We start from the raw sequence: 54,218 nt of genomic DNA, 5'->3' as shown, positions 1-54,218 counted from the left end.
ACAGCGTAGAGAGTTGGAAGACTTTCATAACTATTTGTGCCGCCATCCGAAGGCGGCGGAATGGAGATTTATATGAAGATACGGATCCTGGTTGACAACAACACACTGATTGACCAATACTATGTAGGGGAACCAGCAGTGTGCCATTACATTGAAATGGACGGCATGCGCATATTATTTGACACAGGATATTCCGATGTGTTCCTTAAGAATGCCAGGGCCATGGACATAGATATGAGGGATATAACACATATTGTGCTGTCCCATGGGCATAACGACCACACGGGCGGCCTTGCCCATGTGTGCGCGGACAGCATGGGAATCCATCATCCACGGCCGGACATCCGGCTGATTGCCCATCCGGGATGCTTTGAACCCAAGGCATTTGACGGGGAGGATATAGGTTCGCCTTGGGGAAGGGATGTGGTTGAAACGTGTTTTGACTATATTCCTGCCGTAAAGCCATGGTTCCTGTCTGAAAACTGTGTGTTCCTGGGGCAGGTCCCCCGGGAAAATGGATTTGAAGGCAGGGATGCAATCGGGGTGAGGAAAACTTGGAACGGCTGGCAGCAGGACATGCTGGAGGACGATTCGGCCCTGGTCTGTAAGGTGGAGGGCGGATTGTTCATCATCACAGGATGTTCCCACAGCGGTATCTGTAATATCGTGGATTATGCGGTCAAAGTGTGCGGGGAATCCAGGATTGTGGGGATTCTGGGCGGATTCCATCTGTTTGATGTGGATAACCGGCTGGAGCAGACCATCCGCCATCTGGAGAGGATGGGGATAAAGACACTTTATCCATGCCACTGTGTATCCCTAAAGGCAAAAATAAAAATGGCAGAAACCCTGAATGTGTCGGAAGCCGGCGTGGGGATGGTAATCATGGAGCAGGATTGAGGGGAATGAATTGTGGAGGGTTATACTGGAAATAATTGTAGGAAGACCGAGCTGAAAAATTTCGGGTTTCCCTGCGTCTTTTTCATATATTCAACTGTCAGACTCCTGTGCAGACAGTATAGGAAATTTTTAAGAATCACTTGAAATCATGATGAAGATTGACTATAATAAAAGTGTAATAAAAAAGGAACAACCACCTCATACAAGAGGTTGGCCTATATCAACGATAGAAAAATCCACCCTCTCAACGGCCAAGTTTACAAGGGTGGTTTTTCTGTACCCGTTTCCGGGATTTAGAAAACGCTACTGACTAATCTTTAAGATTAAGGTCAATAATGCGAGAATGAACATGCCAAAGGCCATTAAATCCTTAAAGTCAAATTTCATCCGCACCACCTCCCATCTTATGTAAAATGGAAGGCCAACACCTTGTTATAACATGATTGTTCCCTATGAAATATTTTACCAGATTATCTTTGGTCTTTCAATAAAGGAATGAATGGGTTCTAAGAAAACAGGGGGGTGAATTGGTGGCTATTATCCTCCGCAATCTCTCTATTAAGATTACACATACTGGCCCAGGATTCCCTCCACCGGAAAAGAGTATCTTTTGAGTCCCAAACTGCTATTATTAGATTAGGGATATTCTGGTATTGATTTTTCAATGTCATCCTTATGGAATAGGTAACTTTTTTGATATCTTGGCTGCCATTGACCATCTTTATCAAGTGAATAGAGGTCTCCTTTTGCTGTCTGTGACTGGTGGATTATGAATTGCAAAGTCGGCGCACATGCCCTGTGAAATAAAATTCTGTTCTATGTATGCCCTTATTAGGGCTGTTTGCTGTTCTAAAGTCAGTTCATGAGGTTAGTCTGTCAAACTTCCGGGTGTCAAAGACCCGTGAAAAAGTTGTAGGAAGACTGTACTGAAAAAATTTCCAGTTGACCTTTTATCGACTTTATGTTATCATCGGTACCATAATATTTTTGAACTTGAAAGCGAGGCGTCTTTTTGTTAATTGTATCTGTTAGTGGAAGATAATGAATCTATGGTGTACAGCAGGTCCGTGCTGCGCAGGTGATGATGTGCCGGGTATTACCCGGATACAAAGTAACCTGTGGGCGTTATTTGCTGTACCATCATCCCTGACAGATGGACATATAGAAGTGTGTGCTGCGGCGTGTGGATGCAGCACCTGGCAGACCTATGTGACGAAACCTGTTGGTGGATGTCCATGGGTTTTTTGTTTTCCATTTTTATTCTCATGAAACGGATTGTAAGGAATAAGCAGAATGGAAAGGAATACAGATACAATGAATCATACATTTGACGCGGTTGCATTTACGGAAATCATAGGACAGCTGGAAGGATACGCCAATTCACCCCAGGCAAAGGAAAAGATAAGGGAACTTCAGCCATATCTGGATGAAGGGGAACTGAAACGGAACATGAGGGACACCACCCAGGCCAGACAGATGCTGGACCTTCTTGGCACGCCTCCCCTTCCTGTCATGGAACAGATTGGCCGCATTGTGGAAAAGGCAGTGCTTGGGGAGCTGCTGCTTCCGGAAGAGATGGAAGAGGTAGGGATGTTCCTGGCAGCCGTCAGGCGGATGCAGGCATATCTGGAACGTGGGAAGATGCATCACATCCCGGCTGCATTTTACAGTGATGATTTATCTCCCCTTACGGAACTGAAGGAGGAGATAGAGCGGTCGGTGCGCCATGGCCGGGTCGACGACCATGCATCCGGCACCCTTTGGGGAATCCGCAAGGAAATCCGCGGCCTGGAGGAAAAGATTAAGGATAAGGCGGAATCCCTGTTAAAAAATAATAAAAAGTATATGTCCGAAGCCTTTGTGGTCACCAGGAACCACAGGCTGTGCCTTCCTGTAAAGAAAGAGTATAAGTCCAGGGTGCCTGGCAGCGTCATAGACAGTTCATCCACAGGGGCCACGGTGTTTATTGAACCGGAAACAGTGGCAAGGCTTCAGGACCAGAGGGAAATCCTGCTGGTGGAGGAGGACTGCGAGGAGAGGAAAATCCTCTACAGCCTGATGGATATGATTGCATCCCAGGAGCCATCCATAAAAGGCAACCTGGAAACCCTGGCAAAGCTGGACTTCATCTTTGCAAAAGGCAAGCTCAGCGCACAGATGGAGGCAAGGGAACCTGCCATCAACACCGAAGGGTGTATCTGCCTGAAGGATGCCAGGCACCCCCTGCTGCCTTCTGAATCCAATGTGCCCCTGCAGTTTGAAATCGGCGGTGAGAAACGCGGAATGATCATAACAGGCCCCAATACAGGCGGCAAGACCGTGGCCATAAAGACCGTGGGACTTTTCACGCTGATGGCCGGATGCGGGCTGCATCTGCCCTGCGCTTACGGCGATGTTGCCATGAGGAACCTGGTGCTCTGCGATATAGGCGACGGGCAGGACCTTGCGGATAACCTGTCAACATTCTCAGCCCATATCACCAATGTGATGGATATACTCCGCAGGGCCACCAGGGACAGCCTGGTAATCCTGGATGAACTTGGCTCCGGCACGGACCCGGCTGAGGGAATGGGGATTGCCATCGCCATACTGGAAGAACTGCGCCTTCGCGGCTGCCTGTACCTGGTGACCACCCATTACCCGGAGGTCAAGTCCTATGCAAGGAAACATGGGGAAATCGTCAGCGCCAGGATGGCGTTTGACAGGGAAAACCTAAGGCCCCTCTACCGCCTGGAGATGGGCAAGTCCGGGGACAGCTGCGCGCTTTATATTGCAAAGCGCCTGGGAATGCCGGGACACATGCTTAAGGTGGCCGCAGGGGAGGCCTATGGGGATATCAAGGAAAGCCTGAAGCAGGAACTGGGGCTGGAACAGAAGGAAGAGGAGGGCATAAAAAGGATCTATGAACCAGGTATCACGGTTATGAAAAAGAGGACGGAGTCCACGGATGTATCCGGGATATTCTCAAGAGGTGACAGCGTAAGCGTGGAACCGGCCGGGGAGCCTGGCATCGTGGTAAAGCCTGCGGACTTAAAGGGAAATGTCCTGGTTCAGGTGAAGAAAGAAAAGCGCCTGGTAAACTACAAGCGCCTGAAACTCAGGGTCAAGGCGGACCGGCTGTATCCGGAGGACTATGATTTCTCCATTATCTTTGACAGCGTGGAGAACCGTAAGGCCAGACATGCCATGGAACGGAAGTTCCAAGCGGGCAGGGAAGTTAAGGTCGAGGAGTATTAATCCGTTCATGATGTGGCGGGGGCCGTGGCTGGCCGGTCCTGCCACATCGGATTTACAAGTAGTTTACTGCATGTAAGTTTTTATAAAGGGCATATATGTAACAGTTTAAACTAGATGGTGGGATTGGGCGCATGAAAAATTCTTGCATGTAATGATAAGAAATGTTACAATATAGATATAAAGAGGAACAACCGCCCACAAGGTGGGTTGACCAGTAAGAAGATAGAAACTCCACCCTGCTACTCGCCAAAGTTTAGGGGTGGTTTTTCTATGTTAAGCTGGTGTACTGGCACGATGACTTCTGGTAAAACTCCGCAGGATATTTTTCTGAGAGTGCAGGTCAAAAAACGGAGGCGTAGCGGGCTACGCTGAGTATTTTTGACCTGTGCTATCAGGAAAATAGACAAGGAGGTTTGCCTGAATGTCATCGTGTCAGTACACTAGTGACAAATCAAATAAATGAATGTCAGTAACGCTAAAATAAACATTCCAAAAGCCATAAGGTCTTTAAAATCGAAATGTTTCATAGACATCACCTCCATCCTATGTAGAATGAAGGTCAACGCCACCCTGCAACACGATTGCTCCCTAAGAAAAGTATATCATATATACAAGAGACGGCAACATATTCTTTTATCAGCAGTCCGTTTCATAGTCTGTATGTGGTAAGCAGTTTCTTGTAAACTGACCTAAAGATTGCTTATAATAACATAGAAAGCCGCATGTCTGCCGATAATGCAGGCAGAAGGGATACCGACCAGGACCGGCCGGCATTGCAGATCAGGGATTGCTGCTGTGGGTAAGGAAATGTGGGACAGCCAAAATGAAAGGTACGGAGTAACATATCATGAAGACACTGGGGACAAAGCGCATTGATGTAAAAAAACATAACAGGGGACAGATCTTAAAACTGATTGCCACCGGGACCTGCAACAACCGTGTGGAACTGGTGGCCCACATGGGCATGACCAAGATGGCCATAACCAATATGGTGTCGGAGCTGGCGGATAAGGGACTTGTAAAAGAGGGCGGTGTGGACCAGTGCGATGGTGTGGGCCGCAATCCCATCAGCCTGAGGATACCGGAGGGCGCGCCGAAAACCATTGGGATCCTGATCCTCAGGGACCGGTGTGAGGCCGTGCTCTGTGATTTTTATCTGAATGTGCAGTACAGGAAGACGGTCATGCTGCAGCAGCCGGATAAAAGGGAACTGATATCCATCATTTACGCCCTGACAGATGCCATGCTCGGATATGAAAAGAATATTTTGGGGATTGGGATTGCCAGTATCGGTCCCATTGATTTTGACCGGGGCATGATACTGAACCCGCCCTACTTTTACGGTATCCATGACATACCGGTGGCCAGCCTTTTGGAGGACAGGTATTCCCTTCCCGTGTTCATGGACCATGACAACCAGAGCGCGGCCCTGGCAGAACTTCTCTATGGGAATGGAAAGAACAGGGACAGCTTCATGCTTTTAGGCATGGCAAGGGGCGTGGGCTGCGGTATTGTAAAAAACGGGGCATTGTATGTGGATTCCAGGAAACTGGCGCCCGAGGTTGGCCATGTGAGCATTGACTACAGGGGAAAGAAGTGTATCTGCGGAAACCGCGGCTGCCTGGAACTGTATGTTAACACGGATGAAATCCTGGGCCGCCTGAGGAAAGCAACGGGCCAGTCCTTAAGCTTTGCCGGATTCTGCCATATGAAGGAAACGGACCGGATGTGCGAGATATTCGAGGATGTGACGGAAAAGATAACTTCCGCGCTGGTGAGTACCGTAAACCTGCTGAACCTGGACCTGGTCCTGCTTGGATATGATGGGGTCCATCTGCCTGAAAAGTATGTGAAACAGCTGGAGGATGGGATCAATGAATTGAAATTCGCCAGGGACAGGAGCAGGACCGGGGTAAAAAGGGCGTATTTCGGGGAAGATTCACAGCTGTTGGGAGCTGTCTGTAATGTGCTGAATCAGGTGTATGAGGGGAATATATTGTTGGATTAGGGAATGGATTTTCAAATATATTTAAGGGTGTGCCAGGAGGTAAGCGGATGCCGGGCACGCCCTTTTTGTTGTCTTACAGCCTTTTAGACATCTTGCCATATGTATATCATGCACAAAAATAAACCGGAATTAATATGTAAATTATACAATATTTAATTAGTATATTGACTTTACTAATTAAAGGGCTTATGATGGAAATAAAGTAAGGAAAGGGAGATGATGCTGTGGATATCATTACGATTGGGGAGATGGTCATTGACTTTATCCCGGGAACAGAGGAGGGCAGCTATATCCGCAATCCAGGGGGCGCGCCGGCCAATGTGGCTATTGCAGCGGCCAGGAACGGGCTGTCCGCCGGAATCTTCTGCAAGGTGGGGGACGATGATTTTGGCCGTTTCCTGATACAGACCCTGGAAGACAATCAGGTGACGCCCCTCAGCCCGCAACTGTGCAGGGAGGCGGTGACCACCATGGCCTTTGTATCGCTCTCGCCAGGCGGGGAACGGAGCTTCACCTTTGCCAGGAAGCCGGGGGCGGATATGTTCCTGCGCGTATCGGATATCCGGGATGAGTACCTTGCAGGCTGCAAGGTCATTCATGGGGGCTCCTGTTCCCTGTCAAAGGGGGAGGCCAGGGCCGCAACCATCCATACGCTGAAACGGGGACATGAGATGGGGAAGATGGTGAGCTTTGACGTGAATTACAGAAACCTGATGTGGGACGATGACAGACAGGCGGCCGCGGACACCGTCATGGGCATACTTCCCTACATCGACCTCCTAAAAATATCGGAGGAAGAGGCAGACATGATTGGAGGGCGGGAAAACATACACCGGGTCATGAAGCAGAACCAGGTCGCGGTGGTGATTGAAACCCTGGGGGCAGAAGGGGCCGAGTGCTTTTTCGCAGGAAGTTCCTTTGTGGTAAAGGGACGCAGGGCAAGCGCCATTGTGGACACAACAGGAGCAGGGGATGCGTTCTGGGGAGGCTTCCTTTCCAGGCTGCTGATAAAAGGCGCTGACCGTACAGGGATATTTACAAGGGAAATCCTGGAGGACGCCATGAGGTACGGCAATGTAAGCGGTTCCCTGTGCATCCAGTCCAAGGGGGCCATTGCATCCCTTCCCACCAGGGCGGAGATTGAACTGTATTTGGAGGAGGACAGATGAGCAAAGAAATATGGAACCACTCCTGCATTATTTCACCATCCCTGATCTGCCTGGATCTGTGCAACCTTGAGCAGCAGGCCAAACTGGTGGAGGAAAGCGGCATCCAGATGCTGCATGTGGACATTCTGGATGGACATTTCAGCCCAAGCATGCCTCTGGGGCTGGAGACGGTAAAGCAGCTGCGCAAGAAGACGGACCTGGAATTTGAGGCCCATGTCATGACGTCCGATCCCCAATATTTCATTGATGAGCTGTTGGAATGCGGCGTTTCACAGATTGTGTTCCACATCGAGACAGCGGACCATGTGGACGGGCTGTTAAACTACATCCATGGAAAGGGTGTGCGGGCCGGTGTGGCCCTGAAGCCGGGAACCCCCCTGACCGTCCTTGATTATGTCCTGGATAAATGTGACGCTGTCCTGCTGATGTTGATCAATCCCGGCTTTGCCCAGTGCGCCGGGGAGGCACAGGTATCCTACGGGGACCGTAAGATCAGGGACTTGAGGAAGATGATAGACCACAGGGGACTGGATACCAGGATCATCCTGGACGGCAGGATTTCCCCCAAGAACATAGAGGATTACGGCAGGGGGATTGCCAATATATTCGTGGCGGGAAGCACCTGTATCAAGAAGGAGGATCTGGCGGGAAGCCTGAAAGCGGTCAATGACCTGGCACAAACCCTGAATGAGGATTCTAAGGAGTGATGAGATGGGATATTACAGCGATGAGTACAGGAATACATATACAACTGTTTTAAAGGAACTGGATACGGCCCTCGGCAGTGTGGACCCGTCGGCCGTGGAGGCGCTGGCGGATGCGGTGCTGGATGCGGACCAGGTGTTTTTCGTGGGTGTGGGAAGGGTGCTTCTGTCCCTGCAGGCCATTGCAAAACGTCTGGCGCATCTGGGAATCCGTACCCACTATGTGGGGGAAATCACGGAACCGGCCATCACGGGCAATGACCTGTTGATTGTGGGCTCGGGCAGCGGCTCCACCCTGTTTCCCCTGGGGATTGCCAAAAAGGCAAAGGCGGCAGGGGCCAGGGTGGTGCACATCGGCTCCAATCCAGGCAGTGAGATGAAGGACGTGGCTGAATTCATGGTGCGTATTCCTGTGCGGACCAAGAATTACCTGGAAGACGAGATTGATTCCGTACAGCCCATGACCTCGCTTTTTGAGCAGGGCCTCCTGATACTGGGGGATACCATTGCCAAGATGATTATTGATAAAAAGCAGATTGACATGAAGAGCCTGTGGAAATATCACGCAAATCTGGAGTAGAGGAAACAGAAGGAAAGGAAACAGAAGGAAAGAATCCAATGTAAAGAAAACTGGGGTGCATAAAATGAAAAAGGATTGGATGAAATACGCCGGCAGCATGCAGCAGCTGGCTTATGTAAGGCCGGTGGCATACAAAGAGGGGCGTGCAAAGAACATGAATGCCTGGGAAATCAAATCCGGCCACATGGCCTTCCACGTGATGGCGGATAAATGCCTGGATATATCGGATTTATCGTATAAGGGCATGAACATGTCATTTATGGCAAAGCCCGGGCTGATGGGACGGGGCCATTATGACACCAATGGACAGGAAGCCCAGAGAAGCATCATGGGCGGACTTCTTTTCACCTGCGGCCTGGAAACAATCTGCGCGCCCTGCAATGTGGATGGCAGGGATTACCCCATGCACGGCAGGATGAGGACGACGCCTGCTGAACATACGGGGGCGGACGCCTTCTTTGACGGGGATGAGTATGTGATCTCTGTGAAGGGGGAGATGCGGGAGGCTGAACTGTTCGGTGAGAACATGGTCCTTAGAAGGACCATAGAGACAAGGCTGGGTTCCAACTCCATCCTGGTTACGGATGAGATTGAGAACCAGGCATTCCGTCCGGAACCCCTGATGCTGCTCTATCACTGCAACATGGGATATCCCTTTTTAGATGAAACCTGCGAGCTGGTGCTGCCGGTTAAAAAGGTGTCTGGAAGGGAAGCATTTGCAGAACAGCATGTGGACAGATGGAACTGGATGGATGAACCGAAACCAAATGAACCGGAATACGTTTTCCTCCATGACATGGCTGAGGATGAATCGGGCAATACCATGGCCATGGTGGTGAACCATGGCAGGGAACTGGCCTTTTGCCTGGAATTCAACCGTAAGAACCTGCCTTACTTCATGGAATGGAAGTCCATGGCTTCCGGGGATTATGCCCTTGGGCTGGAACCCTCCAACTCCAGCGTGTACGGCAAGCCGTATCATATCAGCCAGGATAAGGTCCATTACCTGCAGCCCTTTGAGAAGGAAGTGAACCAGATCCGGTTCACGGTGCTGGAGGGTGAGGAAGCAATCGGGAACTGCCGGGAACGGATGAATAAAATAAAAGGAGAATCATAATGAAACGATCAGAAATCAACGCAGTCATTAAAAAGTTTGAGGCCCTGATGAAGGAGCACTGTTTTGAGCTTCCTCCTTTCCTGGGTTTTACGCCGGAGGAGTGGCAGGACAAGGGACATGAGTATGATGAGATACGGGATAACATGCTGGGATGGGATGTGACGGATTACGGCGAGGGGGATTTTGACAAGCTGGGCCTTGCGCTGATTACCATCCGCAACGGTAATGTACATAACCCGAAGTATCAGAAACCCTATGCAGAGAAAATCATCATGTGTGACAGCGGGCAGGTATCCCCCATGCATTTCCACTGGGGCAAGATGGAGGACATCATCAACCGCGGCGGCAATGACATTGAATTTACCCTTTATAACGCGGACAAGGAGACGGAACAGCTGGCTGACACGGACGTGGTGATCTGCCAGGACGGACGCCGGTACACCATGCCCGCCGGAACCAAGGTAATCCTGCACCCAGGTGAAAGCCTGACCCTGTATCCGTACCTGTACCACGAGTTCATCATACCCGAAGGCGGCCCTGTGCTGATTGGGGAAGTATCCATGTGCAATGATGACAATACGGACAACCGTTTCCTGAACCCGCTGGGAAGATTCCCAACCATAGAAGAAGATGAGGCGCCTTACAGGCTGCTCTGTAACGAGTACCCGCCGGCAAAGGATTGATCATAATCCGCCCGGGGGACCGTTAAGGGGTGGAAATGCCGCAGGCGGGGAACCTGCGGCATCTGCATCATTCCAGTAAGTTTCTTGCTGCGGCAATCACAGCGGCTGCATCCATACCGAACCGGTTGAGCAGGTAATCCGCCGTGCCCACCTCCCCGGCCCTGTCCGGGGCGCCCAGGCGCCTGAAGGGGATGCTGATTCCTTCCTCTGCAATCACTTCTGCCACCGCGGAGCCAAGACCGTTATAGATATTGTGGTTTTCAAGGGTGATGACCGCCCTTGTCCCTGCAGCGGCCTTTATGACCGCCTCCCTGTCAAGGGGCTTGATGGTGAACATGTCCATGATTTGGGCCTGGATGCCCTCTGCCTCTAACGCTTCTGCGGCTTTTAAGGCTTCCTTGATGCAGATGGTGCCGCATGTGATGATGGACAGATCCTTCCCTTCCCTCAGTATGGATGCCTTCCCGAGCCGGAAGTCAGTGCCTTCTTCATAGAACTGGTCCTTTGTCTTGCGCATGAGGCGGATATAGAAAATCCCTCTCTGGCTGACGGTCTGGGTGATGACGGAGCGCAGCTGCACCGGGTCGCATGGTTCCAGGATGACGGTTCCGGGAAGCGAACGCAGGATACCGATGTCCTCCAGGCTGATATGTGTACCGCCGTTTGGCCCGGCTGAGATGCCGGGATCGCTGCCCACGATACGCACGTTCTGGCGCGCATAGACGCCGGACATGAAAATCTGGTCCGCAATGCGGCGGCTTGCAAATGCGCCAAAGGAGTGGACAAAGGGGATGAAGCCTTCCTCGGAAAGGCCGGCCGCCACGCCGAACATATTGGCTTCCTGGATCCCGCAGTTAATGACCTTATCCGGGTATGCTGCTTTGAATCTGTTCATGCCGGAGGATGCCATCAGGTCGGCGTCCAGCCAGAGAATCCGGTCATTGGTCCCTTCAAGCTCAATCAGTGTGTCTGCCAGGGCAGTCCTCATATCGGTTGCATATTGTTTCATGGGTTTACAGCTCCTTTCCTGCGAATTCCTGCTGGGCTTCTGCCATCATTTCGTCCGTTATGGCGATGTGGTGGATGCCTGTTTTTCCTTCCGTTACGCTCCAGCCCTTCCCTTTGACCGTATTAAGGACAATGCATTTGGGAAGGCCGTTCCTGGAAGCCAGGGCATTCCTGGAAGCTGTCGCTATGGCGTCCACATCATGTCCGTCAATGGTAACTGCTTCAAAACCAAATGCTTTAAACAGGGTTTCAATGTTCCCCAGATCACAGATGCCGTCAGTATAGCCATCCAGCTGCTGGTGGTTCCAGTCAACAAACGTTATGAGATTATCAAGCTTGTGCTGTTTTGCAAACATGGCCATCTCCCAGACCTGGCCTTCATTCAGTTCCCCATCGCCCAGAATCAGGAATACATTGCCCTTCCTGTCCAGCATCTTCTTGCCAAGGGCCATGCCGGCCGCGGTGGAGGCGCCCTGTCCAAGGGAGCCGGTTGTCATATCGATTCCCACGGTTTTGTTCATGTCACAGTGGCTGGGAAGATGGGTGCCGTTCCGGTTCAGGGTCATAAGCTCTTTTTCCGGGAAAAAACCGGAGAGGGCAAGGGCGCTGTAGAGGACCGGCCCGCAGTGTCCTTTTGAAAGCACCACCTTGTCACGTTCTTCCCAGTGCGGGTTTTGTGGGTCATAATCCATGACGCTCCCATACAGGACAGCCATGAGTTCACACAGGGATAATACGCCGCCCACATGTCCGCCTTTACTTGCGTACATGGATTTGATGGAGCTGAACCGGATGCGGTCGGCAAGTTTTTGCAGACCGGCAGAAGTTTGATAACTGGTAATCATTCATACACCCTCCTTGTTGTGTGGAATATTGTTGCAATGCTTTCCCACGATCCTCTATGTCGTGGACGTCCATTAAAAAGGCAATCCTACTTTAGATGTTAGCAGAAAATAGATTTTTGTCAAGAAAAAACAACAGCAAACAACAACAAACAACAATGATAAAAAACAGTATCAATATAAAATAATAAAAAGTGAGAATTACATATTGCAATATATTGTGCTTTTTGCTATAATTACTTTCGTAAAGGGTGATGATAATGGACAAAATGACTACAGGTGTTTCAAATAAAAGCTTATTCGCCGAAGAACGCCAACGAAAGATAATTGAAACCATCAATGCCAACGGGAAGGCAGTGGTGCCGGTGCTGTGTGAGATGTTCGGGGTTTCCTCCTCAACCATAAGGAATGACCTGAAACAGCTGGAGAGCAAGAAGCTGATTACCAGGACACATGGAGGCGCCATCAGGAATTCCAAGATGGGACGGGAACTGTCCCCCACGGACAAAGAGACACAGATGATGCCTCAGAAAAAGGCAATTGCCAGGGCTGCCCTGGAGCTGATTGATGACGGCGACATTATTGCGGTAACCACAGGGACAACCACATTTGAGCTGGTGAAGCTGCTTCCGGAGAAGAAGAACCTGACCGTGGTGGTCAACGATATCCGCAACGCGGTATGGCTGGAAGACCATACGGATTTCAATGTTTATATACTGGGCGGGCTGGTCAGGAGGGGATACCACTATACCACGCTGCCCACCAGGAATGAATTCCTGGGCATGATTAACATTGACAAGGGATTTTTCTCCTGCAACGGCTTCAGTGTCGAGCGGGGGATTACAGCACCTGATTTCGAGACAGCTAAAAGCGTGCGTGAAATCCTGGATGTGTGCTGCGCATCCTATCTCATGAGTGACAGCAGCAAGCTGGGTACGGTTACATTTGCACAGATAGCGGACCTTGGATATATAAACGGACTGATAGTGGACACGGAGATTGAGAAGGAAGATTTTGATTCCATTGTAACCATGACAGATATCATCCTGGCTGAATAAGAGGAGGTTTCCTATGAAGATTACAGGGCTGGACCATATAACGGTTAATGTCAGGGACCTGGACCGTTCCAAGGCGTTCTACGGGGATGTGCTGGGACTAAAGGAAGCCGGATCTGTCCATATGGGGGACCATACGCTTACATATTATGAGCTGCCCCAGGGCGTGCGGCTGGAACTGATTGATTATGAAGCCAAGGAAGAGCCGAAGGACATAAAGGAGACGGACACCGGTACCTACAGGCATTTCTGCCTGGTGGCAGAACAGCTGGACGAGGTGTACGGCACCTGCAGGGAGAAGGGGGTATATGTGAGGAAGGCCCCGTCCTATGTGGAACAGCTGGGATGCAGCACCATGCTGGTTACGGATCCCAACGGTGTTGAGATTGAAATCATACAAAGGTGATGGATATGGGATATTTAGCTGGAATTGATCTTGGGACGTCAAGTGTCAAGGTACTGGTCATGGACCCGGACGGCAGGACATTGGCGGTAAGCAGCAGGGGATATGACGTGATGACCCCGAAGATGTCCTACGCGGAGCAGGAGCCGCAGGTGTGGTGGGACTGCACGGTAATGGCCATCCGGGAAGCCATGGAAAAGTCCGGGATAAAGCCGGAAGAACTGGACGGCATCGGGCTTTCCGGCCAGATGCACGGACTGGTGGCATTTGACAGGGATAATGAACCGGTCATGCCTGCCATCATATGGATGGACCAGCGCTCGGCAGAAGAGACGGCCCGGATAAAAGAACTGGCAGGCGGGCTTCTGGACACGGAACTTCTTAACCAGCCCGGGGCCGGCATGATGATATGCTCCCTTCTCTGGCTGAAGAGGCACCGGCCGGATACATATGACCGGATAGAACATGTGATGCTTCCCAAGGATTACATACGGTACAGGCTGACGGGAACCATTGGTTCCGACTATTCGGACGCATGCGCCACGCTGGCATTTTCCGTCAAGGGCAGAAGCTGGTGCATGGAACTGATTAAACGGGCAGGGCTTAAGGAGGATATCTGGCCCGCGGTGGGGGAAAGCTCCCAGGTGGCGGGCCATGTATGGGCAGAAGCGGCTGCACGGACCGGACTGTCAGAACATACCAGGGTGGTATACGGGGCAGGCGATTCCTCTGCCCAGCTTACTGGGAACGGAGTGATAGAAGAAGGAATCATGGCCTGCAACATCGGCACGGCGTCACAGCTTGCGGCTGTGGTGGACCGTCCTTTATATGATACGCAGATGCGCCTGCAGACATGGTGCCATACCGTGGCGGACCGCTGGTATGTCCAGGGCGGGGCGCTGAATGGCGGAAGCACCTTGAGCTGGCTTAAGAAGAAGGTGCTGAGGGATGACCGTCCCTATCGGGAACTGGACGCAGAGGCAGGACAGGTGCCTGCCGGGGCAGAGGGACTTTTATTCATCCCGTATCTGGCAGGCGAGCGCACGCCGTTCATGGACCCATATGCCAAAGGGGTTTACTTTGGGATGGGCATGAAACATGAACAGGCCCACATGATCCGGGCAACCATGGAAGGCGTGATATTCAATCTGAAGGAATGCGCGCTGGTGCTGGATGAGATGGGAATCCAAAGGAGGAAGATGATTGCCTCCGGCGGGGCGGCCAAAGGGGTTACATGGAAGCAGATACAGGCGGATATCCTGGAGATGCCTGTATATACCACAAAGACAGAAGAAGAGGCCTGCCAGGGGGCTGCCATACTCGCAGCTGTGGGCTGCGGTATGTACCGGGATATCAAGGAGGCGTGCAGCCGGATTGTAAAAATCAATGACTGCCCCGTGGAACCGGTGATGGAGCATGTGAAGCGCTACAGGGAGCAGCAGGAGCTGTTCCGGGAGCTTTACCTGAAGGTGAAGGATCTGTATCCAAGGCTAAAGACAGAGTAAGGCGCAGGATGCATAAGATCCACGCAGTAAGGGTTTTGCACGTCACAGGTTATCACAGGACAGTAATTGGACAGAGGGAAAACGACATCGCAGAGGGGACAGATAAATGGAAAAAGTGGCAAATGCATTATATATCCAATCAGGAGGACCCACGGCAGTCATCAATACATCTGCCTACGGTGTGATTGATGAATGCAGGAGGCATCCGGAAATAAACAGGATTTACGCATCCGAACACGGGGTCGTGGGATTGATTGAGCGGAGGTTATTTGATATTACAGATGAGATGGCGGGCGAGAAACTGCTGCCCTCCACCCCATCCATGATATTTGGCTCCTGCAGGTATGAGATTGACGAGGATGACCCGCTGCAGACGGATTACAGGAAGATACTGAAAAACCTTAAATCCCTGGATATCCGGTATATATTCATAAACGGGGGCAATGGTTCGGTAAGGGCCGGGCTGAGGCTGGGCCGTTTTCTGGAATCACAGGCTTATGATTTCCGGCTGATGGTCGTGCCTAAGACAGTGGACAATGACATTTCCTGCATTGACCACGCGCCTGGATTTCCTTCGGCGGCAAGGCATGTGGCGGTTACGGTTTCGGAACTGGCCAGGGACATGATGACATATGACACGGAGCTTATCATGTTCACGGAGGTCATGGGACGCAATACCGGTTTTCTGGCAGCTGCATCCATGGCAGCCAAAAGGATTGATCTGGGGCCGGATCTGATTTATGTTCCGGAAGTGGTGTTTGACCAGAAGAAGTTCATAGGGGATATAAGGCGTGTCCTGGAGAAGAAAGGGAAATGCTTTGCAGTGGTTGCGGAAGGCGTGAAGACAGCGGACGGCAGGTTCCTGTTTGAAGACATTTCCGTGAACCGGGGCATGGACATGCAGAAGAATATGGGCGGGATCACCCCGTACCTGAACCAATTGTTAAGGGATAATTTTGAATGTAAGATCAGGGGCATTGACCTGGGGCTGATGCAGAGATGCGGCGCCCATGATGCGTCGGATATAGACAGGGAAGAGGCGGAAGAACTGGGAAGAAGGGCCGTAAGGGCGGCTGTGGCGGGGGAGTCCCTTAAGATGGTGACGCTCAGGCGGGTTCCCGGCCCGCAGTACCAGGCAGAATATGACCTGGCTGCCCTTGAAGAGGTGGCAAAGGAAGACAACTGCCTCCCCATGTCCTATGTGAATGAGGAAAAGGATTACATCAGGGAAGGCTTTTATGATTATATCATGCCGCTTATCGGGGAGCTTCCAAGGTACACGGTATTGAACAAACGCTATATCTAACAGATTATTACAACATGGAGGTGGCAGACATGTATCACTATTCAGAACTTGGACAGGTAAACACCAGGGAAATGTTTAAGAAGGCATATGATGAAGGTTATGCGGTACCGGCATTTAACTTCGTATCCATTGAACAGTTCAATGGAATCATGGACGCTGTGATTGAGAAACGTTCCCCTGTCATCCTGCTGGCGTCCCCTAACCTGCATAAGCAGCTGGGATATGAGATGCTTGCAAGGATCGTGCAGTCCGGGACGGACCGTATCAGGAACCAGGGGCTTGACATTCCCGTGGCCCTGCACCTGGATCACGGCATGACATTTGCGCAGTGCGTGGATGCGGTGGAATTTGGATTTTCTTCTATTATGATAGATGGCAGCGCCCTTCCTTTTAAGGATAATGTTGCCCTTACGAAAAAGACCGTGGAATATGCCCACCGGCATGGGGTGACGGTGGAAGCTGAACTGGGAGTCCTTTCCGGCGCGGAAGAGGGCGGTGACGTGGGCCATCACGAAAGCCTGTACACGGATCCGGGGATGGTGGAGGAATTTGCAAAGGAGACAGGATGCGACAGCCTGGCAATCTCCATAGGCACCTGCCATGGCCTGGTGAAGATCAAGGCGAATCCGGACGGTACGCTCCCGGAACTGAGATACGATATCCTGGAGGACGTGATGCGCAGGGTGCCGGGATTCCCCATTGTGCTCCACGGCGCATCTACCATAGAGCCGCGGTTCGTGGACATGATCAATGCCTACGGAGGACATATTGAAGCCGTGGCCGGCATACCGGAAGAGCAGGTGACCAAGGCGGCCAGGATGGGGGTGTGCAAGGTTAACATCGCTACCGACGGCTGGATCAGCGCACTGGCCAATACAAGGAAGATCCTGGCAGAGAACCCGGGGGCAATTGACAGCAGGGTATTCACATTGAAGAACCGCGGCCTGTTAAAGGAAATCTATCTCCATAAGATTGATGTGATGGGCAGCGCATACAAGGCATGACGACAGGGATGATGGACGTGGAACATTTATACTTATCAATGGAAATCGGGGGGACCAATCTCAGGTATGGGGTTCTTGATGGGACATTCCGGGTGCTGGACTTTAAAAAGGAACCCAGCAGGCGCCTCTCAGACGCAGTGGACAAAGGGGGGTATATTGAAGGGCTTGTAAGGCCCTATATAGAGCGGTATGGGAAAGAAAATTTTCTGTGCATGGCCTTGTCGCTGGCTTCGCTGATGAACAGGGAACGCACGGTTAATTACAATTCGCCGAACATAAAGGGATTTAACAACATTTCCCTGGTGGACATCCTTACTGAAAGGACAGGGCTTCCGGTCTATATGGAGAGGGATGTGAACACGGCCCTTCTCTATGAGATATGGAAGGGACATATTGATACGCGGGGAATCATCATCGGTATATTCATCGGCACGGGACTTGGCAATTCCATGTGCATTGACGGAAAAATCTATATCGGGAATACAGGCTCGGCCTGTGAACTGGGACACATACCGGTCCTGGGATTTACGGACAGCTGCGGCTGCGGCAAGAATGGCTGTATTGAGCTGAAAGCCAGCGGCAGGACGCTCCATCTTCTGGCAGAGGAGAAATACCACTGTCCCGTGTCGGAGATTTTTGAGCGGTATGGGGAAGAAAAGGACGTTAAGGATGTGGTCCATGCCTGCGCCATAGCTGCTGCAACGGAGATTACCATACTGGATCCTGGTTGTGTGGTATTGGGCGGCGGCGTGGTGGATATGAAAGGGTTTCCCATGGAGTACTTCGAACAGACCGTAAAGGAAAACCTGAGGATTCCCTATCCAAGGGATTCGGTACGCTTCATCAGGGCGTTGGGGGATCCTGAGTCGGGTATTACCGGGGCTGCCATCAACGCGGCGGCCAGAATGGGGCAAAGGGTGTAATGAATACTGGATGCTGATGAAAGACGGCATTTACGTATAAAAACTATTTAAAAGTAGAAGGAGGAAGTAACATGAAAAAGAGAATGATCGCAGCATTAATGGCAACCGCACTGACTGTATCCGCATTGGCTGGCTGTTCCAGCAAACCGGCGGAGTCCGCAGCAGCACCGGCTGAAACCACGGCAGCAGCAACTGAGGCGGCAACCGAAGCAGCCAAAGAAAGCGCTGGGACTGAGGCGGCAACTGAAGCAGCAGCTCCGGCAGGAGAGGGTTCTGACTACCATCTGGCTATCTGCATCCATTCCATGGACAACGAGTACTGGGCACAGGAAGCAGAGGGCGCCAAGCTTGCAGCAGCATCCTACGGCGTATCGGCAGATGTCCTTACCTGTGACAGCGACGACAACAAGCAGCTGCAGGGAATCAAGGACTACATTGCACAGTACGGTGACAAGGCTGTCTTTGTAGTTGACCCGTCATCCACAGCCAACACAGCCAACATCGCAGAGCTGTGCGAGGAGTCCGGAAACTACGTGGCAATCCTGGCACACAGGGCAGACGGCCTGTATCCAAAGGATTATCCACATTTCGTAGCAAGCCTTATGCTGGATGATATCGCAATCGGCAAGGCAACTGCAAAGGCCCTGTTCGAGTCCATTGGCGGCGAGGGACAGGTTGCTGAACTGCAGGGACTGTTAGGTGATGACTCTGCAACCAACAGGCACAAAGCATTTGAGGAAGCCCTGAAGGATTATCCGAACATCGAAGTGGTTGACAGCCAGACAGCAAGCTGGAGCCAGTCCGAGGCAATGACCCTGACAGAGAACTGGCTGGTTAAATATCCTGATTTAAAGGGTGTTTATTCTGCAAACGACACCATGGCCCTTGGCGCTGTTGAAGCCCTCAAGAACAAGGGACTGAACGGAAAAATCATGGTCAGCGGCTGTGACGGTATCGAGGCGGCCCTGAACGCTGTTAATGACGGCGACATGGTAATCACCAATGCGAACAACGGATACATGATTGCCGGCTACGGCGCATCCTACGCAATCCAGGCAGCCCTGGGCAAATTAGACCCAACCACCATTCCTGACAATGAGCGCCTGATTTTCTGTAAGACAACACTGGTTACAAAAGACAATGCAAATGATATCATTGACAAGTTCATTAAGACCAAGAATCCTGGCTATGACTACAATGACCTGTCATTCTGTATTGACAAATACCAGGAATAATCAGTATCAAGTAGGTAACTGTGAAGTGGGCTTGCCTGAGGGCAGACCCACTTCCTTTAAAAGGGGAATATTGTTCCATAATGACTATGTATATAAGGGGATAATATAATGAAGAATAAATGGGAAGAATCTTTAGCTGCTTTATCCGTGGGCCAGCAGTTTGCTTACAAGGTCAAGGATGACGCAAGGAAAGATAAGATTAGAAGATATGCACCACTGATTCTGTTAGTTATCATGACTATGATAGGAGCAGTTTCCCAGAAGGATTTCTTTACTTGGGGAAATGTGGTCAACATCATGTACCAGATGTCAATCCCTCTTGTAATCTCCGTCGGCCTGACCTATGTGCTGCTGCTGGGCAGCATCGATCTTTCCATTGAAGGGGTCATGGGATTTGCAGGATCATTTGTGGCATTTTTGGTTGTAAACAACTCAAACAGCAATGATTTTGGTATATTAGGTATCTTGTTCGTTATTCTCATCAGTACGTTTATCGGGGCTATAACAGGTATCATCCATGTAAAAGCAAGAATCGCGACATTCATTGTCACATATGCGGTGGGAAGCATCATGACCGGCGTGGCTGTGCTGGTTTACCAGGGCACGCCCATCCAGGTCAAGGATGAACTTTTTGTCGTGCTGTCACAGGGGAAATTCATCGGTATTCCCTACATAACCATCATCGCATTTGCCATCTTCATTATCGGTGCGCTGATTCTCAATTATACGGCCTTCGGAAGGGCTGTGTATGCAATTGGCGACAATGAGACAGCGGCAGCGTCCACGGGAATCAATATCGGTCTTACGAAAATAAAGGTTTTTGCCTTATGCGGATGTACGGCGGGTATGGCAGGCATACTGCAGTGCATACGTCTTAAATTAGGACAATCCAGCATCGGTCTGAATCAGATGTTCCCAGTTGTAACGGCTATCGTCATTGGCGGTGGTTCACTGGCCGGCGGCAAAGGAGGCGCACTGTCCGCCTTTGTCGGAGTTTTGATATATACAGAGCTTGCCAACTGGCTGACCCTGATGGGTGTGGACCCATACGTAAAAAAGGTCATCCAGGGCGTGATCATCATTGTTGCAGTTACCCTTACCATCAACCGTAACCGCAAGACCATATCAAAGTAAGGAGGGGGACACATGGGCGATCTGTTATTCGAAGCAAAAGGCGTTGGAAAGACATATGGAGCCAATACCGTTCTCCGCGATATCGATATGAAGGTCTACAGCGGAGAGGTAATTGGGTTAATCGGTGAAAACGGAGCAGGCAAATCCACGCTGATGAAGTTAATCAGCGGTGTTGAAAAACCTTCCATGGGAGAGATGTTCCTGCAGGGGAAACCCTATTCGGCCAGTTCCATCCTGGATGCCAACCACCAGGGAATCGGCATGGTGTTCCAGGAGCAGTCCCTGGTAGGGAACCTTACCATTGCCCAGAACATATACCTGGGCAGGGAAAAGGGCTATTCCAGGTGCGGGTTCGTCAACTGGAATAAGATGAACCAGGACGCTAAGAAGGCCCTGGGACGGATTGACATGGACCTGGACCCGTCCAGGAAGGTAAGGGACATTGACTTTGCGGCCCGCCAGATGGTGGAAATCGCAAAGGTGCTGGACGTGGTGACGGAAGCGGCAAACGGACATGCAATCATCCTTCTGGATGAGCCAACCACGGTCCTGTCCGACGAGGAAATTAAAAAGCTGTTTGTCCAGGTAAGGAATATGAAGGAACAGGGCAATGCGGTCATCTTCATCTCACACCGCCTGGATGAGGTTCTGGAAATCACGGACCGGATTTATGTGTTCAAGGACGGGGAGGAGACAGCCGTCATGCCCACCAAGGGTGCGGATGTGAACCTTCTCTATGAGAAGATGGTGGGAAGGACCACCACGGGCGAGTTCTATGTGGAGCACAAGCAGACCGTGCCCACGGACGAGGTGATCCTGGAGGTGAATGACTTAAGCCTGTTCGGCGCATTTAACCATGTAAGCTTTGACCTGAAAAAGGGAGAGGTGCTGGGGCTTTGCGGGGTGGAAGGCTCGGGCAAGGAAGATATCTGCGCGGTCCTGGTAGGCGATGCCGCGCCCACAGCCGGCACGATTAAGGTAAAAGGCCGGGAATGTACCTTCCCCAACCCCTGCGCGGCCAGGAAGAAAGGAATCCTGTCCGTTCCCAAGGAACGAAGGGATGAGGGGATGATCGGCCTGCTGTCCATCGAGGACAACATCATTGTCTCACACATGGATGAGCTGTCAAACCACAGTTTCCTGTCAGCTAAGAAAATGCACCAGGTGGCTGAAAACTGGGTTAAGAAAGCAGGTGTGAAATGCTTCTCCATTGCGGAGCGTATTAACCAGTTATCAGGCGGCAACGCGCAGAAGGTGATATTTGCCAGGGCCCTTGAAAGCGGGTGTGAGATACTGATCCTAAACCATCCCACAAGAGGCGTTGATGTCGGCTCCAAGGAAGAGATATATGATCTGGTCAGGGATATGACTGCTGAAGGCCATTCCATCATATTGCTGGGGGATACACTGGATGAGTGCATCGGCCTGTCCAGCAGGATCATTGTTCTCAGGGACGGACTTATCAGGGGAAGCTTTGAGTGTCCGGTTGGCAACAAGCCGCTTCAGCTGGATATTGTCCAGCAAATGATGTAGGAGGGTACATATCATGGCTAATAAAAAGAAAAGCTTTAGTATATCTGATTATTCAAAGTACATGTGCCTCATAAGCATTGTGTTGGTATTTGGCATATTCAGCATTGTGATACCGAATTTCATCGGCGCCTACAGCCTGCAGAATATGATGATTGAGGCAGCGCCCCTGCTTCTCATGGCCGGAGGCCTCTCCTTTGTCATCTACACAGGAGGCATCGACCTGGGCGCAGGGCCAATGGTATCCTGCACCTGCGTGCTTACCGGTATCTATGTGGCAAGGTTTGGCAATGTGATCATTCCAATCATGCTGGTGGTGGGGCTGGCGATGGGGCTTTTAAACGGCCTGCTGGTGACCAAGCTTAAGCTTCCGTCCTTTATCGTTACCCTGTGCACCACCAACTTCTGGTCCTATATAGCCCTGACGCTCTGCCCCAATGGTTCGGAGATCATCCCCATGGACAAACGTTTCATGGTAAAATGGGCCACCCAGAAGGTGGCAGGCATCCCGGTCGTGTTCCTCATCGCGTTGCTGGGAATCGTGCTGCTGTTCATCTTCCAGCAGTATACGGTGTACGGGAAATCCATCTATGCCGTGGGCGCCAACGTAAGCGCCGCAAGGCTGGCCGGTGTGGACACGGACAAAGCGCAGATATCCGCATTTGTAATGAGCGGCGCCTGCAGCGCCCTTGCAGGGGCATTCTACGCGTACAAGCTGAAATCAGCGGTTCCCACCGTAGGGGACGCCCTTACACTGACGGCAATCGCCTCGGTTGCACTGGGCGGAACCTCCATGGCAGGAGGCCGGGGCAGCGTCCTCAGGACCCTGATCGGCGTGGTGACCATCACAGGGGTTACGTCCGGGCTTAACATGATGGGCGTGGACCCGCTCTGGAAGAATATCGTAATCGGTATCATATTGATTGCGGCAGTGTGCCTGAATTCAGATACAAAGGGAAGGGATTTAATCATAAAGTAGGATTCAGGCCCCAATGGCAGAGGACGCCCTGTATTGCGTGGGCGTCTTCTTTTTGTGTTTCTTAAAGCAGCGGCTGAAGTAATTCAAATCGCCGAAGCCAACATAGAACGCAATATTCTGTACGCTCATCCGGGAAAATGACAGAAGCTCGGCGGCTTTGTCGATTCTGGCCCGGGTGATGTAGTTGGATATGGACTCATGGACCTCCTGGTTAAAAAGGCGGGAAAGATAGGAGGGGCTGACCCGGATGCCCTCCGATATCCGCTTCAGGGTCAGCTGGTCCGCCAGATGGATGCGGATGTAGGTGATTGCCTTGCGGATTATTGGGGAGTACTGGTCCAGGCGGTTTTTCTGGACAAAACGGCAGTAGACGCTTATCATCTGGGATTTGAATTCCTCCAGCTCCTTCAGGCTGTTGGAGTTCTCTATGAGCATGGCAAAATTGGAGGAGATGATGTCCAGGTGTACGGGATGGATACCCGCTGTTTCCGCACTTTTGCGCAGCATGGTGTTGAGGGAAAAACTCAGGTTTTTGGAGGTCCGCACCGGATCCTCAGTGCGGACAATGGAACGGCTGTCCATGGAAAACTGGCGGTAATACCTGAGCGCCATGTCCTGATTCCCCTGGGCGACCTCCTGGAGCAGGAGCTTTTCATAGTAGTACCTGTGTTCCAGAAGCTCCATTGTGGCCTCCTCCACCCCCTGGGGGGACAGGGAGGAGACTTCCTGGCTGTATCTGGCCTGCGGTTCATAATGACGGTAGGGGACTTCATCCCCATATCCGGTTACAACCTTCAGGGCGGTGCGCATGGCTTCCAGCATATAGGAATTGCCTACAATGGGAAGGGACAGGCAGAACTGGTGGAAGGGCACCAGCAGGGACAGGTTTTTCCCATTGTCCTGAAGCACCTGTTCGCAGAAGTCCGTGCCGGCCTGGCACGTAAGGTATGGGCCGGCAATCATTGCCCTGCTTTTATTGTCATAGAGGAAGAGGTTGAAATTAAGGCTTAGGAAGTCCGTTATGTGATACAGCACCAGATGCTCAAAGGACAGGACCATGGATTCTGTGATGAAGAAGGGAAAGTTCTCCTTCAGGAAGTCCGGCAGGTGTGACTTCAGGCAGGCTTCAATCTCTTCTATGCAGACAGTGCAAAGGGATACCGGGACCTGCAGGATTGCCTCGATGAACTGCCTGGATATCATGGCCTTTTCATGCTGGGAACAGACGGGGGAGCTGTTTGGGCTGGCGTCCTTTAAATTCCCTTCTTCTGTATTAACCTTTTTGAAATCTGATTTCTCTCCTGATTGCTTCCGTCCATCATCGATTGTTCTATTCATAATTACCTCCCAGGAGCATATTTGAAAATGCCCTCTCCCATCTCTTCCTCCAAAATCCCCATTTGTACGAAATCCACAAAAACCTCTCTCAAAATCTATCTAATTTCGCCAAATCAATATGACAATATATTACTAATTAGTATTATATATTCCTAACCATTGAAAATCAAGTGTGTTAAAATAGTGTTACAAAATAAAGCCGGCGGATAACCATAAAATGTATAAAACAGGGAGATAATGATGATGGAGAAGACAAAGGGAGCGGTAAGGCAGTACAATGACGCGAAGCTGTGGCAGATTGGTTTTTTCTCACTGAATAACTGTGCAACGAACATTGCCATGTTTCTGATGATGCAGTATTCATATTTTACACAGAACGTGCTGGGGCTGGCGGCTGCCATTATCGGGCTGATTGCAACGGGCACGCGTATCTTTGACGCGGTAACGGACCCGCTGGTGGGATTTATGGTGGACAGGACCAATGGACGTTTCGGTAAGTTCCGGCCCTATATGCTGGTGGGTAATATCATTATCTGGCTAAGCCTGATTGTGATTTTCAATACCCCGGCCCACTGGAGCGTGAACCAGAAGTACGCGTTTACGACTGTGTTTTATGTTATTTACATACTGGGGTATACCTGCCAGACCGTGGTTACCAAGGCAGGGCAGGCTGTCCTTACCAATAATCCCGGACAGCGTCCGATTTTCGCAGGCTTCGACAGCGTGCTGACCCAGATGGCAAGCGCCCTGGTACCCATGCTGATTACCACCATCCTGGCTGAGAAATACTCAGTGGGGGAGTTTTTAGGCCAGGACGGCAAGAGCCTGGGTATGATTAACCCTGCCATGTGGAAGGAAGCTGTCCTGATCCTGGCAGCCATATCCTTTGTGTTTACCGTATTGGCAATCATCGGAATCAGCCAGAAGGACAGGCCGGAGTTCTTTGGACAGGCCGGTTCACAGCCCAAGGTAAAGTTCAGGGATTATAAGGATATCGTGATGCACAACCGCCCTATCCAGATGCTGATCATATCCGCTGCAACAGATAAGCTGGGACAGCTTCTTATGAGCGGCACCATGACGTATCTCTTTGCCAATATGCTGCTTGATTCCAAGCTTCAGGGTGTATTTTCCAGCATACTGATTGTTCCCCTGGTAGCGATTTCCATTGGCGGAGTGTTCGTATCCAGAAGGTTTGGGCTTAAGCGCACCTTCCTGGTCGGCACCTGGGGTTCCATGATCATGCTGGCCATCATGTTTGTGGTGGGCCCTGACCCAAAGGCCCCGGCTATCTTCCTCGGGATGTTCCTGGTGCAGAAATGCCTTGCCAGTATGGGCAATTCCGGCATCATCCCCATGATTGCGGACTGTACGGATTATGAGCAGTACCGCAGCGGACGCTTTGTTCCAGGCATGATGGGGACCATGTTTTCCTTCATCGACAAGATCATCTCATCATTTTCAGCCATGATCCAGGGATTTGCCCTGACCCTGGCAGGTGTGGGCAATGTTGTGATCCGGCCCAATGAGCCGGTCAATGATACATTTAACATGGCCATCATGATCTGCTTCTGCATCGTTCCCATACTGGGACATGTTGCCACAATCATATCCATGCGCTGGTATAACCTGGATAAGGATAAGATGGCTGAAATCCAGGATGAACTGGAATCCAGACGGGCGGCATAGATGCGGGCTGGATGATGAAACTAAAATGATTAAATTGAAGTAGAGAAAGGAATGGGATATGACAATGGCAAAAGCCTCGGTTCACTATTACAAGAATACAAACGGCCCCACAATCGGGGTGACGGTAAAGCCGGTAATTGAAAAAGACGGCCTGTATTTCAGGGATCTGACAGGGGACGGAATCCTGTCCCCTTACAAAGACTGGAGGAAGTCACCGGAGGAAAGGGCAAGGTCCCTGGCAGAAGAACTATCCGCAGATGAAAAGATAGGCATGTTGTTTGTAAATTCCTGGAAAATGGGAATCTACCAGGAGGATAAATCCAAGGTGGATGAATCCGGCCTTTTGAATGAGGAGATTGTGGAAAAGGACGAATCCATTTTCAATGTGGAAAAGACATATGGCACCACCTATACCCTTAAGGAGATGGGAATCCGCCATCTGATCCTGCGCCAGAACCCAAGGCCGGAGGAGCTGGCGGAATGGGTGAACCAGCTGAACCAGGTGGCTGAAGCCTCGGAACACGCGGTCCCGGTAATGGTCATATCCAATTCCCGCAACGAGAACGGCGAGATGGTGTTCGGGATGAATGACGCCGCAGGTGTATTCGCGGCCTGGCCCGGCACCATGGGGATTGCGGCGGCTGTGAAGGGAAGCGGCCTTGGGCTGATTGATGATTTTGCGTCCTGCATCCGCGAGGAGTGGGACAGCGTGGGAATGAAAAAGGGATACATGTACATGGCGGACGTGGTAACGGACCCCAGGTGGCAGCGGACTTACGGAACCTTTGGGGAGGACCCGGATCTGGTGTGCAGGATTATGGAGCGGCTGGTTCCCGGAATACAGGGGGGAAGCGATGGGGTCACACCGGAGGGCGTGGCTGTTACGATTAAGCATTTCCCAGGAGGGGGAGCACGGGAAAATGGATTCGACCCCCACTATGCGCAGGGCCAGTGGAACGTGTATCAGACAGAAAACAGCCTTCAGAAATACCATATTCCCGCGTTCCAGACAGCAATAGACAAGAAGGCCTCCTCCATCATGCCGTATTATGCAAAGCCATGTAAAGACAAGAGCCGGCCACAGTATGACCGGAAGGGCCGTCAGATTGAAATGGAACCAGTAGGGTTTGCATTTAACCAGGCATTCATACAGGGGCTGCTGCGGGAGCAGATGGGATTTGAGGGATATGTGAACAGCGATTCCGGAATCTCCAATAAGATGGCCTGGGGCGTGGAAATGCTGGACATTCCTTCAAGGATTGCCCTGGCAGTCAACAATGGGGTGGATATCATAAGCGGTTCCCTGGATGTGTTTTCTGCAAGGGAGGCCTATGAACGGGGGAAAAACGGATACTATACCACCATGGGTCACCCCGTGCCGGATGGATTTACCGCGGAACAGCTGACCCTTTCGGATGAAGCCCTGACAAGGGCGGCAATCCGCACGCTCAGGGAGAAGTTTGCACTTGGTATGTTTGACAACCCATACCGGTGTCCGGATAAGGCTACGGAGGTCATTGCCAGGAAGGAGCATTGGGACGCCGCGTATGAGGCGCATCAGAAATCCGTGGTACTGCTTAAAAATGCCGGAAATGTACTTCCCCTTACCGAAGAAAAGCTATCCGGCAAAAGAATCTATGTGGAATGCTTCCGGGCAGACGGGGAAGCGGCTGCAAAGGAAACGGAAGCAGTCAGGGAAACCGTGGAGAAGCTTGTGAGGGGAAATGTGGAAATAGCGGATGGGTCTGCCCGTGAAGGCGGGGATATCTGCCTGACCCAAACATATCAGGATGCGGACTATGCCCTTCTCTTTATAAGCCCCAGTTCCGGTGAATACTTCAATGCAACAAAAGGATATCTGGAACTGGATATCTGTGAGGACAAAGAGGTGGCGGATGTGGACGGGGAAGGACGGCCAGCCGGCACATTCCACAGGGAAACCACGCTCTGCGGAACAGGACGGATCCGGGAAATCAGCGGGGCTGTGCGAAAACGCGGGGGAAAAGTGATTGCACATATTAACTTCACCCTTGCATGGGAGGTGGGCAATGTGGAACCATCTGCAGACGCGCTCCTGGCAGGTTTTGACACCTACACGGAGGCGGTGCTGGATGTGGCTTTTGGCAGGTATGCCCCTTCCGGGAAAATGCCCATTACACTTCCAAAGGACGACAGTGTCATACGGGTGGACAGCACCGGGGTATGCATTTCCCCCAATGATGTGCCGGGGTATGACAAGGACCTGTATATGCCGCAGGAGATGAAGGATGGGAACGGCAAGGCGTACGCTTACAGGGACAGCCAGGGGAACTACTATGAACTGGATTTTGGGCTGTCTTATGAGGGATAGGGTATCCTGTTGATGGAAGGATATTGGAGGTATTGCACAAAAATGAAAAACTAATTTGTTGCATATTTCTTATTGACAGAGGAACTATTTTTATAAAAGGCATATACGTAACAGTTTAAACTGGATGGTGGGATTGGGCGCATAAAAAATCCTTGCATGTAATGATAAGGAATGTTACAATATAGATATAAAAAAGGAACAACCGCCCACAAGGTGGGTTGACCTGTATATTAGAATAGAAATTCCACCCTGCTACCGGTCAAGTTTTGGGGTGGTTTTTCTATGTTAAGCTAGTGACAAATCATATAAATGAATGTCAGTAACGCCAAAATAAACATTCCAAAAGCCATAAGGTCTTTAAAATCGAAATGTTTCATAGACATCACCTCCATCCTATGTAGAATGAAGGTCAACGCCACCCTGCAACACGATTGCTCCCTAAGAAAAGTATAGCATATATACAAAAAACGGCAACATATTCTTTTATCATCAGCCCTGCTTCGCAGTCTGCGTGCAGTCTGTTGTAAACTGACCTGAAGACTGCTTATAATAACATAAAAAGCCGCAAGTCTGTCGGTATTGCTGGCAGAAGGGGTTCTAATCAGGACGGGCCGGCATTACGGATCAGGGGTACGGCTGTGGGTAAGGAAGTGTGGGACGGCTAAAATGAAAGGTACGGAGTAACATATCATGAGGACACTGGGGACAAAGCGCAGATATCCGCATTTGTAATGGGCGGCATCTCCATGGCAGGTGGCACAGGCCTGTATCCAGCACTCCTGCGTTCCCGCGTGAAGGATAGGAAAAACGCTGTGGGTAAAAGAATATTGGAGGTATTGCACAAAAATGAAAAACTAATTTGTTGCATATTACTTATTGACAGAAGAACTAAAAATTGTTTATACTTAAGGCGCAATTGAAGAGAGAGCGTGTTACTGGTAAAGCAGGCATTAACTATAAAAGGACATTGGACACAGTGTTCTTTATGGTTAATGCCTTTTTTGCATGGCGCCGCAAATACCGGGGATACGCAGTGAAGTGCAGGAGCAGAATATGCATGGGTAGGATATGCATATACAGGATGTAGAAGAACAGAGATTGGATTTAGATTGGAGGAAAAAGTATGAAAGACAAGATTTTTGGTGTACTTCAGCGCGTGGGACGAAGCTTCATGCTGCCCATAGCAGTGCTGCCCGTGGCGGGCCTGCTGCTTGGAATCGGCAGTTCATTTACCAACCCCACCACCATTGCCACCTATGGACTGGGCAGGATTCTGGGAGACGGGACAGTGCTGAACGCCCTGTTGGTAATCATGAGCAAGGCCGGAAGCGTTATATTTGACAACCTGCCCATCATATTTGCAGTGGGTGTTGCCATCGGCATGGCCAAGGCGGAGAAGGAGGTTGCGGCCCTTTCCGCCATGATAGCGTTCCTGGTCATGCATATGTCAATCAATGCAGTGCTTACCATTTCGGGTAAAATACTTCCGGACGGTAGCATCGCACCGGGGGTCCTGGACGGAACCATTGCATCTGTGTGCGGCATGCAGACCCTTCAGATGGGAGTGTTCGGCGGTATCATCGTGGGGCTGGGTGTTGCGGCCCTTCACAACCGTTATCATAAGATCGTGCTTCCCAATGCGCTTTCATTTTTCGGCGGTTCACGGTTCATTCCCATTATCTCCACCGTGGTATACCTGGGAGTGGGCATCCTGATGTATTTTATCTGGCCTGTGGTGCAGAACGGGATCTTTGCACTGGGCGGACTGGTGACAGGGACTGGTTATGTGGGCACACTGATTTTTGGCATCATCAAACGCGCCCTGATTCCATTTGGGCTTCATCATGTATTTTATATGCCCTTCTGGCAGACAGCCGTAGGCGGGACCATGATGATAGACGGGAACCTGATCCAGGGCGGACAGAATATATTCTTTGCACAGCTGGCTTCACCGGATGTGGTACATTTCAGCGCGGACGCAACCCGTTATTTTTCCGGTGAGTTCATTTTCATGATATTCGGACTTCCCGGCGCAGCGCTGGCCATGTACCGGTGTGCAAAGCCGGATAAGAAGAAGGCGGCAGGCGGCCTGCTTCTGTCAGCCGCCCTGACCAGCATGCTGACAGGTATCACGGAACCCATTGAGTTTTCATTCCTGTTTGTGGCGCCAATGCTGTTTGCGGTCCAGGTAGTGCTGGCCGGAAGCGCCTATATGATTGCCCATATCCTGAACATTGCCGTGGGACTGACCTTTTCCGGCGGTTTCCTGGATCTGCTGATATTCGGTATCCTTCAGGGAAATGCAAAGACCAGCTGGCTATGGATCCTTCCGGTGGGAGTCATTTATTTCCTCCTGTATTACTTTATCTTCAGCTTCCTGATTAAGAAGTTCAACCTTAAGACCCCGGGCCGTGAGGATGAGGACGAAGAGACAAAGCTGTATACAAAAGCCGATGTCAATGCCAGGAAGGCGGTTTCTGCCAGCGGCACGGGTAAGGAGGGTGGAACCGCGGACCCGTTAAGCGCCGAGATTGCAAGAGGCCTGGGCGGCGCAGGAAATATCACATCCGTGGACTGCTGTGCGACCCGTCTCAGATGTTCGGTGGACGAGGCGGGCCTGGTGGACGAGAAACTGTTAAAGGCAACAGGGGCAGTGGGCGTCATTAAGAAGGGACAGGGAATCCAGGTGATTTACGGTCCTAATGTAACCGTGATAAAGGCGAACCTGGAACATTTCCTGGAACATGCGCCTAAGGTGAAGGCAGGAATGACCGCTGAGGGTAACATGGAAGGCGGGAACGGGGCGTCTGAGGCTGTGGATGAGGCTGGTCTGACCGGGGCTGGCCTGACCGGGGCTGGTCTGACAGGGGCTGGTCTGACAGGGAATGGCCTGACAGGGGCTGGCCTGACAGGGGATGGTCTGACCGGGGCTGGAACCGGCAAGGGAGGAAACCCTGACAGGAAATTGCCCGGAAGCCATGTCCTTTGCTCACCGTTTAACGGAAAGGCGGCCTCCATTACCGAGGCAGAGGACGAAGCATTTTCCAGTAAGGCCATGGGGGACGGATATATGGTCATCCCATCGGATGGGGAGGTGGTTGCGCCGGAGGACTGCGAGGTTGTGTTTGTATTCCCGTCAAAGCATGCAATGGGCCTTAGGAATGAGGATGGCATGGAGTACCTCCTACATGTGGGCGTGGACACGGTGAAGCTGGACGGCAAGGGATTTGAGACCTTTGTGACAGATGGACAGAAGGTGAAGAAGGGAAGCAGGCTCATGCATTTTGACCCGGATTTCATCAAGGCCAATGCGGCGTCTGAAGCTTGTATGGTTGTGTTCACGGGCCTGAAGGAAGGCCAGGAGATACATCTGACCAGGACCGGGGATGTGAAGGGGCTGGACGAGATCGGGTGGTATTAGGCGGCAGCAGATATAGGCTGACAGATGGCGTATAGTGATTCAGAGTTGTTCTTTCATACCCAAATATGCTATAATTCATTAGGAAAGCATCTGAGACAGTGTGAGATAAAAGCAGGGCATCAGGATTTGGATTAGTATCAGGATATCCGGTATGGGGAGGGACATATGTACCGCATCATAAAGGTTTTGAACAACAACGGAATACTGGTTCTGGATGTGGAGTCACGGCGGGAAGTCATCCTGTTAGGCAACGGTATCGGCTTCGGGCACAGGACTGGGGAGCGGATTGAATCCACGGGACAGGCAAAACGGTACGAGCTGGTCACAAGTAAGACATCGGCGCTCCAGCAGGTAAACAGTATCGAACCAGTGTACATTGAAGCTGCCGGCAGGATCATTGAAGAAGCGGAAGGAACCATGGGGGTGTTAAGCCACGATATCCTGATTCCCATGGCGGACCATATTGCCTTGGCGGTGAGCCGGGCCAGGGAGGGCCGGGAACTTCCCAATCCCTTCCGGCATGATATCAAGGCGTTATTTTCCAGCGAATACCAATCCGCCATGAAGGGCGTTGCTATCATCAGGGAACTGACCGGGGTGACCATATCAGAGGACGAGGTCGGATACATTACCCTTCACATCCATGCGGGCCTGTCAGAGGAAAATGTTGCGGCTGCCATGGACATGGCGCGGCTGGTACAGGACAGCATGCACCAGATTGAAAGCAGGATGGGATTTAACCTGGCTTCGGATTCGCTGGGATATAACAGGCTGGCAAGCCATGTCCGGTATATGATTGCCAGGGCAAGAAAAGGAGAGCGGGCGGGCCTTGACATGCAGGATTACGCAAGGACCAGCTTCCCCAAGCCCTATGAGGTGGCGGAGAAGGTGTGCCGGGACATGGAGAAGCGCCTGGGGCTTCCCGTGGCGCCGGAGGAAACTGGCTTTCTGGCAATCCATATACAGAGGGTGTTGCAGCAATAGAGCGTGTCCGGGCATTGATACCTGCCCGGGCACGCTCCTGTTTTCTTTGATGATTTTTTCATGATGCTTACTTGTCAATGAACTGTCCCTGCGCGGTCCGGGCGCTGATGCATGGACGGGCGTTCGGACAGGAACAGGCCGGCAAGGGTTAATGCGATGCCGCATACGGCGGTCATGGTCACAGGTTCCTTTAATACAAGGGCGGAACTGACCGTGGTAATGACAGGCACCATGTAGATATACACACTGGTCCGGACAGAACCCAGGATTTTAACCGCCAGGTTCCAGGTGACAAAGCAGAGGGCGGATGCGCCCAGCCCCAGGAACAGCAGGTTGCAGAGATTTAAGGGGCTTGTGACCTGGCTCAGTGAGACATTGAAGTCCATCAGGGCCAGCGCCGGGATCATGAAGATAAGCCCATAGAAAAATGTGCGCCGTGTGGTCTGGATCGTGCTGTAGCCAAGGGCGCTTATTTTTTTTGTCAAAGTGGAATACACGGCCCATATGATGGCGGCGGCAACGGCCAGGATGTCGCCCATCGGGTTGATGGACAGGGAACTGCTTCCAAAGCTTAAAAGGAAGATTCCGGCCATAGCCAGCAGAAAACCGATGAAGAACTGCCTGCCGGGCCGTGTCCCCCCAAGGAACAGGCAGCTGAGGATAGCCGTGAAAAACGGTGCAATGGAGATGATGACGCCCACATTGGATGCAAGTGTGAAGGTAAGGGCGATATTCTCCAGCAGGTAATACATGGTTATGCCGCACAGGCCTGCCGCCATGAACAGCGGCTCCTGTCTGCGAGAATCCAGCTTAAGGGTTCTGGGACACACCAGCCACAGGGCCAGATAGCCCATGACAAAGCGGATGAACAGGATCTCCACAGGGGAAAATGTTTTTAACAGGACTTTGGTGGAAATGAACGTGGTTCCCCATATGAGGATGGTGATGAATGCGGCCAGATGGCCTGTGGGTGTTTTATCATGATTCATGGTGCGGCTCCTTTTCCGGTTCTTCCGGCTCTGATGCGGTGGTAAATATTTTCTGGTACTGCCTGGGGGTCAGTCCGATAAATTCCTTAAAGAAATTGGTAAAATGGCTCTGGTCTGAGAATCCGGCCATGGCGGCCGCATCCACGGGAGCAATGCCCTGCTCCAGGAAATGCTTTGCCTTATCAAGGCGGATGGTCTGCAGATACCGGTAAGGGGATACCCCAATCTGTTTTGTAAAGGAACGGAGCAGGTAGGATTTCCCAAAGGTGGTCATGGCTGTCAGCTCGTCTAGGGATATGTTGTCTGAAAAATGCTCCTCCATATAGGTGCACAGCGACTGTATCTGCGGGTCGGGCCTGGAGATGGTCTCCTCGCTGAAAGGCTCTGCATATTCCTGCAGAAGCTGTTCCAGAAGAAAGAACAGGGACTCCTCCTTTTCCAGTTTGGACGCATGCCTCAGTATGGAGTCATAGAGCGCTGCCACGGACCGGGTGATGTCGCTGCGGTACACCACATTCTGGGTGAAATACGGGCGGAAGCATTTGCCTGTAATCTCTTTGACGGACTTCTCCATTATCTCAGGCTGGATGTTTACCGCGCGGTAATCCAGAAGCTCGCCGTCCACCGGCGCGCAGCAGTGGTTATCTCTGGGGTTGAAGAGGATTAAATCCCCGGCGCTTACATCGCATTCCTGGTTTTTACACCACAGATGGCGTCTGCCTCCCTCCACAAAGCCTATGACATAACATTCATGGAAATGATTGGGGAATTTTTGTACGATACCGCTGAGCTGGTAAGCTTCCAGCTCTAAGTCACGGTCATAATGGACATGGCGCTGTTCCTGGTTCTGTATCATTGCAGATTACCTCCGGTTCTGTCTGGCTGTGTCCGTCCTGTGGTATCAGGGCTGCCTGGAGCAGTCTTGCACGATTGGCGCTGCCTTGTGCATCTGGTGTTACCCTGTAACTGGCGCTGCCTTGTGCATCTGGTGTTACCCTGTAACTGGCGCTGCCTGGCACACCTGATGCCGCCCGTTGCCAGGTGTAGGATAGCTGGTGGGATACGGACACATCATAGTGTAGCATATTTTTGCGGGGATTTCTTGGATGATATGACACCGGGTGAAAAAAATCTTGATTTTTGTAAGGAATGATGATACTCTAAGGGTAACATTTCACACACAGCCAGCTCCTGAACCATCACAATCAGGAGGGCAAAAGAATGAATTTATTTGATTTAACAGGCAAGAAGGCAATTGTAACAGGCGGAACCAGAGGTCTTGGCTATGGAATGGCTGAAGGGCTGATGGAAGCAGGCGCCGAGGTGGTCATATTCGGAAGCAGCGAAAAGGTACATGATGTGGCTGCCGGATTGTGCCATAAGGGGCTTAAGTGTCATGGAATCGCAGTGGACCTGGGGGACAGCGCTGCCAGGGCAGCGGCATTTGACGAGGCGGTTAAGAGTCTGGGAGGTCTTGATATTCTGGTGAACTGCGCAGGAATCCAGAGACGCCACAAAAGTGAGGAATTTCCCCTTGACGACCTGGCAGACGTGATGAACGTTAACTTTACTGCCTGCTTTGAGCTTTGCCAGATGGCGGCCCGCGAGTTCATTGCAAAGGAGAAGCCTGGCAAGATTATTAACATTTCCTCCATGCTGGCATTCTTCGGAGGAATGACCGTACCTGCTTACGCCGCATCCAAGGGCGCAGTGACACAGATGACCAAGGCATTCTGCAATGAGTGGGCCAGCAAGGGCATCAATGTTAACTGCATTGCTCCGGGATACATGGACACGGAGATGAACACAGCCCTTACAGATCCGGCGAACCCAAGGTTTGCCGAGATTACCAACCGCATTCCCGCCCGCCGGTGGGGCACGCCCGATGACATGAAGGGAACCGTGGTATTCCTGGCGTCACCGGCCTCCGACTACCTGAACGGGGCAGTGATTCCTGTGGATGGGGGATATCTGGTTAAGTAGATTTTATGTGGACCGCTTATAGTAAATAGAATATACCAACACCGCATTCCGTGCATATGGATGCGGTGTTATTTTTTTATGCTAAAACTGCCCGTCTGTATTGACATTATGGGTAAAATGTGCTTAAATTAAGTCATAACAACAAAAAAGGAACATTGTTCCGAAATGCGGAACAATAAGAGCTGGCTGTAAAAATTATCTGTGTGAATGTGTGTTAGATGTGGATGTAACTGAGATGTGGATGTAACTGAAATGTGGATGTAACTGAGATGTGGTTGTAGCTAAGTTTTGGAAAGGGCTGAAATGTAACAAGCATCCGTCAGCCATACGTAGCCAATACAATGTAAATGAAGCAAGGAGGATTACAAATTATGAAGACTTTAGTTTATGCAGCGCCGGAAAAAGTGGAAGTCCGTGAAATGCCTGTTCCTGAGCCAAAGGAAGGCCAGGTCAGGATCCGTGTATCTTACTGTGGGATCTGCGGATCGGATATCGGGATATTTGCAGGCAAGCATCCGCGTGCAAAGGCTCCCCTGGTACTGGGACATGAGTTTATAGGAACCATTGATGCGGTTAACGGAGGGAGCGGTAATTTTAAGGTCGGCGACAGGGTGTCTGCCTATCCCCTTCTTTCCTGCGGACATTGCTTTGCATGTAAGACAGGAATCCCCCATGTGTGCCAGACCTTAAAGCTCATCGGCATTGACGTGGACGGCGGGATTGCAGAGTATGTGACCTGTGATGAGGATGTGCTGTTTAAGATTGACGAGGCTGTTTCCGACAAGGCGGCAGCTGTCATTGAGCCCCTGGCCGTCATCGTGCGCACCATGCACCAGGCCAGATTCCAGACCAGGGATACGGCTGCAATCATCGGCGCAGGCCCTATCGGACTTCTGACTGGCATTGTGTTAAAACATGCAGGCGCTTCCAAAATCATCATCTCGGATGTGGATGACGCAAGGCTTGCCATGTGTAAGGAATTTGGATTTGAGACAGTGAATGTGAAGAATGAGAGCATGATTGATTATGTGAACCAGGCAACGGGCAACGTGGGAGTGGACGTGGTGTTTGAGTGCAGCGGCTCTGAGCCGTCAGCCCTGGAAATCACAAAGCTCTGCCGCATTGGAGGCATGATCTGCCTTACGGGCGTACATAAGGTTCCCCATGCAGTGAACCTTCAGGATGTGAACTTCAAGGAACAGACCCTGGTGGGCAGCCGTGTATACACACTCCGTGAGTTTGGCCAGGCAGTGGAGTATGCAAAGGAGATTGCTCCTGAGTTAGAGAAGATTGTTACCCATGTTGTTCCGTTAGCTGAGTCTGAGAAGGTCTTTGACCTGATTAAAGACCCCAGTGAGATGACGGTAAAAGTACTGGTTGACTGCCGGTAATATCAGGAAGGAGAAGGACAGCCCATGAAAATCATTGTTACGGATTGCGACCACGATAAGATGGTTCAGGAGGAAGAGGTATTTGCCAAAGCCGGCATGACCTTTACACACCTTGCCTGTAAGACTGAGGAGGACCTGATCCGCCAGGCCAAGGGCGGGGAAATCATGCTGACCCAGTACGGTCCCTTCAGCCGCCGCGTGATGGAGGCCCTGAAGCCGGAACTGAAGCTGATTTTAAGATACGGCGTGGGTGTGGATACCATAGACTTAAAAGCAGCCACCGACCTGGGCGTGCAGGTATGCAATGTCCCGGATTACGGCATGAATGAAGTGGCCGACCAGGCCATGGGCCTGATGCTGGGCCTGGTGCGCAAGATATGCGAGATGAACGACTGCACCAAGCACAGGACCTGGAATTATACAGAAGCCATCCCGGTACACCGCATTCCCGGTTCCACGGTGGGAATTGTGGGCTTTGGACGCATCGGCCGCACCTTTGCAAAGAGGATGATGGGCTTTGACTGCCGCCGCATTGCCTGCGACCCTGTTTATGAGGTGGGAAGCGTGCATGACGGAGTGGAAATCGTGACATTCGATACACTTTTAAAGGAATCCGATATGATTTCCATCCACTGTCCACTTCTGCCTGAGACCACCAACCTGATTAACATTGACGCATTCAGGAAAATGAAGCCGACTGCATTTGTGGTCAACACGGCCAGGGGAGGCATTGTCAACGAAGGGGACCTGCTAAAAGCCCTTCAGGAAAAGCTGATTGCGGGAGCGGCCCTGGACGTGGTATCCGAGGAGCCTATGGAAGTGGGGGCAGCCCTTTTCCAGTTTGACAACTTCCTGTGCAGCCCCCATATGGCCTGGTACTCCCAGGAATCCGCCCTTGAGCTGAAGCGCAAGATTGCCGAAGAGGCAGTGCGCTTTGCCAATGGGGAAGCAGTGAAATATCCAGTCAACCACTTATAAGAACAGCCTGTATGGCTGGGACGGTACCGGGTCGTAATCGCGCATTTGAGGCGGTTAAGGCCTGGTTTCTTTTTATCCGGCTTAGGGCGCGGAAATTCATTCCCGCCATCTGCATGTCCCAGCCCATTCATTTTCACCATTCCTTGCGCCCATTCCTGAACTATGCTATGATACAGAAATAAACAGTAAACAGAGGATGGAACAGTTATGGCAAAAGAGACAATACAGTCCGTGGAGCGGACCTTTCAGGTAATAGAGCTGCTGGCGGAAAAGGGCGCCATGGGTGTCAGGGAGATTGGGCATGAGACCGGCCTCCACTCCACCGTGGTGCACCGCGTACTGGGGACATTGGTGGACCTGGGATACGCGGGGCAGGAGGCGGAAACCGGCAAATATCTTCTTACCTATAAAATGCTGGCAGTGGGCAACAGCATCCAGGAACGCAACAGCGTGGTGAAGCTGGCCCATCCATACCTGGCGGCCCTGTCGGAGGAGTGTAAGGAAACCGTGCATTTCGTGGAACGGGCAGGGACCAACATACGTTACATTGACAAGATCACGCCTTCGGCCAACATGTTTGCAACCGGCTCCCATGTGGGCCTTGAGTTTCCTTTGGCAGGGACCGCGGTGGGCAAGGCCATCCTGTCCAAGCTGTCCGAGGCCGAGGTAAAGGCGGTGTGGGATGACAGCCGAATCGTGCAGTATACGCCCAATACAATCTGTGACCTGGACCGGCTTCTCACGGAACTTAAGGATACCAGGAAAACCGGGTTTGCCTATGATATGGAAGAAAGGGAAGCAGGGCTGTTCTGCGTGGGAGTCAGCGTGCCGGACTATAAGGGCGATTATGTGTATGGAATCAGTATTTCCGCCCCGTTAGCAAGGATGCAGGAGGAACGTCTGGAGGAAGTGAAGAAGCATCTGTGGGAGACGCGTGAACGGATCATAGGTGTGATTGGTAAAAAGAAAAACGGATAGAAACAGGAGTATCGAGATGAAATCACTTGTAATAGCTGAAAAGCCGTCGGTGGCCAGGGACATTGCCCGTGTGCTTAAGTGCGGTAAGAACATAAACGGAGCCATTGAGGGGGACCGGTATATTGTCACCTGGGGGCTGGGTCATCTGGTGACGCTGGCCGATCCTGAGGATTATGATAAGAAGTATAAGGAATGGAAGATGGAAGACCTTCCCATGGTACCGGACGTGTTCAAGCTGGAGGTCATTGGGCAGACAGCCAAGCAGTATCACGCGGTGAAGGCCCAGATCCACAGACAGGATGTGGGGGAAATCATCATTGCCACGGATGCGGGGCGTGAGGGCGAACTGGTTGCCAGGCTGATACTTAAGAAGGCGGGAAGCAACAAGCCAATAAAGCGTTTATGGATATCATCGGTCACGGACAAGGCAATCCGCGAAGGCTTTGCCCATTTAAAGGATGGCAGGGAATATGACAGCCTGTATGACGCCGCCATGTGCCGGGCGGAGGCGGACTGGCTGGTGGGAATCAACGCCACCAGGGCGCTGACCTGCAAATACAATGCCCAGCTTTCCTGCGGCCGCGTCCAGACCCCTACCCTGGCAATGATTGCAAAGCGGGAGGCGGACATCAAAAGCTTTGTCCCAAAACCATACTACGGGCTTCAGGCCAGGAAGGACGGGCTGGTATTCACCTGGCAGAACCGTGCGTCCGGAGGCTACAGCACCTTTGACAGGGAAATGGCCCAGAACCTGCTTACGCGCCTGAAGGGGGAAAAGGGTGTGGTGGACGAGGTGAGAAGGACGCCGAAGAAAACATCTGCCCCTCTCCTTTATGACCTGACTGAGCTGCAGCGGGATGCCAACAAGCGGTTTAACTATTCTGCCAAGGAGACGCTTAACATCATGCAGCGCCTGTATGAGAACCATAAGGTGCTGACCTATCCCAGGACGGATTCCAGATATCTGAGCAGCGACATCCTGCCGACCCTGAAGGAAAGGCTTAAGGCATGCGCGGTGGGTCCCTACCGCACGCTGGCAGGGCGCCTTACCATGCAGGCCCTTCCGGCCAAACCGTTTTTCGTGGACAATTCCAAGGTATCGGACCATCATGCCATCATCCCCACAGAACAGTTTGTGCAGCTGGACCATATGACCATTGATGAGCGGCGGATTTACGACCTGGTGGTGCGCAGGTTCCTGGCTGTGATGTACCCGCCCTTTGAATATGAGCAGACCAGCCTGATTGTGAAGATTGGAGGCGAAAGCTTTGTGGCCCGCGGGAAAATCGTGAAGGACCAGGGCTGGAAGGCTGCCTATGAAAACATTCAGGATGAGGACGAGGAGGATGAAAAGGAAGTAAAGGAACAGCAGCTGCCGGATCTGAAAAAGGGGGATGTGATTGGGAATCTGGGCATTTCCATGACAGAAGGCAGGACAAAGCCGCCTGCGCCCTTTAATGAAGCCACCCTGCTGTCCGCCATGGAGAATCCAGTGGCCTACATGGAATCCAGGGACAAGGAACTGGCAAAGACCCTTGGGGAGACAGGCGGGCTGGGAACGGTTGCAACCAGGGCGGATATCATCGAAAAGCTGTTTTCAAGCTTCCTTCTGGAAAAGAGGGGAAAGGACATATATCTTACATCCAAGGCCAAGCAGCTTCTGGAGCTGGTTCCCGGGGACTTAAAGAAGCCGGAGCTGACAGCGGACTGGGAGACAAAGCTGTCAAAGATAGCCAAGGGAAGCCTGAAGCGGGGCGTATTCATGAAGGATATACGGACCTATTCCCAGGAACTGATTGGACAGATTAAGGCCGGGCAGGGAAATTTCCGCCATGACAACCTGACCAATACCAAGTGCCCCGTCTGCGGGAAGCGCATGCTGGCCGTGAAAGGAAAGAACAGTGAAATGCTGGTGTGCCAGGACAGGGAATGCGGGCACAGGGAAACCATTTCACGCACCTCCAATGCACGCTGTCCTGTGTGCCACAAGAAGCTGGAGTTAAGAGGCAAGGGAGATGCCCAGATATTTGTGTGTAAATGCGGATACAAGGAAAAACTGACCGCATTCCAGGCACGCAGGAAAAAGGAGGGCGCCGGGGTATCTAAAAAGGATGTGGCGAAATACCTGAACCAACAGAAAAAAGAAGCGGAAGAGCCTGTGAATAACGCCTTTGCACAAGCGCTGGCAGGACTCAGGCTGGACCCTAAAGACTGAAAAACTCCTTGACAATTCAGTTGGGAAATGCTAATCTATATATGCAGTTAGGAATGACTAATATCCTGGCTGCATATTTTGAAATACATAGTTAGCGTAAACTTACTGAAGAGCTATTGAGGATTTATTGAGAACTTACTGAGAACTTACTGCGTGAAGGGGAAAACATGATGCCATTAACCATGGCAGAATCCGGGAAAGCAGTTTCCATCATTCTGATTAGCGGGGCGTGTGGAGAATGGTTAGTCAAAACTATTTCATTGTCCCGATACATGAAAGAAGGGTAAAGGAGGAAATCATACTATGTGGCAGAAAGAACAGGTCATCCATAAGCTTCAGAGAAGCGGCAGGCGTGTAACCAGACAGCGGGAGGTACTTCTGGAAATCATCCTGGACGGTTCCTGGAGCAGCTGCAAGGAAATATATTATGAAGCAATCAAGCGCGACCCGTCCATCGGTCTGGCAACCGTGTACCGCATGGTGGGTACCCTGGAAGACATCGGCGTCCTGACCAGAAGCTACCGCTACTGCCTCCCGGCCAAGGAGCGGCAGGGTGGATGCATGAGCGCCTGAAGGAATGGCTCCATTCCATATCAACTATTTTCACTATATCCGTAATAACGTAAGCCGTAAGAGCCAGTATTCCCATATCCGGGTTTGAGAGGATGAGGGGGATTCTGGCTTTTGTTTATTATCAGATGCCTGTCCCTTCTTAGCGGGAGTAGAGCGCCCCATGTGGTTCATCATACCTTCCGCCATATATCGTCAGCCCAACCTTGTCCCATATATCGTCAGTCCATCCCAAGCCACTCCCACCCTACCCCACCCTACCCCCAACCTAGCCCCTACCCCCAACCTAGCCCCTACCCCCAACCTAGCCCCTACCCCCAACCTAGCCCCATCCCCCACCCTACCCCCATCCCCCATCCCATCCCATATCATCACTTCCGATGCCGGATTTCCCATGACCGGATGGATTATTTCCCGTCTTACCATAAAATTACCATTCATATACAAATTTTTCTTGACATTCACCCCTCTTCACCCTTTACACTATAGGTGTCCCGGGACAAGGAGGAATCACATGACAATAAAAGAAGTGGAATTACAGGTGGGTATCACAAAGGCCAATATCCGTTTTTATGAAAAAGAAGGCCTGTTATCCCCTGTGCGGAGTGCGAACAATTACAGGGAGTATAGTGCGGAGGATGTGGAACGTTTAAAGAAAGTACGGGTCCTGCGCATGATGGGGATATCCGTGGCTGATATCCGCCTGTTCATGAACGGCCAATGCACCATGGCCAGCCTGCTGGAAAAGCGGGTCGTGGAGATAGAAAAAGAGGAAGCGGCCCTGTACCAGATCAGGGAATTATGCCAGGAGGTCAGGGAAATGGACTGGAGGTTCGAGACACTGAATCCGGGCTTTTTGGAACTGCGCATGAGCGAACTGAAGATGATGGGAGGGGAATTTATGAAGAAAGACAGGATTGACCGTCTGTGCAGGCTTAGGGACATGGCATTTTTGTTCTGTTTCCTGTGTATCCTTTCAATGATAGTGTTTCCGGTGAACCAGGTGCTTGCAATAGGGATGCCTGACCGGTTGCTGCGGATATGGAAAATCGTCCTATGCATTTCCCCGTTCCCGGCCGTGATACTCTGGAGCATCACGGCCGGAAGGGCCAGGTGGGGCGTGCCGGATATGAACCGGATCCTGACAGACAGCGGAAGCACCCTTAAAAATGTGGAGAAGGAAAAAGGGAAAGCCTACGAGAGGGTGTGGAGGTTTAACCAGGTATGCCTGTTGTCGCTGCTCATCATTCCGGTTAACCGTATGTTGGAAATCACCCTTCCCGTGTGGGTGACGGTCATATGGGTGGTTGTGGTGTTCGGATCGGCAGTGGTGCTTATGATCATGAAGAACCGGTAATCATGAAGAAGTGGTAGATATGAAGAACCGGTAAAACGCAGTCCCGTTGTCCGATACCCATTGCCCGCTACCCCTGGCCCGCATTTCCCCCAAACCCACGGTTGCGTTCAGATGGAAAAGAATGGTATACTAAACACATACTTGAGTGGTAAATAAACGAAGTGAGAGGATTCTGTTATGGAACGCAAGGTCAGCCTGGAAGAGATATCTGACGGAAAACTGTATGGAAGCAATGACCTGGTAAAGGCGGATTGCGGCGACTGCAGCGGATGTTCTGCGTGCTGCCGGGGCATGGGAAGTTCCATCCTTCTGGACCCCTATGATATCATGCGCTTGACAAAGGGGCTGCATATGCAGTTTGAACAGCTGCTGTCAGGCCATCTTGAACTGAATGTGGTGGATTATATGATTCTTCCCAACCTTAAGATGTCCGGCGGTGATGAAAGGTGCAGTTTCCTGAATGACCAGGGGCGGTGCTCCATCCACCCCATCCGTCCCGGCTTCTGCCGTCTGTTTCCCCTTGGAAGGGTTTACGAGGACCGCTCCTTCCGGTATTTTCTCCAGGTTCACGAATGCCTCAGGGAGAACCGGACCAAGGTAAAGGTGCGCAAATGGATAGACACCCCGGATTTTAAGGCGTATGAGCGGTTTGTGGCGGACTGGCATTATTTCCTGAAAGACCTGGGGGAAGCCATGAAGGACAGCGGCAGCCAGGAGACCATGAAGGCCGTGAACATGTATGTGCTGAACCGGTTCTATGTAACCCCCTACGGGGAGGATGAGGATTTTTATCCGCAGTTCTACAGACGGCTGGAGGAAGCAGCCGCATTTGCAGCCGGCCAGGGAATCCGCACAGGCGGCCAATACGGCAGCGAAAACGGATAAGAAAGCGGACAGAATACTGGAAAATGGCAAAATGAACAGGAGGAACATGTTATGGGACTGAATGAAATCTTAAGCGGGAGAAGAAGCATACGCAGGTATAAAGCCGGTGCAGGGGTGGACCCGGCCCTAATCCGGGAAATGCTGGAGGCGGCGATTCAGGCGCCATCCTGGAAAAATTCCCAGACATCCAGATACTACGTGGTCATGTCAGGGGAAATGCTGGAAAAGGTAAAGGCATCCTGCCTTCCGGAATTCAACCAGAAGAACTGTAAGGATGCGCCGGTACTCATTGTCACGGCATTTGTGAAAAACCATTCAGGACATGACAACCAGGGCTGTCCGGTAAATGAACTGGGCAATGGCTGGGGCGCCTATGACCTGGGACTTCACGATGCCAACCTGATCCTTAAGGCCAGGGAACTGGGCCTGGATACCCTGATAATGGGAATCCGCGACGCGGATGGGTTAAGGAAGCTTCTGGGGATTGACGGGAACCAGGAAGTGGTGTCGGTCATTGCCGTTGGATACAGGGACACCGACCCTGCCATGCCGGCCAGGAAGGGCGTGGAGGAGATTGCCCGTTTTTACTAAAGATGTTTATCAGAGGGCATTTTCAAGGTAAAGTAACTGGATTATGGAGACGGAGGGCGGCATATGGACAGGATTAAAAGGGTATCCATTGTAGGGATGGGAGCAATGGGGATTTTATACGGGGATTTCTTCGCCAATGCGCTGGGAAGGGAACAGGTTACCTTCCTGGCTGACAGTGACAGGACCCGGCGGTACAGGAATACCCCGGTATATTGTAATGGAAGGAAGCTGGATTTCCGGATTCAGGACGGGGCCGTGCCCGATTCCCAGGGACCTGCCGGGCTGTTGATTTTTGCTGTTAAGGCAACTGCTTTGGAGGATGCCATCAGCGTGGCCAGGAACCAGGTCGGAAGGGACACGGTCATACTGTCCGTGCTCAACGGCATTACCAGCGAGGCTGTGATTGGGGAGGCGCTGGGCATGGAGCATGTGCTCTACTGCGTATCCCAGGGCATGGATGCGGTGAAGCTGGGAAATGAGCTGACCTATTCCCACATGGGCCAGGTATGCATCGGGATACCGGAGGACCAGGCATACAAGGAGCCGATGCTTTCAGCAGTCACGGATCTGTTTGACCAGACCGGATTTCCATATACACGGGAACCGGATATCATCCGGCGTCTGTGGTGCAAATGGATGCTTAATGTGGGCGTGAACCAGACCGTCATGGTGGCGGAAGGAACCTATGGCACGGTTCAGCATCCCGGCAGGGAACGTCAGATGATGCGGGACGCCATGGCAGAGGTGGTTGCATTGGCGGGGAAGGAACACATACGGGTGACCGAGGAGGACCTGCAGGGCTATGTGGATTTGATTGACACCCTGAATCCGGATGGGATGCCCTCCATGCGCCAGGACGGCATTGCCAAAAGGCAGTCCGAAGTGGAATTCTTCGCGGGCACGGTCATACGGATGGCAGAGCGTCATGGGCTTGACGTGCCGGTGAACAGGGAGCTGTACCGGAAGATAAAAGAGATGGAGGCGGGATATAAGGGGATTGGATGAAGATTCCTGACGCATGGATATAAAGATAGATACGGGGAAATACACAAGGAAATACACAAGGGACAGAATGATTTACAGCCATGGATGAAGGTGGCTGTAAATGTTCTGTCCCTTAACGCGTTGGGAGATATTTATAAATTCCTTCCTGTCCTGAGCCATCTTATGGTTCAAAAAATGATTTGACAACCGTCATGATGCCTTCCGCCAAAGCCCCATGGTTTTTGGCATCCATATGGAGCTGGTCCAGGGAGCTGGCCTGGGCCAGGGAAGCGGCGTCTATATACATACAGCCAAGGGATTTGGCAACCTGTCCATAGAGCGGGGCCAGGTTCCTTGACTTGACAGGAGAAGTTTCATCAAAGCTTGCAAAGGGACAGTGGTCCATGTCCTCTCCGATATGGATGGGGGACACAACCAGGATCTGGGGGACCTTATAGCCCGGGCCGTAATCAAAATGCTGTACCAGGTTACACAGGTTTTCCATGCCTTTTGCAATGATTTTAGGCGTTGCATTCAGATGGACCTTGCAGTCGTTGGTTCCAAGGGCGAGAATCACCAAATCCAGCGGTTTGTGGCTCTGGAGGGCAATGGGAAGCGCCTGGATCCCGCAGCGTCCCGGCTCCAGCGGGTCATCCCAGACCGTGGTGCGTCCGCCCATCCCTTCTTCAATCACATAATATTCAGGACCTAAAAGTACCTGCAGGCGTCCTGGCCAGCGGGTGTTCCATGCATGGCGCCCTCCCTTTGGATTGGTACCGAAGGTATTGGAATCACCAAAGCAGAGAATATTAATCATAAACAATGCCTCCTTCTTTTTGCTGTTTTCTATCATATCATAAGTGATAGTAAAATACAGGGATTTATGATAAAATATACAAAACTGTAACAGGAGGCGCTGTATATGAAAAATTTATCCAGGGAGTTTGTGGGAAGGACAATCCGGGCATTGCTGTTCATTGGCCTGGTGGTCATACTCTGTACCGCCGTATCCAGTGCAGGCCTGTTCCTGGCGTCCAGATTCGGACTGACCAGATCCAGGGAGCAGGTTCCCCTGACCGCACTTTCCATAGAAGGGGAAGGCAGTGTAGAACTGCCCCAGCGTGGGAAAATGGTGGAAGGAGAGGGCTGGAGACTGAGGAATTCCAGGGATATCTACACCCTTACCCTTGATAACGCCATGATTGGGGACGGGTCCGGGCAGCCAGCCATTTCCATATCCGGGGACCTGATCATGGAATTGAAGAAAGACAGCGGCAACTGGATAAGCTCTGATGGCAATGGCATACAGATAGAATCAGGGACCCTTGTCATCCGCGGATCCGGAAGCCTGAAGATTGATGCCGGGGGCGCAGCCATTGCCGGAAGCAGTATGGAATCCCCTCTCCCTGCGTGCAGGATAGAAGACGGAGAATTGGAAATGATTGGTTATGATTTCGGCATTACAGGCGTCGAACTGGAGCTGGCCGGCGGAACCGGGATCATAGAGGCTAAATCTGAAACAGGAACCGGCATCTGCGCCGGAAGGCTTCTTGCGGAGCCGTCCCTGGGCAGTTTTACAATCCGTGGAAATGCAGGCGCGGTCCTGCTGGCCAGCCCCCGGCCAGGCACACCTGGGATATCCATACCGGACCAGGTCCGCATCCTTCCCCAGTCAGCCGGAATAAAAACATGGGGGGCTGCCCGGATAAAGGGACTGCCAGGCAGCAGCCCGGACCTTTTATACAATGTAAAAACCATTGTATCCCAGGATGCAGTAACCAATCATCCTGACGCTGGGGATACCTATGTGGGTGAGCCGGAGATTACATTGATAGGAAAATGATTCAGGAACACACATGAAAGAAAGGATGGTAATTCAGATGAATATGACCGTATTATGTTACAAAAAGTGCAGCACCTGCCAGAAGGCATTAAAGTGGCTGGATGCCAATGGAATCAAGTATGAGGAAAGGCCTATTAAGGAAGAGCATCCCAGCCAGGAAGAACTGAGGGAATGGTATAAAAAGAGCGGACTGCCCCTGAAGAAATTCTTCAACACCAGTGGAAACATTTACAAGGAAATGTCACTGAAGGACAAGCTGCCCCAGATGAGTGAGGAGGAGCAGCTGGCCCTTCTTGCCACGGACGGCATGCTGGTAAAGCGTCCGCTGGTAATCGCGGACGGATTCGTGCTTACTGGTTTTAAGGAGGCAGAGTGGAAGGCGAAGATGCTGTAGCCGGCAGGTCCTTACTCTGTGGGTACAAGTACAGCCTTATTCAGTAGCCACAAGGTCATCCAGGGAACCGAAATGGTATCCCATCTCTTCCCACTTTGTCAGGAGTTCATCCAGGATCTGTCCATTGGTTTTAGAGGTACTGTGAAGGAGGACGATGGCGCCGGGGTGGATGCGGCCCAGAAGCTTTTTAAAGGCTTCTTCCTTAGTTGGCTGTTTGTCTTCATACCAGTCCACATAGGCGAGGCTCCAGAAAAAGGTCCGGTAGCCCATGTCATTGGCCATTTTCAGGTTGCTCTCGCTGTATTTACCCTGCGGGGGGCGGTAGTATTTCTTCATGGGCTGGTCGGTGGTCTGCTGGTACAGGCTTTCCAGGTCATTCAATTCCTTTTCAAAGGATTCTTTGGTGGAAATCTTGGACATGTCCGGATGATGGAAGGTATGGTTGCCAACTGTGTGTCCTTCGGCCACCATACGCTTTACCAGGTCGGGACTGGTTTCAATGTAGTTGCCTACCAGGAAAAATGTGGCGTATGCATTATGCTTTTTCAGGGCGTCCAGGATGGCGCCTGTGTTCCCGTTTTCATATCCTGCATCAAAGGTCAGATAAATCACCTTATCCTGTGTATTCTGGGCATAGTAGGCGTTGAACTGTTTCAGGTAATCCGCAGTGGCGTTGCCGATGGGCATCTGTCCCTCATTGGGAAAGCTTAAGCCCCAGTTGCCGTCCGCGGATGTTGTGACAGCCTCGGGGGCGCTGGCATAGTCTGCTGCCTGTAGTCCCTGGTTGTATTCCACAACCTGGGCTGTCAGCCGCCCGGCGCAGAAGGCCAGGGCAAACAGCAGGGTGGTTTTTAGAAGTGTTTTAATAGGAAGTTTGGCAGAAAGTCTTCTGAACCTGTTTTTCATTCTGATTTCATTCCGTTTCAGACGTGTTTACTTAAATATATAGGGGAATGGGATGTACCATTCCACAAAAACGGAATTATATTTTCTTATACATGATGTGACGGGGGAGGGAACCGTATTTCCGCGTGGTTTCTACAATCCCAAACCCCAGCCTGAGAAAATTATTGAGGCTGTATAGGTTGTCCGGATGGACCGTGCCCATAAGATGGCAGAAGGAGGTCGGGGTAAGGTAATCCTCCCCGTATTTCATCAGCGTATACTGAAGGCCCTTGCCGCGGAAATCCGGCAGGACGGCCAGGGAATCCATATAAGCAACCTTCCGTAAATCCTCCGGCCCCAGATTCACATAATGCCCCAGGTTGTCATCTGCCCCACCGGGATAGTGGATGATGAAAAATGCCCCGATCCGGCCATGTTGGACGGCTTTAAACACAATGCCCTTATCCTGGTCCATTATGTGTTCCAGGATGTAGTCCACTGTATCAATACAGTACCAGCCCTTGTCATCCAATAGGGAACTGGTCACGGACATGATATGGTGGATTTCATTTGCATCAGATGGTTCTGCACGTAAGATTTCCATAGTTACCTCCTGCCTGGCGTGATGGTTTGTCTATGTTCAGAGACTGCCTGAAATTATAGTACCATGATTTTGGCAAAATGTCATTGCGGCGGGAGGAGATTCTTAATCATCTGGATAAATGTATTGCCTATCTCAGCAGGGGAAGGTTCCCGGTCAGTTTGTTGACCAGCTTTTTGGAACCGCAGATCCCGATGCCAAGATACTGGAATTCCTTTTCCTCGGCCTTTGCAGCCTTGTCAATGAATTCATCGTAGGTCCTGCAGCCCTGGGCCACATCGGAAAAATCCACAACCATTAAATCAGAATAACCGGGCTGGTAGAGCTGCTCGCGGATGAATCGGATTTTTTCCTTATCCGCCTTCAGGATTGGAACCGGAAATTCTATGATTCCAAGATGCTCCCTCCCGCTTTTATCCACGACGTCCGGTCCGACTGTTTCCGGCATGTGCTTACCAAGGGTTATTCCCATGATTCCGGCTGTATTGGCAATGACGCCTAAGGGTAAATCTTCATCCATGACCATGACACATTTCTGGTTTTGCATATCCATATTTCTTGACTCCTTTTCAGATACATTCTGGTATATTCCGCTTATTCCTTGGTTTTTCAATGATTCAATGCTTATTTTAGCATTATGATCAGGAAATTTCTTGGAAGATATGACACTGGGTGGACCTTGGATGGATTGTAAGAAAATAAATAATTAGGTACCTTGACAAAAATGATATAACCGTGTATGATGATAATGTAAAAACACAAGGTACCTAATTAATTTAAATCAGGAATAGAGAAAGAGGGATTGCAAATGGAGAAATCAATGGATTATAATGTAACTAATTGCACGCAGTGCCCAAGACACTGCCCTATAACGGACCTTCAGTGCAAAAGGGGAAGACAGTACATGGAACATCTGGGAAATGGGGAAGCCGACGTAGAAGGAGGCCAGGAGAAGATGCACCAGGAAGACGGAATGCAGGAGGGCCAGGGAGCGTTTGCAGGGCACAGGCGCCCTATGCCGCATGGACATGGCAGGAGCGGGAGACATGGAGAACATGGAATGAGTGAGGAGCAAGGGAAACATGGAATGAGTGGGGAACAAGGCAGACATGGAATGAGTGAGGAGCAAGGGAGACATGGAGTGTGCGGGGAGCAAGGCAGACATGGAATGCGTGGGGAACAAGGGAGACATGGAATGCGTGAGGAGCAAGGGGAACATGAAATACATGGGGAAAGGCGCAAGGGACATGGGAGGTTCGGCAGGCGTTTGGAGGGTATGGAGGGGGAAGACGGACTTTCTGCGCTTTTAGGAAAATGCGGCCACTATCTTTATCATCGCCCTTATCATGGCCGTGGTCAGGGAAGAATCTTGAAAATGCTTTCAGGACAGGAGGAAGTCACACAAAAGGAATTACAGGAAACACTTGGGATTCAGGCCGGATCGGTCAGCGAGATCATTTCCAAACTGGAGGCCAGGGGATTGGTTGCCAGGGAACGGGATGATGCGGATAAGAGAAGGGTATTGCTAAGAATCACGGAAGAGGGTAAAAAGAGGGCGGAGACGGATTTTGATGAAGGCAAGACGGAAGATTTATATGGGGTTTTAAGCGAAGAGGAGCAGGAGACTTTAAAAGGGCTTCTTGGAAGGCTGCTGGAGAGCTGGGGGATGACGGGCCAGGACCCGCAGTGAGATGACAGCCTAAGAGTCAAGGGAAAGGGGAACCACATGGGGGAGATAACCATAAAGAAACTGGAGATAGGCACAGCTGCATATTGGGCTGCATTTAATCTGAGGAATGAAATCCTGAGAAAGCCCAGGGGACAGAACCTTTATCATGATGATTTGTCATATGAAGCATTATCCTCCCATACAGCTGCATTGGAGGATGATAAGGTGATAGGGGCGTCCTGTTGGTATGAGGACGGGGGAAATGGACTTGTTAAGCATCTTGTGGTGGAGGATGCTGCCAGAGGCAAGGGCGTGGGAACACTGCTCTTAAGGTATGCGGAGGAGGAGATGGTATCCCGGGGAATCAGGAAGTGCGTGCTGAAGGCAAGGGTATCGGTTACGGGATTTTATGAAAAGCTCGGTTATCATACTGTGGGGGATATCATGCCGGATGATGTGCCGCATATTATGATGGAGAAGTGCCTGGGTGAGGATTAAGCCTGTCCCAAGGCTCTGTTACAGCTTGATTTAAGGGCTACGGGTAAAATAGTCATAAGGTCCTGTATTTTGTTTTATATCTTATCTTCCAAAGCAGCCGCATTTTCCTGGCAATGGCGAACAGCAGTACCTCCACCACTGCTTCCGGCGTGTGCTCGGAAGCATGGTATGGCCCAGGTCAAAGGCCAGAAGCAGTGCGCCGGACAGAATCGCAATGAGCAGGATGGCGGCTATTATGTGTCTGTTCACGGTCAGTTCCTTTTAAGCAGTCGGATTGATATAGGCTTTTGTGTCCCCAAGCTTGGCAAGTGCGCGGGCAATATTGAATACATGGTCGCCGATGCGCTCGTAATCCGTAAGGATTTCAGAATACAGGATGGAAGTCTCCACATGGCATTTTCCATTCCCCATACGCTCAATCTGGTTGGATCGGTATAAGAGGGTCTTTTCGTCGATTTCCTGTTCCAGAAGCGTGGCCTGTTCCAGAAGGGAGACACATTCCTGGGACTGATTGAGGAATGCGGTTTTATCCGCTGACAGTGCCTGGGCGCCAAGGCTGCTGGCAGCAAGGTTCTTTGCGCTGCAGACAAGGTTTATGGCGCGCATGCTGGAATCCCTCATATCAGCCAGCTCCTCCTGGGCCTGTGCGGACAGCTCCAGTCCCCGCTCCATCATGGTCTGGGCATAGCCCGCAATGTTCTTGGCATGGTCGCCGATGCGCTCCACATTGCCGCTGATGGTGAATATGCGGCGCAGCGCGTCCACCTCGGCCGGGTTGTGTTCCACGGTAAGGACCTTGGATATCCGTCTGGAAAGCCGGGCATTGGCAAGGTCAATCTCTTCTTCACGCTTTAAAATCCACTCCAGTTCATCTGTGCTTTTTTCGCTGAATGCAAGGAATCCCTTATCAACATTTTCAGCTGCCAGGGAAAGCATCTGGCTGATTTCCTCCATCAGCTGCTTTCGGGCAATCACGGATACGCCAAGCACATGTTCGGAGGCCAGAAGCTCTTCAAACCAGTGCTCCTCATCCGCTGCCCGCTGGGGCCTGTCAGGAAGAAGCTTTTCGGAAATCCGCGCCAGCTGCGTACCGAATGGAAGCAGGAGCAGGGTGGTCACAATATTGAACAGCGTATGTACGTTGGCAATCTGCGCAGCCGGATTAGCCGGCGTGAAAGCAGCTACCCAGCTGGTAAAAGGAATCATGATACAGACAATGGTAAATACAGTGGTGCCTATGATGTTAAACATCAGGTGGATGAGGGTGGTGCGTTTTGCATCCCTGTTTGCACCGATGGAGGCCAGCACGGCCGTGATACAGGTGCCGATATTCTGACCAAACAGAACAAATACAGCGCTGTCGATTCCAATAAGCCCGCTGACAGCCAGGGCCTGCAGGATTCCGACGGACGCGGATGAGGACTGGATGATGGCTGTAAAGCCGGCACCGGCCAGGATTCCCAGGAGGGGATTGGAGAATCTGGTCATGAGCCGGACAAATCCTTCTGAATTGCGCAGAGGTATCATGGCAGCGCTCATCATGCCCATACCCAGGAAAAGGATGCCAAGCCCGGCCACGATGCCGCCTGCAAACTGTACCTTTTTCTTTTTAACAAACAGAATCAGGGCAACGCCCACAAATGCAATCAGGGGAGCAATGGCCCCGATATCCAGGGCAATCAGCTGTCCTGTGATGGTCGTGCCGATATTGGCGCCCATGATGATCCATACCGCCTGTTTCAATGTCATGATCTGGGAATTCACAAACCCCACTACCATGACGGTTGTTGCGGATGAGGACTGGATGATTGCAGTGATTCCGGCGCCCACCAGCACCCCAAGGAAACGGTTGGCAGTCAGCCTTTCCAGAATCTGTTTCATGCGGCTGCCCGCAGCTGCTTCCAGGTTGGTGCTCATCATCTGCATTCCATAAAGGAACAGTGCCAGCCCTCCCAGAAGGCTGAAAAACGATTCAATACTCAAAATGATTCCTCCTCTGAATTCATGGATTATTTCAAAAAGACATAGCCTGCATCCGTGTAAACGAGTGCAGGTCATGTCTTTTTAATCACATAGATTTATTAAAATGTAACTCAACTGGAATGTGATCAGCATCGCATCCGTTGTCCATAGGTATGTCATTTCCTTTCTGTCTTATGTGGATCATGTACTGGCCCTGATGGCATTATATGGGGACAGCATGGCGGATGTCAATCGTATGGACGCAATATTAACGACACTTTAATACGGAGTGGTTTTCAGAATGGTAGGATTTATATAAGATATGGGGTGAAAATGGTAGG

Annotated in this window: 49 protein-coding genes; 36 read left to right on the top strand and 13 right to left on the bottom strand. The window is 51.4% G+C overall.

Features of this window, described 5'->3' with window-relative positions; translation table 11 throughout:
- The first annotated feature begins 72 nt into the window (after window positions 1-72).
- A complete protein-coding gene (locus LK536_RS56875) occupies window positions 73-900 on the top strand; it encodes an MBL fold metallo-hydrolase (protein ID WP_025483713.1) in 828 nt (275 codons plus the stop codon).
- Between the two features lie 724 nt (window positions 901-1,624).
- Here LK536_RS56875 and LK536_RS56870 read toward each other — a convergent pair.
- Complete coding sequence (locus tag LK536_RS56870; protein ID WP_081739090.1) at window positions 1,625-1,759, bottom strand: MobA/MobL family protein; 135 nt, start codon at window positions 1,757-1,759, stop codon at window positions 1,625-1,627.
- 455 nt (window positions 1,760-2,214) lie between these two features.
- On the opposite strand from LK536_RS56870, the gene LK536_RS56865 reads away from it, so the two are divergent.
- The 7 genes from LK536_RS56865 to LK536_RS56835 all read left to right on the top strand — a co-directional run bounded on the left by LK536_RS56865 (window position 2,215) and on the right by LK536_RS56835 (window position 10,398).
- Window positions 2,215-4,137, top strand: coding sequence for an endonuclease MutS2 (locus tag LK536_RS56865; RefSeq protein ID WP_227797252.1), 1,923 nt, complete (start codon window positions 2,215-2,217; stop codon window positions 4,135-4,137).
- Window positions 4,138-4,984: 847 nt separating this feature from the next.
- A complete protein-coding gene (locus LK536_RS56860) occupies window positions 4,985-6,145 on the top strand; it encodes an ROK family protein (protein ID WP_008721117.1) in 1,161 nt (386 codons plus the stop codon).
- 224 nt (window positions 6,146-6,369) lie between these two features.
- Window positions 6,370-7,314 carry a carbohydrate kinase family protein gene (locus tag LK536_RS56855; RefSeq protein ID WP_227797227.1) on the top strand — a complete coding sequence of 315 codons (945 nt, stop codon included), beginning with the start codon at window positions 6,370-6,372 and terminating at the stop codon, window positions 7,312-7,314.
- Window positions 7,311-8,021, top strand: a complete 711-nt coding sequence (locus tag LK536_RS56850; RefSeq protein ID WP_227797228.1) for a ribulose-phosphate 3-epimerase — start codon at window positions 7,311-7,313, stop codon at window positions 8,019-8,021. Before LK536_RS56855 ends, LK536_RS56850 begins: the two co-directional genes overlap by 4 nt.
- 4 nt (window positions 8,022-8,025) lie before the next feature.
- On the top strand, window positions 8,026-8,598 hold the full coding sequence (gene hxlB, locus LK536_RS56845) for a 6-phospho-3-hexuloisomerase (protein WP_227797229.1): 573 nt from the start codon (window positions 8,026-8,028) through the stop codon (window positions 8,596-8,598).
- 64 nt (window positions 8,599-8,662) lie between these two features.
- Window positions 8,663-9,715, top strand: a complete 1,053-nt coding sequence (locus LK536_RS56840) for an aldose 1-epimerase family protein (RefSeq protein WP_227797230.1) — start codon at window positions 8,663-8,665, stop codon at window positions 9,713-9,715.
- On the top strand, window positions 9,715-10,398 hold the full coding sequence (locus LK536_RS56835) for a D-lyxose/D-mannose family sugar isomerase (RefSeq protein ID WP_008721126.1): 684 nt from the start codon (window positions 9,715-9,717) through the stop codon (window positions 10,396-10,398). The genes LK536_RS56840 and LK536_RS56835 overlap by 1 nt, the downstream gene beginning before the upstream one ends.
- 67 nt (window positions 10,399-10,465) lie before the next feature.
- Here LK536_RS56835 and LK536_RS56830 read toward each other — a convergent pair whose 3' ends face one another.
- Window positions 10,466-11,407 (bottom strand): transketolase family protein, encoded by a 942-nt coding sequence (locus LK536_RS56830; protein WP_120058174.1) that lies wholly within the window; start codon window positions 11,405-11,407, stop codon window positions 10,466-10,468.
- A 4-nt stretch (window positions 11,408-11,411) separates the two neighbouring features.
- Window positions 11,412-12,251 carry a transketolase gene (locus tag LK536_RS56825; RefSeq protein WP_227797231.1) on the bottom strand — a complete coding sequence of 280 codons (840 nt, stop codon included), beginning with the start codon at window positions 12,249-12,251 and terminating at the stop codon, window positions 11,412-11,414.
- Between the two features lie 257 nt (window positions 12,252-12,508).
- On the opposite strand from LK536_RS56825, the gene LK536_RS56820 reads away from it, so the two are divergent.
- From LK536_RS56820 to LK536_RS56775, 10 genes are all read left to right on the top strand, one after another.
- On the top strand, window positions 12,509-13,306 hold the full coding sequence (locus tag LK536_RS56820) for a DeoR/GlpR family DNA-binding transcription regulator (RefSeq protein WP_227797232.1): 798 nt from the start codon (window positions 12,509-12,511) through the stop codon (window positions 13,304-13,306).
- A gap of 13 nt (window positions 13,307-13,319) precedes the next feature.
- Window positions 13,320-13,709: a VOC family protein gene (locus LK536_RS56815; protein WP_008721131.1), complete on the top strand. Its 390-nt coding sequence runs from the start codon at window positions 13,320-13,322 to the stop codon at window positions 13,707-13,709.
- A gap of 5 nt (window positions 13,710-13,714) precedes the next feature.
- Window positions 13,715-15,211 carry a xylulokinase gene (gene xylB / locus LK536_RS56810; protein ID WP_008721134.1) on the top strand — a complete coding sequence of 499 codons (1,497 nt, stop codon included), beginning with the start codon at window positions 13,715-13,717 and terminating at the stop codon, window positions 15,209-15,211.
- A gap of 106 nt (window positions 15,212-15,317) precedes the next feature.
- Entirely contained in the window at window positions 15,318-16,517 is a 1,200-nt protein-coding gene (locus LK536_RS56805) for a diphosphate--fructose-6-phosphate 1-phosphotransferase (RefSeq protein WP_008721136.1), read from the top strand.
- Between the two features lie 29 nt (window positions 16,518-16,546).
- Window positions 16,547-17,521: a ketose-bisphosphate aldolase gene (locus tag LK536_RS56800; RefSeq protein ID WP_008721138.1), complete on the top strand. Its 975-nt coding sequence runs from the start codon at window positions 16,547-16,549 to the stop codon at window positions 17,519-17,521.
- Window positions 17,518-18,444, top strand: coding sequence for an allose kinase (gene alsK, locus LK536_RS56795; protein WP_506092265.1), 927 nt, complete (start codon window positions 17,518-17,520; stop codon window positions 18,442-18,444). Before LK536_RS56800 ends, alsK begins: the two co-directional genes overlap by 4 nt.
- A gap of 71 nt (window positions 18,445-18,515) precedes the next feature.
- Window positions 18,516-19,679, top strand: a complete 1,164-nt coding sequence (locus LK536_RS56790) for a sugar ABC transporter substrate-binding protein (RefSeq protein ID WP_025483697.1) — start codon at window positions 18,516-18,518, stop codon at window positions 19,677-19,679.
- Window positions 19,680-19,787: 108 nt separating this feature from the next.
- A complete protein-coding gene (locus LK536_RS56785) occupies window positions 19,788-20,813 on the top strand; it encodes an ABC transporter permease (RefSeq protein ID WP_008721144.1) in 1,026 nt (341 codons plus the stop codon).
- A gap of 12 nt (window positions 20,814-20,825) precedes the next feature.
- The gene (locus LK536_RS56780) at window positions 20,826-22,346 is read left to right on the top strand and encodes a sugar ABC transporter ATP-binding protein (protein ID WP_034576666.1); all 1,521 of its coding nucleotides are present in this window, start codon (window positions 20,826-20,828) and stop codon (window positions 22,344-22,346) included.
- A 13-nt stretch (window positions 22,347-22,359) separates the two neighbouring features.
- A complete protein-coding gene (locus LK536_RS56775) occupies window positions 22,360-23,322 on the top strand; it encodes an ABC transporter permease (RefSeq protein WP_008721147.1) in 963 nt (320 codons plus the stop codon).
- Between the two features lie 3 nt (window positions 23,323-23,325).
- Here the strand turns inward: LK536_RS56775 and LK536_RS56770 are convergent, their stop codons facing one another.
- A complete protein-coding gene (locus LK536_RS56770) occupies window positions 23,326-24,660 on the bottom strand; it encodes an AraC family transcriptional regulator (RefSeq protein WP_227797234.1) in 1,335 nt (444 codons plus the stop codon).
- Between the two features lie 243 nt (window positions 24,661-24,903).
- Between LK536_RS56770 and LK536_RS56765 the strand changes: the two genes are divergently transcribed.
- From LK536_RS56765 to LK536_RS56750, 4 genes are all read left to right on the top strand, one after another.
- On the top strand, window positions 24,904-26,349 hold the full coding sequence (locus LK536_RS56765; protein ID WP_025483693.1) for an MFS transporter: 1,446 nt from the start codon (window positions 24,904-24,906) through the stop codon (window positions 26,347-26,349).
- Window positions 26,350-26,407: 58 nt separating this feature from the next.
- Window positions 26,408-28,699 carry a glycoside hydrolase family 3 protein gene (locus tag LK536_RS56760; RefSeq protein ID WP_227797235.1) on the top strand — a complete coding sequence of 764 codons (2,292 nt, stop codon included), beginning with the start codon at window positions 26,408-26,410 and terminating at the stop codon, window positions 28,697-28,699.
- A gap of 1,123 nt (window positions 28,700-29,822) precedes the next feature.
- Window positions 29,823-32,120, top strand: coding sequence for a glucose PTS transporter subunit IIA (locus tag LK536_RS56755; protein WP_227797236.1), 2,298 nt, complete (start codon window positions 29,823-29,825; stop codon window positions 32,118-32,120).
- Between the two features lie 165 nt (window positions 32,121-32,285).
- Window positions 32,286-33,104, top strand: a complete 819-nt coding sequence (locus LK536_RS56750) for a PRD domain-containing protein (protein WP_227797237.1) — start codon at window positions 32,286-32,288, stop codon at window positions 33,102-33,104.
- A 74-nt stretch (window positions 33,105-33,178) separates the two neighbouring features.
- On the opposite strand, the gene LK536_RS56745 is transcribed toward LK536_RS56750, so the two are convergent.
- The 3 genes from LK536_RS56745 to LK536_RS56735 are packed head-to-tail and all read right to left on the bottom strand — an operon-like array spanning window position 33,179 to window position 35,178.
- Window positions 33,179-34,093 carry a DMT family transporter gene (locus LK536_RS56745; RefSeq protein ID WP_227797238.1) on the bottom strand — a complete coding sequence of 305 codons (915 nt, stop codon included), beginning with the start codon at window positions 34,091-34,093 and terminating at the stop codon, window positions 33,179-33,181.
- Window positions 34,083-34,949 (bottom strand): helix-turn-helix domain-containing protein, encoded by an 867-nt coding sequence (locus LK536_RS56740; RefSeq protein ID WP_008721162.1) that lies wholly within the window; start codon window positions 34,947-34,949, stop codon window positions 34,083-34,085. Before LK536_RS56740 ends, LK536_RS56745 begins: the two co-directional genes overlap by 11 nt.
- Window positions 34,912-35,178, bottom strand: coding sequence for a hypothetical protein (locus tag LK536_RS56735; RefSeq protein WP_506092264.1), 267 nt, complete (start codon window positions 35,176-35,178; stop codon window positions 34,912-34,914). Before LK536_RS56735 ends, LK536_RS56740 begins: the two co-directional genes overlap by 38 nt.
- 136 nt (window positions 35,179-35,314) lie before the next feature.
- Between LK536_RS56735 and LK536_RS56730 the strand changes: the two genes are divergently transcribed.
- From LK536_RS56730 to LK536_RS56685, 10 genes are all read left to right on the top strand, one after another.
- Window positions 35,315-36,076 carry an SDR family oxidoreductase gene (locus LK536_RS56730; RefSeq protein ID WP_120058183.1) on the top strand — a complete coding sequence of 254 codons (762 nt, stop codon included), beginning with the start codon at window positions 35,315-35,317 and terminating at the stop codon, window positions 36,074-36,076.
- Window positions 36,077-36,447: 371 nt separating this feature from the next.
- Entirely contained in the window at window positions 36,448-37,467 is a 1,020-nt protein-coding gene (locus LK536_RS56725) for a zinc-dependent alcohol dehydrogenase (protein ID WP_008721167.1), read from the top strand.
- A gap of 24 nt (window positions 37,468-37,491) precedes the next feature.
- Window positions 37,492-38,445, top strand: coding sequence for a C-terminal binding protein (locus tag LK536_RS56720; RefSeq protein WP_227797239.1), 954 nt, complete (start codon window positions 37,492-37,494; stop codon window positions 38,443-38,445).
- 207 nt (window positions 38,446-38,652) lie between these two features.
- Window positions 38,653-39,423, top strand: coding sequence for an IclR family transcriptional regulator (locus tag LK536_RS56715; protein WP_120058185.1), 771 nt, complete (start codon window positions 38,653-38,655; stop codon window positions 39,421-39,423).
- A gap of 16 nt (window positions 39,424-39,439) precedes the next feature.
- Window positions 39,440-41,638 carry a DNA topoisomerase III gene (locus LK536_RS56710; RefSeq protein ID WP_227797240.1) on the top strand — a complete coding sequence of 733 codons (2,199 nt, stop codon included), beginning with the start codon at window positions 39,440-39,442 and terminating at the stop codon, window positions 41,636-41,638.
- 303 nt (window positions 41,639-41,941) lie between these two features.
- Entirely contained in the window at window positions 41,942-42,211 is a 270-nt protein-coding gene (locus LK536_RS56705) for a Fur family transcriptional regulator (RefSeq protein ID WP_008721174.1), read from the top strand.
- Between the two features lie 511 nt (window positions 42,212-42,722).
- A complete protein-coding gene (locus LK536_RS56700) occupies window positions 42,723-43,565 on the top strand; it encodes a MerR family transcriptional regulator (RefSeq protein ID WP_227797241.1) in 843 nt (280 codons plus the stop codon).
- Window positions 43,566-43,742: 177 nt separating this feature from the next.
- Complete coding sequence (locus LK536_RS56695; protein WP_227797242.1) at window positions 43,743-44,450, top strand: YkgJ family cysteine cluster protein; 708 nt, start codon at window positions 43,743-43,745, stop codon at window positions 44,448-44,450.
- 51 nt (window positions 44,451-44,501) lie between these two features.
- Window positions 44,502-45,041: a nitroreductase family protein gene (locus LK536_RS56690; protein WP_008721177.1), complete on the top strand. Its 540-nt coding sequence runs from the start codon at window positions 44,502-44,504 to the stop codon at window positions 45,039-45,041.
- A 63-nt stretch (window positions 45,042-45,104) separates the two neighbouring features.
- Window positions 45,105-46,046 carry a ketopantoate reductase family protein gene (locus tag LK536_RS56685; RefSeq protein ID WP_227797243.1) on the top strand — a complete coding sequence of 314 codons (942 nt, stop codon included), beginning with the start codon at window positions 45,105-45,107 and terminating at the stop codon, window positions 46,044-46,046.
- A gap of 160 nt (window positions 46,047-46,206) precedes the next feature.
- Here the strand turns inward: LK536_RS56685 and LK536_RS56680 are convergent, their stop codons facing one another.
- On the bottom strand, window positions 46,207-46,842 hold the full coding sequence (locus tag LK536_RS56680; protein ID WP_008721179.1) for an SGNH/GDSL hydrolase family protein: 636 nt from the start codon (window positions 46,840-46,842) through the stop codon (window positions 46,207-46,209).
- Window positions 46,843-46,947: 105 nt separating this feature from the next.
- On the opposite strand from LK536_RS56680, the gene LK536_RS56675 reads away from it, so the two are divergent.
- Window positions 46,948-47,868, top strand: coding sequence for a hypothetical protein (locus LK536_RS56675; protein WP_227797244.1), 921 nt, complete (start codon window positions 46,948-46,950; stop codon window positions 47,866-47,868).
- Window positions 47,869-47,911: 43 nt separating this feature from the next.
- Window positions 47,912-48,262 carry an arsenate reductase family protein gene (locus LK536_RS56670; protein WP_474913643.1) on the top strand — a complete coding sequence of 117 codons (351 nt, stop codon included), beginning with the start codon at window positions 47,912-47,914 and terminating at the stop codon, window positions 48,260-48,262.
- Window positions 48,263-48,298: 36 nt separating this feature from the next.
- Here the strand turns inward: LK536_RS56670 and LK536_RS56665 are convergent, their stop codons facing one another.
- The 3 genes from LK536_RS56665 to LK536_RS56655 all read right to left on the bottom strand — a co-directional run bounded on the left by LK536_RS56665 (window position 48,299) and on the right by LK536_RS56655 (window position 50,301).
- Window positions 48,299-49,168, bottom strand: a complete 870-nt coding sequence (locus tag LK536_RS56665; RefSeq protein ID WP_227797246.1) for a polysaccharide deacetylase family protein — start codon at window positions 49,166-49,168, stop codon at window positions 48,299-48,301.
- Between the two features lie 76 nt (window positions 49,169-49,244).
- Complete coding sequence (locus tag LK536_RS56660) at window positions 49,245-49,751, bottom strand: GNAT family N-acetyltransferase (protein WP_227797247.1); 507 nt, start codon at window positions 49,749-49,751, stop codon at window positions 49,245-49,247.
- A 127-nt stretch (window positions 49,752-49,878) separates the two neighbouring features.
- Window positions 49,879-50,301 (bottom strand): DUF2000 domain-containing protein, encoded by a 423-nt coding sequence (locus LK536_RS56655; RefSeq protein WP_008721184.1) that lies wholly within the window; start codon window positions 50,299-50,301, stop codon window positions 49,879-49,881.
- 351 nt (window positions 50,302-50,652) lie between these two features.
- On the opposite strand from LK536_RS56655, the gene LK536_RS56650 reads away from it, so the two are divergent.
- Window positions 50,653-51,438, top strand: a complete 786-nt coding sequence (locus tag LK536_RS56650) for a MarR family winged helix-turn-helix transcriptional regulator (protein ID WP_227797248.1) — start codon at window positions 50,653-50,655, stop codon at window positions 51,436-51,438.
- A 36-nt stretch (window positions 51,439-51,474) separates the two neighbouring features.
- Window positions 51,475-51,915 carry a GNAT family N-acetyltransferase gene (locus LK536_RS56645; RefSeq protein ID WP_227797249.1) on the top strand — a complete coding sequence of 147 codons (441 nt, stop codon included), beginning with the start codon at window positions 51,475-51,477 and terminating at the stop codon, window positions 51,913-51,915.
- Between the two features lie 81 nt (window positions 51,916-51,996).
- On the opposite strand, the gene LK536_RS56640 is transcribed toward LK536_RS56645, so the two are convergent.
- Both LK536_RS56640 and LK536_RS56635 read right to left on the bottom strand, forming a co-directional pair.
- Window positions 51,997-52,164, bottom strand: a complete 168-nt coding sequence (locus LK536_RS56640; RefSeq protein WP_155858410.1) for a hypothetical protein — start codon at window positions 52,162-52,164, stop codon at window positions 51,997-51,999.
- Between the two features lie 12 nt (window positions 52,165-52,176).
- Complete coding sequence (locus tag LK536_RS56635; RefSeq protein WP_227797250.1) at window positions 52,177-53,898, bottom strand: Na/Pi cotransporter family protein; 1,722 nt, start codon at window positions 53,896-53,898, stop codon at window positions 52,177-52,179.
- Window positions 53,899-54,218 lie beyond the last annotated feature (320 nt).

Origin of the sequence: Clostridium pacaense, from assembly GCF_020709765.2 — a bacterium.
In the GTDB taxonomy this organism is placed as follows: Bacteria; Bacillota; Clostridia; order Lachnospirales; family Lachnospiraceae; genus Enterocloster; species Enterocloster hominis.
Note: the sequence above shows the minus strand (reverse complement) of the source record. Positions and strands in the feature narration are given on the sequence as shown.

Bases quoted from the DNA above. Each gene is read 5' to 3' on its own strand.
- LK536_RS56875 (WP_025483713.1), top strand. From the start codon at position 73: ATGAAGATACGGATCCTGGTTGACAACAACACACTGATTGACCAATAC.
- LK536_RS56865 (WP_227797252.1), top strand. From the start codon at position 2,215: ATGAATCATACATTTGACGCGGTTGCATTTACGGAAATCATAGGACAG.
- LK536_RS56860 (WP_008721117.1), top strand. From the start codon at position 4,985: ATGAAGACACTGGGGACAAAGCGCATTGATGTAAAAAAACATAACAGG.
- LK536_RS56850 (WP_227797228.1), top strand. From the start codon at position 7,311: ATGAGCAAAGAAATATGGAACCACTCCTGCATTATTTCACCATCCCTG.
- hxlB (WP_227797229.1), top strand. From the start codon at position 8,026: ATGGGATATTACAGCGATGAGTACAGGAATACATATACAACTGTTTTA.
- LK536_RS56840 (WP_227797230.1), top strand. From the start codon at position 8,663: ATGAAAAAGGATTGGATGAAATACGCCGGCAGCATGCAGCAGCTGGCT.
- LK536_RS56835 (WP_008721126.1), top strand. From the start codon at position 9,715: ATGAAACGATCAGAAATCAACGCAGTCATTAAAAAGTTTGAGGCCCTG.
- LK536_RS56830 (WP_120058174.1), bottom strand. From the start codon at position 11,407: ATGAAACAATATGCAACCGATATGAGGACTGCCCTGGCAGACACACTG.
- LK536_RS56825 (WP_227797231.1), bottom strand. From the start codon at position 12,251: ATGATTACCAGTTATCAAACTTCTGCCGGTCTGCAAAAACTTGCCGAC.
- LK536_RS56820 (WP_227797232.1), top strand. From the start codon at position 12,509: ATGGACAAAATGACTACAGGTGTTTCAAATAAAAGCTTATTCGCCGAA.
- LK536_RS56815 (WP_008721131.1), top strand. From the start codon at position 13,320: ATGAAGATTACAGGGCTGGACCATATAACGGTTAATGTCAGGGACCTG.
- xylB (WP_008721134.1), top strand. From the start codon at position 13,715: ATGGGATATTTAGCTGGAATTGATCTTGGGACGTCAAGTGTCAAGGTA.
- LK536_RS56805 (WP_008721136.1), top strand. From the start codon at position 15,318: ATGGAAAAAGTGGCAAATGCATTATATATCCAATCAGGAGGACCCACG.
- LK536_RS56800 (WP_008721138.1), top strand. From the start codon at position 16,547: ATGTATCACTATTCAGAACTTGGACAGGTAAACACCAGGGAAATGTTT.
- alsK (WP_506092265.1), top strand. From the start codon at position 17,518: ATGACGACAGGGATGATGGACGTGGAACATTTATACTTATCAATGGAA.
- LK536_RS56790 (WP_025483697.1), top strand. From the start codon at position 18,516: ATGAAAAAGAGAATGATCGCAGCATTAATGGCAACCGCACTGACTGTA.
- LK536_RS56785 (WP_008721144.1), top strand. From the start codon at position 19,788: ATGAAGAATAAATGGGAAGAATCTTTAGCTGCTTTATCCGTGGGCCAG.
- LK536_RS56780 (WP_034576666.1), top strand. From the start codon at position 20,826: ATGGGCGATCTGTTATTCGAAGCAAAAGGCGTTGGAAAGACATATGGA.
- LK536_RS56775 (WP_008721147.1), top strand. From the start codon at position 22,360: ATGGCTAATAAAAAGAAAAGCTTTAGTATATCTGATTATTCAAAGTAC.
- LK536_RS56770 (WP_227797234.1), bottom strand. From the start codon at position 24,660: ATGAATAGAACAATCGATGATGGACGGAAGCAATCAGGAGAGAAATCA.
- LK536_RS56765 (WP_025483693.1), top strand. From the start codon at position 24,904: ATGGAGAAGACAAAGGGAGCGGTAAGGCAGTACAATGACGCGAAGCTG.
- LK536_RS56760 (WP_227797235.1), top strand. From the start codon at position 26,408: ATGACAATGGCAAAAGCCTCGGTTCACTATTACAAGAATACAAACGGC.
- LK536_RS56755 (WP_227797236.1), top strand. From the start codon at position 29,823: ATGAAAGACAAGATTTTTGGTGTACTTCAGCGCGTGGGACGAAGCTTC.
- LK536_RS56750 (WP_227797237.1), top strand. From the start codon at position 32,286: ATGTACCGCATCATAAAGGTTTTGAACAACAACGGAATACTGGTTCTG.
- LK536_RS56745 (WP_227797238.1), bottom strand. From the start codon at position 34,093: ATGAATCATGATAAAACACCCACAGGCCATCTGGCCGCATTCATCACC.
- LK536_RS56740 (WP_008721162.1), bottom strand. From the start codon at position 34,949: ATGATACAGAACCAGGAACAGCGCCATGTCCATTATGACCGTGACTTA.
- LK536_RS56735 (WP_506092264.1), bottom strand. From the start codon at position 35,178: ATGCTACACTATGATGTGTCCGTATCCCACCAGCTATCCTACACCTGG.
- LK536_RS56730 (WP_120058183.1), top strand. From the start codon at position 35,315: ATGAATTTATTTGATTTAACAGGCAAGAAGGCAATTGTAACAGGCGGA.
- LK536_RS56725 (WP_008721167.1), top strand. From the start codon at position 36,448: ATGAAGACTTTAGTTTATGCAGCGCCGGAAAAAGTGGAAGTCCGTGAA.
- LK536_RS56720 (WP_227797239.1), top strand. From the start codon at position 37,492: ATGAAAATCATTGTTACGGATTGCGACCACGATAAGATGGTTCAGGAG.
- LK536_RS56715 (WP_120058185.1), top strand. From the start codon at position 38,653: ATGGCAAAAGAGACAATACAGTCCGTGGAGCGGACCTTTCAGGTAATA.
- LK536_RS56710 (WP_227797240.1), top strand. From the start codon at position 39,440: ATGAAATCACTTGTAATAGCTGAAAAGCCGTCGGTGGCCAGGGACATT.
- LK536_RS56705 (WP_008721174.1), top strand. From the start codon at position 41,942: ATGTGGCAGAAAGAACAGGTCATCCATAAGCTTCAGAGAAGCGGCAGG.
- LK536_RS56700 (WP_227797241.1), top strand. From the start codon at position 42,723: ATGACAATAAAAGAAGTGGAATTACAGGTGGGTATCACAAAGGCCAAT.
- LK536_RS56695 (WP_227797242.1), top strand. From the start codon at position 43,743: ATGGAACGCAAGGTCAGCCTGGAAGAGATATCTGACGGAAAACTGTAT.
- LK536_RS56690 (WP_008721177.1), top strand. From the start codon at position 44,502: ATGGGACTGAATGAAATCTTAAGCGGGAGAAGAAGCATACGCAGGTAT.
- LK536_RS56685 (WP_227797243.1), top strand. From the start codon at position 45,105: ATGGACAGGATTAAAAGGGTATCCATTGTAGGGATGGGAGCAATGGGG.
- LK536_RS56680 (WP_008721179.1), bottom strand. From the start codon at position 46,842: ATGATTAATATTCTCTGCTTTGGTGATTCCAATACCTTCGGTACCAAT.
- LK536_RS56675 (WP_227797244.1), top strand. From the start codon at position 46,948: ATGAAAAATTTATCCAGGGAGTTTGTGGGAAGGACAATCCGGGCATTG.
- LK536_RS56670 (WP_474913643.1), top strand. From the start codon at position 47,912: ATGACCGTATTATGTTACAAAAAGTGCAGCACCTGCCAGAAGGCATTA.
- LK536_RS56665 (WP_227797246.1), bottom strand. From the start codon at position 49,168: ATGAAAAACAGGTTCAGAAGACTTTCTGCCAAACTTCCTATTAAAACA.
- LK536_RS56660 (WP_227797247.1), bottom strand. From the start codon at position 49,751: ATGGAAATCTTACGTGCAGAACCATCTGATGCAAATGAAATCCACCAT.
- LK536_RS56655 (WP_008721184.1), bottom strand. From the start codon at position 50,301: ATGGATATGCAAAACCAGAAATGTGTCATGGTCATGGATGAAGATTTA.
- LK536_RS56650 (WP_227797248.1), top strand. From the start codon at position 50,653: ATGGAACATCTGGGAAATGGGGAAGCCGACGTAGAAGGAGGCCAGGAG.
- LK536_RS56645 (WP_227797249.1), top strand. From the start codon at position 51,475: ATGGGGGAGATAACCATAAAGAAACTGGAGATAGGCACAGCTGCATAT.